54 protein-coding genes are annotated in these 57,439 nt (G+C 52.1%); 29 read left to right on the plus strand and 25 right to left on the minus strand.

Annotated elements, in window-relative coordinates:
- Window positions 1-486: 486 nt before the first annotated feature.
- The 4 genes from H8L32_RS03180 to H8L32_RS03195 all read right to left on the minus strand — a co-directional run bounded on the left by H8L32_RS03180 (window position 487) and on the right by H8L32_RS03195 (window position 3,477).
- Window positions 487-1,227 (minus strand): LytR/AlgR family response regulator transcription factor, encoded by a 741-nt coding sequence (locus H8L32_RS03180; RefSeq protein ID WP_186945745.1) that lies wholly within the window; start codon window positions 1,225-1,227, stop codon window positions 487-489.
- Between the two features lie 34 nt (window positions 1,228-1,261).
- On the minus strand, window positions 1,262-2,317 hold the full coding sequence (locus H8L32_RS03185; protein ID WP_186946278.1) for a sensor histidine kinase: 1,056 nt from the start codon (window positions 2,315-2,317) through the stop codon (window positions 1,262-1,264).
- Window positions 2,318-2,485: 168 nt separating this feature from the next.
- A complete protein-coding gene (locus H8L32_RS03190; RefSeq protein ID WP_186945746.1) occupies window positions 2,486-2,986 on the minus strand; it encodes a cupin domain-containing protein in 501 nt (166 codons plus the stop codon).
- 104 nt (window positions 2,987-3,090) lie between these two features.
- On the minus strand, window positions 3,091-3,477 hold the full coding sequence (locus H8L32_RS03195; protein ID WP_186945747.1) for a carboxymuconolactone decarboxylase family protein: 387 nt from the start codon (window positions 3,475-3,477) through the stop codon (window positions 3,091-3,093).
- Window positions 3,478-3,883: 406 nt separating this feature from the next.
- On the opposite strand from H8L32_RS03195, the gene H8L32_RS03200 reads away from it, so the two are divergent.
- From H8L32_RS03200 to H8L32_RS03220, 5 genes are all read left to right on the plus strand, one after another.
- The gene (locus H8L32_RS03200; protein ID WP_186945748.1) at window positions 3,884-4,438 is read left to right on the plus strand and encodes a TlpA family protein disulfide reductase; all 555 of its coding nucleotides are present in this window, start codon (window positions 3,884-3,886) and stop codon (window positions 4,436-4,438) included.
- Complete coding sequence (locus H8L32_RS03205; protein ID WP_186945749.1) at window positions 4,438-4,689, plus strand: DUF4266 domain-containing protein; 252 nt, start codon at window positions 4,438-4,440, stop codon at window positions 4,687-4,689. The genes H8L32_RS03200 and H8L32_RS03205 overlap by 1 nt, the downstream gene beginning before the upstream one ends.
- 56 nt (window positions 4,690-4,745) lie before the next feature.
- Window positions 4,746-5,885 carry a DUF3570 domain-containing protein gene (locus H8L32_RS03210; RefSeq protein ID WP_186945750.1) on the plus strand — a complete coding sequence of 380 codons (1,140 nt, stop codon included), beginning with the start codon at window positions 4,746-4,748 and terminating at the stop codon, window positions 5,883-5,885.
- A gap of 77 nt (window positions 5,886-5,962) precedes the next feature.
- Window positions 5,963-6,883, plus strand: coding sequence for an FAD:protein FMN transferase (locus tag H8L32_RS03215; RefSeq protein WP_186945751.1), 921 nt, complete (start codon window positions 5,963-5,965; stop codon window positions 6,881-6,883).
- Between the two features lie 66 nt (window positions 6,884-6,949).
- On the plus strand, window positions 6,950-8,209 hold the full coding sequence (locus H8L32_RS03220; RefSeq protein WP_186945752.1) for a DUF4214 domain-containing protein: 1,260 nt from the start codon (window positions 6,950-6,952) through the stop codon (window positions 8,207-8,209).
- Between the two features lie 113 nt (window positions 8,210-8,322).
- Here the strand turns inward: H8L32_RS03220 and H8L32_RS03225 are convergent, their stop codons facing one another.
- From H8L32_RS03225 to H8L32_RS03240, 4 genes are all read right to left on the minus strand, one after another.
- Window positions 8,323-8,580, minus strand: a complete 258-nt coding sequence (locus H8L32_RS03225; RefSeq protein WP_186945753.1) for a BrnA antitoxin family protein — start codon at window positions 8,578-8,580, stop codon at window positions 8,323-8,325.
- Entirely contained in the window at window positions 8,564-8,836 is a 273-nt protein-coding gene (locus H8L32_RS03230; RefSeq protein WP_186945754.1) for a BrnT family toxin, read from the minus strand. The genes H8L32_RS03225 and H8L32_RS03230 overlap by 17 nt, the downstream gene beginning before the upstream one ends.
- Before the next feature lie 206 nt (window positions 8,837-9,042).
- Window positions 9,043-10,872, minus strand: a complete 1,830-nt coding sequence (locus tag H8L32_RS03235; RefSeq protein ID WP_186945755.1) for an AMP-dependent synthetase/ligase — start codon at window positions 10,870-10,872, stop codon at window positions 9,043-9,045.
- 310 nt (window positions 10,873-11,182) lie between these two features.
- Window positions 11,183-12,037, minus strand: coding sequence for a SpoIIE family protein phosphatase (locus tag H8L32_RS03240; RefSeq protein ID WP_186945756.1), 855 nt, complete (start codon window positions 12,035-12,037; stop codon window positions 11,183-11,185).
- 194 nt (window positions 12,038-12,231) lie between these two features.
- Between H8L32_RS03240 and H8L32_RS03245 the strand changes: the two genes are divergently transcribed.
- Window positions 12,232-12,870: a LysE family translocator gene (locus H8L32_RS03245; protein ID WP_186945757.1), complete on the plus strand. Its 639-nt coding sequence runs from the start codon at window positions 12,232-12,234 to the stop codon at window positions 12,868-12,870.
- 101 nt (window positions 12,871-12,971) lie between these two features.
- On the opposite strand, the gene H8L32_RS03250 is transcribed toward H8L32_RS03245, so the two are convergent.
- Complete coding sequence (locus H8L32_RS03250; RefSeq protein WP_110254407.1) at window positions 12,972-13,430, minus strand: Lrp/AsnC ligand binding domain-containing protein; 459 nt, start codon at window positions 13,428-13,430, stop codon at window positions 12,972-12,974.
- Window positions 13,431-13,625: 195 nt separating this feature from the next.
- Between H8L32_RS03250 and putA the strand changes: the two genes are divergently transcribed.
- On the plus strand, window positions 13,626-17,240 hold the full coding sequence (gene putA, locus H8L32_RS03255; RefSeq protein ID WP_186946279.1) for a trifunctional transcriptional regulator/proline dehydrogenase/L-glutamate gamma-semialdehyde dehydrogenase: 3,615 nt from the start codon (window positions 13,626-13,628) through the stop codon (window positions 17,238-17,240).
- A gap of 155 nt (window positions 17,241-17,395) precedes the next feature.
- Here putA and H8L32_RS03260 read toward each other — a convergent pair whose 3' ends face one another.
- A complete protein-coding gene (locus H8L32_RS03260) occupies window positions 17,396-18,259 on the minus strand; it encodes a helix-turn-helix transcriptional regulator (RefSeq protein WP_186945758.1) in 864 nt (287 codons plus the stop codon).
- A gap of 97 nt (window positions 18,260-18,356) precedes the next feature.
- Here H8L32_RS03260 and H8L32_RS03265 point away from each other — a divergent pair, with 97 nt between their 5' ends.
- Both H8L32_RS03265 and H8L32_RS03270 read left to right on the plus strand, forming a co-directional pair.
- Window positions 18,357-19,241, plus strand: a complete 885-nt coding sequence (locus H8L32_RS03265) for an SDR family oxidoreductase (protein ID WP_186945759.1) — start codon at window positions 18,357-18,359, stop codon at window positions 19,239-19,241.
- A gap of 225 nt (window positions 19,242-19,466) precedes the next feature.
- A complete protein-coding gene (locus H8L32_RS03270; RefSeq protein WP_186945760.1) occupies window positions 19,467-20,141 on the plus strand; it encodes a TetR family transcriptional regulator in 675 nt (224 codons plus the stop codon).
- 51 nt (window positions 20,142-20,192) lie between these two features.
- Here H8L32_RS03270 and H8L32_RS03275 read toward each other — a convergent pair whose 3' ends face one another.
- The 7 genes from H8L32_RS03275 to glpK form a co-directional block, all read right to left on the minus strand.
- Entirely contained in the window at window positions 20,193-21,419 is a 1,227-nt protein-coding gene (locus tag H8L32_RS03275; RefSeq protein ID WP_408058805.1) for an arabinose transporter, read from the minus strand.
- Between the two features lie 470 nt (window positions 21,420-21,889).
- The gene (locus H8L32_RS03280; protein WP_186945761.1) at window positions 21,890-22,396 is read right to left on the minus strand and encodes a DUF2059 domain-containing protein; all 507 of its coding nucleotides are present in this window, start codon (window positions 22,394-22,396) and stop codon (window positions 21,890-21,892) included.
- A 1,005-nt stretch (window positions 22,397-23,401) separates the two neighbouring features.
- Complete coding sequence (locus H8L32_RS03285) at window positions 23,402-24,526, minus strand: GNAT family N-acetyltransferase (RefSeq protein ID WP_186945762.1); 1,125 nt, start codon at window positions 24,524-24,526, stop codon at window positions 23,402-23,404.
- A 9-nt stretch (window positions 24,527-24,535) separates the two neighbouring features.
- Window positions 24,536-25,750: a DUF3419 family protein gene (locus H8L32_RS03290; RefSeq protein ID WP_186945763.1), complete on the minus strand. Its 1,215-nt coding sequence runs from the start codon at window positions 25,748-25,750 to the stop codon at window positions 24,536-24,538.
- A 180-nt stretch (window positions 25,751-25,930) separates the two neighbouring features.
- Window positions 25,931-26,314, minus strand: a complete 384-nt coding sequence (locus H8L32_RS03295) for a hypothetical protein (RefSeq protein ID WP_186945764.1) — start codon at window positions 26,312-26,314, stop codon at window positions 25,931-25,933.
- Window positions 26,315-26,356: 42 nt separating this feature from the next.
- Window positions 26,357-26,890, minus strand: coding sequence for an SRPBCC family protein (locus tag H8L32_RS03300; protein WP_186945765.1), 534 nt, complete (start codon window positions 26,888-26,890; stop codon window positions 26,357-26,359).
- A gap of 178 nt (window positions 26,891-27,068) precedes the next feature.
- On the minus strand, window positions 27,069-28,538 hold the full coding sequence (gene glpK, locus H8L32_RS03305) for a glycerol kinase GlpK (protein WP_186945766.1): 1,470 nt from the start codon (window positions 28,536-28,538) through the stop codon (window positions 27,069-27,071).
- Window positions 28,539-28,789: 251 nt separating this feature from the next.
- Between glpK and H8L32_RS03310 the strand changes: the two genes are divergently transcribed.
- Complete coding sequence (locus tag H8L32_RS03310; RefSeq protein ID WP_186945767.1) at window positions 28,790-29,038, plus strand: hypothetical protein; 249 nt, start codon at window positions 28,790-28,792, stop codon at window positions 29,036-29,038.
- A 37-nt stretch (window positions 29,039-29,075) separates the two neighbouring features.
- Here the strand turns inward: H8L32_RS03310 and H8L32_RS03315 are convergent, their stop codons facing one another.
- The 4 genes from H8L32_RS03315 to H8L32_RS03330 form a co-directional block, all read right to left on the minus strand.
- Window positions 29,076-29,555: an FKBP-type peptidyl-prolyl cis-trans isomerase gene (locus H8L32_RS03315; protein ID WP_186945768.1), complete on the minus strand. Its 480-nt coding sequence runs from the start codon at window positions 29,553-29,555 to the stop codon at window positions 29,076-29,078.
- A gap of 77 nt (window positions 29,556-29,632) precedes the next feature.
- A complete protein-coding gene (locus H8L32_RS03320; protein ID WP_186945769.1) occupies window positions 29,633-29,914 on the minus strand; it encodes a hypothetical protein in 282 nt (93 codons plus the stop codon).
- A complete protein-coding gene (locus H8L32_RS03325; RefSeq protein WP_186945770.1) occupies window positions 29,914-30,642 on the minus strand; it encodes a substrate-binding periplasmic protein in 729 nt (242 codons plus the stop codon). The genes H8L32_RS03320 and H8L32_RS03325 overlap by 1 nt, the downstream gene beginning before the upstream one ends.
- Before the next feature lie 153 nt (window positions 30,643-30,795).
- Window positions 30,796-31,680, minus strand: coding sequence for a LysR family transcriptional regulator (locus H8L32_RS03330; protein WP_186945771.1), 885 nt, complete (start codon window positions 31,678-31,680; stop codon window positions 30,796-30,798).
- A gap of 113 nt (window positions 31,681-31,793) precedes the next feature.
- On the opposite strand from H8L32_RS03330, the gene H8L32_RS03335 reads away from it, so the two are divergent.
- From H8L32_RS03335 to H8L32_RS03380, 10 genes are all read left to right on the plus strand, one after another.
- Complete coding sequence (locus H8L32_RS03335; protein WP_186945772.1) at window positions 31,794-33,290, plus strand: CoA-acylating methylmalonate-semialdehyde dehydrogenase; 1,497 nt, start codon at window positions 31,794-31,796, stop codon at window positions 33,288-33,290.
- Between the two features lie 865 nt (window positions 33,291-34,155).
- Window positions 34,156-35,196: an NAD(P)H-dependent flavin oxidoreductase gene (locus H8L32_RS03340; protein ID WP_186945773.1), complete on the plus strand. Its 1,041-nt coding sequence runs from the start codon at window positions 34,156-34,158 to the stop codon at window positions 35,194-35,196.
- A 17-nt stretch (window positions 35,197-35,213) separates the two neighbouring features.
- The gene (locus H8L32_RS03345) at window positions 35,214-36,833 is read left to right on the plus strand and encodes a GMC family oxidoreductase (protein ID WP_186946281.1); all 1,620 of its coding nucleotides are present in this window, start codon (window positions 35,214-35,216) and stop codon (window positions 36,831-36,833) included.
- 466 nt (window positions 36,834-37,299) lie between these two features.
- Complete coding sequence (locus tag H8L32_RS03350; protein ID WP_186945774.1) at window positions 37,300-38,073, plus strand: ABC transporter ATP-binding protein; 774 nt, start codon at window positions 37,300-37,302, stop codon at window positions 38,071-38,073.
- Window positions 38,070-38,789, plus strand: a complete 720-nt coding sequence (locus H8L32_RS03355; RefSeq protein ID WP_186945775.1) for an ABC transporter ATP-binding protein — start codon at window positions 38,070-38,072, stop codon at window positions 38,787-38,789. The genes H8L32_RS03350 and H8L32_RS03355 overlap by 4 nt, the downstream gene beginning before the upstream one ends.
- Before the next feature lie 84 nt (window positions 38,790-38,873).
- Window positions 38,874-40,094 carry an ABC transporter substrate-binding protein gene (locus H8L32_RS03360; protein WP_186945776.1) on the plus strand — a complete coding sequence of 407 codons (1,221 nt, stop codon included), beginning with the start codon at window positions 38,874-38,876 and terminating at the stop codon, window positions 40,092-40,094.
- Window positions 40,095-40,429: 335 nt separating this feature from the next.
- Complete coding sequence (locus H8L32_RS03365) at window positions 40,430-41,314, plus strand: branched-chain amino acid ABC transporter permease (protein WP_186945777.1); 885 nt, start codon at window positions 40,430-40,432, stop codon at window positions 41,312-41,314.
- 13 nt (window positions 41,315-41,327) lie between these two features.
- A complete protein-coding gene (locus H8L32_RS03370) occupies window positions 41,328-42,308 on the plus strand; it encodes a branched-chain amino acid ABC transporter permease (protein WP_186946282.1) in 981 nt (326 codons plus the stop codon).
- A gap of 123 nt (window positions 42,309-42,431) precedes the next feature.
- Window positions 42,432-42,842, plus strand: coding sequence for a hypothetical protein (locus H8L32_RS03375; RefSeq protein ID WP_186945778.1), 411 nt, complete (start codon window positions 42,432-42,434; stop codon window positions 42,840-42,842).
- A gap of 169 nt (window positions 42,843-43,011) precedes the next feature.
- Entirely contained in the window at window positions 43,012-43,680 is a 669-nt protein-coding gene (locus H8L32_RS03380) for an O-methyltransferase (protein ID WP_186945779.1), read from the plus strand.
- A gap of 28 nt (window positions 43,681-43,708) precedes the next feature.
- Here H8L32_RS03380 and H8L32_RS03385 read toward each other — a convergent pair whose 3' ends face one another.
- Window positions 43,709-45,112: a heavy metal sensor histidine kinase gene (locus H8L32_RS03385; RefSeq protein ID WP_186945780.1), complete on the minus strand. Its 1,404-nt coding sequence runs from the start codon at window positions 45,110-45,112 to the stop codon at window positions 43,709-43,711.
- Complete coding sequence (locus H8L32_RS03390; RefSeq protein ID WP_186945781.1) at window positions 45,109-45,789, minus strand: heavy metal response regulator transcription factor; 681 nt, start codon at window positions 45,787-45,789, stop codon at window positions 45,109-45,111. Before H8L32_RS03390 ends, H8L32_RS03385 begins: the two co-directional genes overlap by 4 nt.
- Before the next feature lie 159 nt (window positions 45,790-45,948).
- Between H8L32_RS03390 and H8L32_RS03395 the strand changes: the two genes are divergently transcribed.
- On the plus strand, window positions 45,949-46,386 hold the full coding sequence (locus tag H8L32_RS03395; RefSeq protein WP_186945782.1) for a DUF305 domain-containing protein: 438 nt from the start codon (window positions 45,949-45,951) through the stop codon (window positions 46,384-46,386).
- A 39-nt stretch (window positions 46,387-46,425) separates the two neighbouring features.
- Window positions 46,426-47,814, plus strand: a complete 1,389-nt coding sequence (locus H8L32_RS03400; RefSeq protein WP_186945783.1) for a YncE family protein — start codon at window positions 46,426-46,428, stop codon at window positions 47,812-47,814.
- Between the two features lie 335 nt (window positions 47,815-48,149).
- Here the strand turns inward: H8L32_RS03400 and H8L32_RS03405 are convergent, their stop codons facing one another.
- Window positions 48,150-49,307, minus strand: coding sequence for an iron-containing alcohol dehydrogenase (locus tag H8L32_RS03405; protein ID WP_186945784.1), 1,158 nt, complete (start codon window positions 49,305-49,307; stop codon window positions 48,150-48,152).
- An 81-nt stretch (window positions 49,308-49,388) separates the two neighbouring features.
- Window positions 49,389-50,264 (minus strand): alpha/beta hydrolase, encoded by an 876-nt coding sequence (locus tag H8L32_RS03410; protein ID WP_186945785.1) that lies wholly within the window; start codon window positions 50,262-50,264, stop codon window positions 49,389-49,391.
- 261 nt (window positions 50,265-50,525) lie between these two features.
- On the opposite strand from H8L32_RS03410, the gene H8L32_RS03415 reads away from it, so the two are divergent.
- From H8L32_RS03415 to H8L32_RS03445, 7 genes are all read left to right on the plus strand, one after another.
- Window positions 50,526-51,284, plus strand: a complete 759-nt coding sequence (locus H8L32_RS03415; RefSeq protein ID WP_186945786.1) for a TSUP family transporter — start codon at window positions 50,526-50,528, stop codon at window positions 51,282-51,284.
- Between the two features lie 185 nt (window positions 51,285-51,469).
- Window positions 51,470-53,413 (plus strand): tRNA uridine-5-carboxymethylaminomethyl(34) synthesis enzyme MnmG, encoded by a 1,944-nt coding sequence (gene mnmG / locus H8L32_RS03420; RefSeq protein ID WP_186945787.1) that lies wholly within the window; start codon window positions 51,470-51,472, stop codon window positions 53,411-53,413.
- Entirely contained in the window at window positions 53,410-54,063 is a 654-nt protein-coding gene (gene rsmG / locus H8L32_RS03425) for a 16S rRNA (guanine(527)-N(7))-methyltransferase RsmG (RefSeq protein ID WP_186945788.1), read from the plus strand. The genes mnmG and rsmG overlap by 4 nt, the downstream gene beginning before the upstream one ends.
- Window positions 54,064-54,080: 17 nt before the next feature.
- Complete coding sequence (locus H8L32_RS03430; protein WP_186945789.1) at window positions 54,081-54,857, plus strand: ParA family protein; 777 nt, start codon at window positions 54,081-54,083, stop codon at window positions 54,855-54,857.
- A gap of 2 nt (window positions 54,858-54,859) precedes the next feature.
- A complete protein-coding gene (locus tag H8L32_RS03435) occupies window positions 54,860-55,753 on the plus strand; it encodes a ParB/RepB/Spo0J family partition protein (protein ID WP_186945790.1) in 894 nt (297 codons plus the stop codon).
- A 2-nt stretch (window positions 55,754-55,755) separates the two neighbouring features.
- Complete coding sequence (locus H8L32_RS03440; protein WP_186945791.1) at window positions 55,756-56,562, plus strand: tyrosine-protein phosphatase; 807 nt, start codon at window positions 55,756-55,758, stop codon at window positions 56,560-56,562.
- Window positions 56,563-56,621: 59 nt separating this feature from the next.
- The gene (locus H8L32_RS03445) at window positions 56,622-57,179 is read left to right on the plus strand and encodes an RBBP9/YdeN family alpha/beta hydrolase (RefSeq protein WP_329605151.1); all 558 of its coding nucleotides are present in this window, start codon (window positions 56,622-56,624) and stop codon (window positions 57,177-57,179) included.
- Window positions 57,180-57,439: the final 260 nt, after the last annotated feature.

The raw sequence follows: 57,439 nt of genomic DNA on the forward strand, positions 1-57,439 counted from the left end.
CTGCGTATTCTTTCTGAACGGAGAAGCTTTGCGCGATGTCTTTGAGGGACAGGTTGGACGCTGTCCAATAAGCCAAACCCAGTGGGTCCGCTGGACGATTGAAATAAGCGATGTAAAGCTTTTGGATGTCTGCAGCGGTATTGGCCATTTAAATTTCCTAACTTATTGATTTGAAAGTGTGAACTACTAAAGATTCACGCAATTACCCAGATTTTAGCGAACTGAGGTTAGCACACACTTTTTAACAAAGATGTGATTTTAATCACAAAAAGTGAATTAATTTCAATAAGTTGTTAATTTGCAATATCAATTAATGCTTCACAAGCATTTTTGCATCAGAAATCAATACGGCTTGGGGCGCTCAAACGGATATGCTTACAATCTGGCTTAGCGCACCATTGCATCACCGCCTGTATTTCGTTTTTGCTGATGCAGCGATGTGTAGCAATGTGCAGCAATATATATTGCAGGCCGTCACTATCAACATCAAATCGACATATCCCGCAACATCCTCGACGCTTCCCGGTTGGCCAGCAGGACACTGCCATCGCGCATGTGCAGACGCAGTTGCGATTGTTCGTCGGCTTTCATGGATTCGACAAAATCCAGGTTTACCAGCAGCGAACGATGTATGCGTATGAAACGCGCAGGATCAAGCCGGGTTTCCAGTTCTGAAATACCCAGCCTGACCAGATGGGTCTTGTCACCGACAATGATGGCGGTGTATTTGGCATCGGCTTTCAGGTAAGCGATATCGTTCACATTCACCGGAAAGATATGACCACGGTCACGCACCAGTATTCTTTCCAGACGCCCTACGTCACGACCAGCGGCCAGGTTCAGTGCATGTTCCATGGCTTGCAGGGATGGCGGTGCCTCCAGCAGGCGATCTACCGCGGCTTCAAAACGCTCTTGCGAAAACGGCTTGAGCAGGTAATCAACGGCATGCAGTTCAAAGGCGGTCACCGCATACTGGTCATACGCCGTGGTAAAAATGATCTCCGGCAAATGGCTCAGGCGACGCAAGACTTCCAGCCCTGTCATTTCTGGCATCTGTATATCCATGAATACGACATCGGGCTTCAGCAAATTGATCTGGGTCAGCGCGCTGACGCCATCGGCGGCTTCACCGATGAGGCTGAGTTCCGGGCGGTTGCAAATGGCATCGCGCAAGACTTCTCTTGCCAGTGGTTCATCTTCTGCAATAAAGACGGTTTTCTGTTTCATGGTGCATTCAAGGTATGGGAGTAGATAGTGAAGCTCAAATCGAAGTCAGCGGCACGGTCAGGCATATTTCAAAGCCTTGCCCCGGTGCCGTCTGTATCTTGAAGCTGGCGCGCTTGCCGTATTCAAGCTGCAGGCGTCTTTCCACGGTTTTGACTCCGATGCCGCTGGATGCCTGCACCAGTGCCATGTCAGCTCCAGGGCCATCGTCCCTGATGGTGATATCGACTTCGCTTTGCAGCGCCCTGAGTTTGGTACGTATCAGCAGATTGCCGGGCTGGCTGCGCGGATTAAAGGCGTGCTTGATGCTGTTTTCCACCAGAGGTTGTATGCTCAGGGCCGGGACGCCATAGCCGGCTGCGGCTTCATCCAGCGACCAGCTCACATTCAGTCTTGGCCCCAGGCGCAGGGCTTCCAGATTCAGGTAATCGCGCACGAAATTCAATTCTTCTTCCAGCGTCACATGGGTAATGCCGGTTTTTTCTGTATCCAGCACATAGCGCAGCATATCGGAAAAACGGAATAGCGCCGCCTCTGCCGCTTTGCCATCCTTGCGCATCAGGGCGATGATGGAATGCAGGGTATTGAACAGGAAATGCGGATTAAGCTTGTTGCGCAGGCTGGCCAGTTCCACCTGTACCAGCAGGTTCTGGGCCTGGCTGGCCGCCAGCACCTGCAAGCGCCTGCCTTCGCTGGAGCGCACGGTATGAAAAATACTGGCGACCACTCCATACATCATCAGGCTATACAGGAAGGGCCAGATAGCCACGCTTAAGGGGCGGTCAGCTGACAGGTAGTCAATGTGCACAATGGTACGCATGAAAAAAGTCACCAGCAGATGCCAGAAAACCCCAAACACCAGCGACAGCAAGACATGGATGGTGGCAATAGTGAGAGGCCGGTATTTCTTGCTTTCTATCAGGCCGGTCAGAGGCCAGATAAATGCCAGCAACACTGCTGCTGGCACCGTGCTGATTTCTGACATCAGCGCCACTTTGAAATCGAACTGGGCCTTCGATAATCCATCTATCTGTACGACAAAACCGATAAGTATGGAATAGGCAAGCCAGGCCAGCGTATAGAAAAGCCACATGCGACGCATCCACTATCCTTTCCCTGTGAGTGATGCAATGCCTGAAGTATCCGGTAAATCAGGCATGTCGGGGGTGGATATGTCACCAAATGAGGAAACAGGAACCCGGATTGTCAAAATAATGACCATCTGTCACTTGCTTACCTGGTCGCATGGCGCCGTCGCGCATCAGTCCTTTTCGGCTTCCCAGTATTCCATGGTGGCTGACTTGTTATAGCCTTCACCCGTCAGACGCACGCTGACGCGGTTGCCGTCGGGATAGACAATCACGTCATGCGGATTGCGTTCGCCGATGACCAGATAGCGACAGGGAGCGTCGGTATGGTTGTACAGGCTGTGCCCGGCTTTTTGACCAGCAGGAAAGACCACATAACTGCCAGCCGTCATGATATAGGTCTGCTCGCCCAGGCGCAGGGTAAGGCTGCCTTCCAGCAGCATCATTTGCTCTTCTTCCAGATGATGATAATGGTTGGGGCAGGCTTGTTTGCCGGGTGCCAGTTCTTCCATGCAGACCCCTATGTGTTTACTACCGCCATATTCACCCAGTTGCTGGTAACGGGAACCGAAACTTTGGCCGTGTTCATAGCCGTCCCAGGGTACGTCCTTGATCTCAAAGGGCTTGGTGATGCCCTCTTCAGTTAATGCAACAGCTTTGCTGGCTTCAGTCATGGCGGGCTTTCACTTGTGGATAAATGTCATGGTGACAAGCATGATTTTTGCACATCTTTAGCATCCACGCTGCTTTCCACTCTGTCTATGCCAGCTACGCTACATCAGGCCTCATCTATCTTGCCCATTTCCTGCAAAACTTCATGGGCTGAACGGAATGCGTCTATCGCCAGCGGCATGCCGCAATACACGCTGGCATGCAGCAAGACTTCCTGGATTTCCTGCATGCTGGCACCGTTGTTCACGGCACCGCGTACATGCCCCCGAATTTCTTGCGCACGGCCCATGGCAGTCAGCATGGACAGGGTAATCAGGCTGCGGGTTTTTAAATCCAGGCCGGGCCGGCACCAGGTGGTACCCCAGGCATTGCGGGTCACAAATTCCTGTAGCGGTGCAGTGAAGGCATCGGTATTACTGAAGGCTTTTTCGACAAAAGCCTCACCCATGACTTGCTTGCGTATCTGCAAGCCTGCTTCAAATTGCTGATCCATGTTCCGGCTCCCATATGTGTGAAAAAACATGCTAGCCAGATAGTAGCCCGGGGTCAATGCAGGCCAGGGACAAATGAACCGGCCTTTCACCAGATCACGGGGATGTTGTTTTTTGTATGAAGACAGCTTGCAGCTAGGCATATCTTTCAGGCAACAAGTCTGATAACAGACTACGATGCAGGCTACAATAAACAGCACGGCAGGTTACATTCATTTACAGAAATAGGCTGCTTATTTACGATGGGTAACATTGATTTGAAGAGCGAAGCGCTTATGATGGGTGTGAAAAACGCTGCATGAAAAACGCTGCATTAATGAGCCCCGCTCAAGAGCAATGCTCATACATGCTGCCGATGCTACTGATTTTATCAAGGCTTTTTATTCAGGTTTAATTGAGGCTGATTTCATGATCTATGCACGTCCGCTACCGCATTACCGCAAGACATACGCACCGGCATGGCTGGCCACGTCTGTCACTGTCGCACTGGTGGTCGCCCTCGGCTGCTGGCATCTGCCGGCACATGCGCTGGATGCTGGCAAACCCGCGCCGGAATTTTCGGTGCAGGGTGGCAGCGGCCCCGGCCCCATACAACTGGCGGATTACAAGGGCAAGCTGCTGTACCTGGATTTTTGGGCATCCTGGTGCGGGCCCTGCAAGCAGTCTTTTCCGTGGATGAATAGCCTGCAATCGAAATATGCTGCACAGGGTCTGCAAGTGCTGGCCGTCAATCTGGACAGCAAGGCGGAAGACGCCGCCGTGTTTTTGAAGTCCGTTCCGGCCAGTTTCCAGATCGGCTATGACCCCAAGGGTGTCACACCACGACTATATGATGTCAAGGGTATGCCCAGCAGTGTGTTGATAGACAGGGATGGCAAAGTCCTGTCGCTACATGCGGGCTTCAATGAAGGCAGCAAGGCAAAAATCGAGCAAGCCATCGTGGCTGCTCTGGGAGGAAAATAATGAAGCATGGCAATCTGTGGATATCTGCTCGCCTGCTGGGCCTGGTGTTGCTGGCATCGGCCTGTTCTGCCTGTAGTGTCATGAACGTGATACAGCCGGTACAGGCCTGGGAAAAAGGCAAGCTGGCAAAAAAGGAAATGACGTTTGATGGCGATCCGCTGGAAAACAAATATGCAGAACATACTTATTCCAGCAAAGAATCTGCGTTTGGTGGTGCTGGTGTAGGTGGTGGTGGCTGTGGCTGCAACTGAAATTGTACTGAAGTTGAAAAAGCAGCCTGTGATGGATAAGGGATAAGGACCGCAGAATGAAATCAGCCAGCACTCGTCCGGCACGCAATAACGAGCATCTTGGTTCAGCCTTGCTGGCCGCGGCACTGGCTTTGCCGGTCGCTGGCGTGGTGCATGCCGAATCAGCGCCAGACAAAGGATCAATCAGCCTGAAAGTACTGGATTATCAGGATAGCCAGCCTGGCGAAGACCGCGTCAAGGTCAAGGCCAATGCCTTGAAGATCATGACACCGATAGGCGATGAATGGTCAGTCGGTGGCAGCTTCATCACCGATAGCATATCCGGAGCATCGCCCGCGTTTCACAGCTATGCGTTGAGCAAGCTCAGGGATTTCCGGCGTGCCATGGATGCCGAAGTGACGCGTTATCTGCCGCACCACACAGTGACCCTGGGTGCCAGTTATTCCACCGAGGCTGACTATATCTCGCGCGGCGTATCGGTGCAGGGCAGTCAGTTCAGTGAAGATAAAAATACTACCTGGACTGCAGGTATGGGCTTTGCCAATGACACCGTGAGTGCCTCCACCGGCAGGGTCAAAGGTGAAAACAAGCAGGTATTTGATGCCTTGCTGGGTGTGACCCAGGTACTGACGACGAATGATATCGTGCAATTGAATGCCAGCCTGGCACGCGGGCGTGGTTACCTGTCTGACCCTTACAAGGTGCTGGACAAGCGCCCCGGCGAACGCAACAGTTATACCCTGCTGGCACGCTGGAACCATCATTTCGACGCCACTGGAGGCAGTAGCCGCCTGAGTTACCGTTATTTTGCAGATTCGTGGAAGATACGTGCACATACCTTCAGTGCCGAATATACGCAACCCTTTGCGCAGGGCTGGAGCATTACGCCGGTGCTGCGTCTGTACACACAAAGCGCGGCCAGTTTTTATGTTGACGCTGATCCTTCCATCTATCCGTTTGCCCCCAATCCACCGGCTGGTGCCTTGAATTACTCCGAGGATCAGCGCGTGTCTGCCTATGGTGCGCACACTATCGGCATCAAGCTGGCGAAACAGATAGGGGAAGACTGGCAGGCCGATATCAAGCTGGAAGAATATGAACAAAGGGCATCATGGAGATTGTTCGGCAGTGGCAGCCCGGGCTTGCTGCCTTTCCGTGCGCGCAGCATACAGCTGGGAATTTCAAAGCAGTTTTAAAAATCCGTTTTGAAAGCCGGTTTAAAAATAAGCATGCCTGGTTTGCCTTACAAAACTGGGCACTGATGTGAGCAATTATGCAGATTTACCGTATTCCTTTTCAAGCCATGGCCTGTGCCTGCGAAGTTGTCATCGCGGCAGAGGAAGAACAGGCCATGTTTGTCATCGCGCAGGAAGCGATTGCTGAAGTCAAAAGGATAGAGAGTACCTATTCGCGTTACCGGGCGGACAGTATCGTGTCCCGAATCAATGCGCAGGCGGGTGGTGAAGCCGTGGTCTGTGATGCAGAAACAAATTCCCTGCTCGATTATGCGCAGGCCCTGCATGCTGCCAGCGATGGCCTGTTTGATATTACCGCCGGCATCTTGCGCCGTGCCTGGGATTTCAAACGGGCACAGGTACCGGCAGCGGCTGATCTGGCTGCGCTGTGTGCGCTGACAGGCTGGCACAGGGTAGAACGCGGAGCAGACAGCATACGTCTGCCACTAGCGGGCATGGAGATTGATTTTGGTGGCTTTGGCAAGGAATATGCCGCTGACCGCGCCGCTGCGCTGTTGCTGGAACGCGGCGCCACCCATGGTTATGTGAATCTGGGCGGAGATATCCGCGTACTTGGCCCCAAGCCGGATGGACAAGCCTGGATCATGGGCATACAGGACCCCAGGCAGCAGGAAAAAATCGTCGCCAGTATCCCGGTACCGGAAGGTGCGCTGGCCACCAGTGGCGATTATGAAAGATATATTGAAGTGGCTGGTCAGCGTTATTGCCATATCCTCAATCCACGTACCGGCATGCCGGTGCAGTACTGGCGCAGCATCAGTGTGCGCGCACCGCTGGCTTCACTGGCGGGCAGTTGCACCACCATCGCCATGCTGAAAGAAGAGCAGGGCCTGGCTTACCTGAAAGCGGCAGGCGTGGCTTACCTGGCGATAGACCAGCAGGGTGAAATGCATATGCATGCACCACCGCGTGTAGCAGATGCAATAGTTGCCCGGTAGTGACAATAGCGGTAACGATGGCAATGGCAAAACAAAGAATCAAGTGATTTACCTGGAGAACACATCATGGCAACTATATCCGGCACCGACGGCAATGATACCTGGACCGTCGTCAACCCCTCGACCTTCACACTCGATGGAAAAGGGGGCACCGATACGCTGAACCTGGGTACGTCGCTGCGTTCCAGCTACCTCATCACCCGGGATGCGGATGGTACCGTGCATGTGGACAGTATCTCCAGCGCCAGTGGTGCCTTGCATGCCACCCTGATCAATATGGAGATACTGGTATTCAACAATGGCCAGGACGTGCTGAACCTGCTCAGTTATTTTGGCGATACCACACCGCCGACAGTGATCAGCTTCAGCCCGGCAACGCTGGCGACCAGTGTTGCTACCGGCAGTGATATCGTGCTGACATTCAGCGAACCGGTGGCAGCTGGTAGCGGCGTCATCAATTTGCAGAGTGCCGATGGCACCACCGTTGCCAGTTATGACATCAGCAAAAGCAGCAATGTCACCATATCCGGCAGCAAAGTCACCATCAACCCTACCAATGACCTGAGCAACGGCACCACCTATAAACTGTCGATACCATCCGGTGCCATCAAGGATATCGCTGGCAACAGTTTTGTCGGCACCAGCAGTTATTCCTTCACCACGGTCGCCAAAACCACCGTGGGCGGCATCGTCGGTACGACCGGCAATGACACCCTCACCGGCACCAGTGGCAATGATATATTCACCGGCCTGGCCGGAAACGACACCATCAATGGCGGCGCTGGCCTGGATACCGCCGTGTATGCCGGCAAGCGTGCCGATTTTACGATTACGGCATCGGGTTCGAATTTTACCGTGCAGGATAAAACCGGGGCAGAAGGCACGGATACCGTCAACCAGGTTGAACGCCTGCAGTTTGCCGACATGTCGGTGGCGCTGGACATCAGCAGCACCGCCGGAGTCGCTTACCGTATCTACCAGGCGGCATTTAACCGCACGCCAGATCTGGCAGGGCTGGGCTACTGGATAGGGCAGATGGACAAAGGGCAAACCCTGGGGGATGTCGCCAAAAGCTTTGTCGCTTCAGCCGAGTTTCATACCCTGTATGGCAATAACCCCACCAATCAGCAGGTGATCACCGCCTATTATCAAAACGTCTTGCACAGGGCACCTGACCAGGCCGGCATGGATTACTGGCTGGGACAACTGGCAAGCGGCAAAGATACCCAGGCAACAGCGCTGGCCGGTTTCAGTGAAAGCGCAGAAAACCAGGCGCAGGTGATAGCCAAAATCCAGAATGGTATTGATTTCATACCGTTTGGCTGAGTGGTTGAGCCGGACTGCTGACGCGTGCTAACAACACGGATTACGAATATTTGCAGGCGTATAAGTCAGGAATTATTAACAAGCTTGTTGTTTGAGGGGCAATACGCGAGGTCTTAGTTGGACTTTTCCTGCTTGGCTTCCATATACACGCGCAATAGCTTGTTAATGCGTGTCTGGTAACCCTGACCTTGCTCCTTGAACCATTCCAGCACGTCACTATCCAGACGAATCGTCACGGCCTGCTTGGGTGGCATGCGCAATTCTGCGTTCTGGAAAAATTCATCTCCCAATTCAGCAATATCGCTGGTATCGATATCTTTATCCTTCATCGCAGTCAGGCGTTTCCAATCTGTTTTAGATGCTTTGTTCATAGCGTTTCACCTCATTTTTGGTTGCCTTACGAGCAGAGATAATGCGAATAACATCTTCATTCCGCTCCACATAGACCACTACTCCTATCGTGCTCTTAATCCACCCAAGTGCAATCCAGCGATCTTCACCGTAATCTTCTCTTCCATCATGGAACGTCAGCATTGGATGCTTAAAAATATCTGCCGCATCGCTAAAATCGATGCCGTGCTTGCGGATGTTGATTTGGTTTTTTTGTTCATCCCAATCGAAGCGCATCGTCCACCTGTATCTATATTTGTATTTACACTTGTATTGACATTATAGAGTATCACTAAATTTCCTACTTGGATTTAATGTCTTTTTCGTTGCAGAAATAATGATGGTATTTTTTAAAGCATTGAATCTCAATATGAAAAAAATAATCCTTTTAAGAATCGAGTTTATTAAGATTTCTATGTGCTTTGAACTACACAATCTGTCAATCAACGTTTATATACGGCTTTCATATCTTCCTCAAAATACGCCAGCAGGTTATTGCGCTTGAGTTTCAGGGTAGGCGTGATGAGGGTGTTTTCGACGGTCCATGGTTCCAGCGTCAGAACTGCCGCACGTGGTTGTGCATAGTAAGGGAAATTGCTGGTCAGTCCATGTATGCGTTTGACCACGGCGGCCACGGCTTCTGGCGATTTCAGGCTGGCCTTGTCGTCCGGATTCAGGCCCAGTGAACGCGCCAGTTCCCGCCAGTACACCCGGCTCAATACGACCGCACAGGCGATGAAGGGTGAGTTTTCACCGAAGGCATAGGCCTGTTCAAATACGGCATCATTGGTGATCGCCAGTTCCAGGTCGACAGGGGCAATTTTTTCACCGGTCGAGGTGACGATGATTTCTTTCACCCGTCCCAGAATACGTACGCGCCCCGCCACGATCGACGCCTGATCACCGGTACGCAACCAGCCATCAATAAAGGTTTTGGCAGTGTCTTCTTCACGCTTCCAGTAACCACGCATGACGTTCGGGCCACGTACCTGCAATTCTGCATTTTCGCCGATGCGGACTTCAACCCCGTCCACGGCGCGGCCTACGGTGGCCGGGTCATTGTCATCGGGTGCATTGAAGGCGACTACAGGTGCGGTCTCTGTCATGCCATAACCCTGGACGATGGGTATACCCAGGCCAAGGAAGCATTGGGAAATCGCCTGTGACAGCGCAGCGCCACCACTGACGGCGACCCGCAGGCGGCCACCAAACTGGTTTTTCAATTTGCTGGCAATCAGCGGTTCCAATACCAGCCAGCGCAAGCTGTCCATGAACGCTGTCATGCCATCCCCTTTCAGCAAACCCTGGCTGCGGCTGAAACGACGCCAGCCGGTGGCGATGGCGAGATTGAAAAGGTTTGCCTGAAATGCGGATGCAGACAGCCTGGTCTGAATCACACCATACACACGCTCATAAATGCGCGGCACGGAAATCAAAATGGTAGGCCGTACTTCCAGCAAGTCTTGCGGCAATTGCTTGACCGAGCGCGAAAACGCGACGCAGGCACCGGCGGCAATCGGCAGGTAATAACCGGCAGTGCGCTCGAAGGTATGCGACAGCGGCAGGAAGGATAAAAATACATCTGTGATCACCGGCGACACGCGCGACACCACCGCCTTCACATTCGACATCACATTGGTATGCGTGAGCATGACACCCTTGGGTTTGCCGGTGGTACCCGATGTGTACACCAGCGCCGCCAAGTCATCTGCCTGCGGTCCTTTTGGATTCACCTGCAAATGCGCTGCGCCGGATAGCCATTCGTCGATATGCATTACCGGGCAACTGGCTGGTAATGCAGTGGCATCCAGTGTTTTTTGCAAAACTACGACCTGGCGCAAGGCTGGCAGATCAAGACCCGCAGCAGCAATTTCTTTCCATTGCTGATCGGTCGCCGCGATTAAAAACGAGGCATCGCTGTCACACAGGATGTAGGCAATACTGGCAGGATTATCCAGCGCATGCATGGGCACCGGTACAAAGCCACAAGCCTGGGTAGCCTGGTCCATGCACACGGCATGCAAGCCATTCGGCAGCAGGATGGCAATACGCGAGCCATGTTCCAGCGCCAGTGGCGACAGGGCTTTGACAAAGCCTGTGACGCGCTCCTGTGTCTGTTGCCATGAATAGGATGTCCACTGTCCAGCCACATCATCGAACTGACGATAGGCTTCGGCATCAGGTGTTTGTGCTACCCGCCAGGCAAATAATTCTGCCAGGGTTTGCACTGTGGATAAGTCGGGAGGTATTGCTGTTTGCGCAGAGGTAGACATGAAATGCTTAGAAAATGAAATCAATAGCCCGTCACCGTACTTCACACTCTTGCCCTACGAGAAGAAAAGTCACGGTATTTTTGGATTTACCAGAAAATAAGGGCTAAAAGCATCATTATGCAACAAATTAGAGAAAGACTTATTGCGTGAAGACAAATTGACCACGTCATCCTGCTGCTATGAACTTCAGGAATGCGGCGATGACATCGCATAAGCGTCCTAAGCTATCGATTCCTTGCTACTAAACTGTAGGGTGCACCATGTGCACCATCTACTATAAATTTGAACGACACCAGGCAAAAAATTTAATTCACCATTCCTGCCAACTCAACATCGCCACCGTAGCATCATCCGCCTTCTTCACCGCCATGCCACCAGACTTGCCAACTTCATGTTCACGCAATTCCTGCATCAGGGCTGGCAGCCCGCGTCTCGCACAGGCTTGCATCAAACCTGCCGTGTCGTACAGGTGGTAGCTATCAACAAGCCGATAAAAACCATCGGTCATGATCAGCACGCGGTCAGACTGTTTTAACTTGATGTGATGTTCTCGTGCAGCGAAACGGCCCTGTGGATAAAGGCAGAGTATCGATGGCTGCGGGTGCATGTTTTGCGATACCCGGCGTTCTCTTAACATGGGTAAGAGCCTGGCCCAGCGCGCCTGTTCATCCAGGCCTTCCTGCTGCAATGCTTCTATCGCGGATTTGAGTATGCCTTCTTGTGGATTGTCATAGGGATCAAGATCACTCACTTTTGCATGAGCATCCAGCAAGAAGCTTTTGCAATCACCCAGGGCATAGATGCTGACATCTTCGCCATTGGCATGAACACGCAACCAGGTCAGCGCGGCAATCGGCCAGGCGTGGCAGGGGATGGCGGCGACCTGTAGCAGGGAATTGTGCTGTTCACGCAGGGCTTGCAGGGCGAGCTGCATACTGTCGGCCTGGCTGAGTAGCGGTGTGGCGACTTGTTTCAACGCAGCAGAAAATTGCAGGACAAACCAGGCCGGATCGCCGAGACCGGTATCCAGGTAATTGCGGTCCGACACCGAACTGGCGCCGTCAAATACCAGCAGTTCCAGCGTGCCATCCGGATGAGTGAAGCTGGTTACCAGGTCTTCGTTTATATTCGTACTGGCGGCAGTGGAGAGGGAATCGATGAGCATGGGTGCCGGTGCTTAATGATGATGCGTGATGATGCGTGGAGGGTGATTGCAGAATATAGCATTGGCATATTGCAGGAAAATTTCGTTTTTCCAAAATCGGTGCGCGGGGCACACGCTACCAGTCGGCGGGCAGCTCGAATGCCCATTATAATCAAACCCTTGTCCGCACTATTGTTCAACTCAGGAGCCTCGCCATGTTTGGCACACAAGATCTCACCCAGTTCATTATCGCCGGAATATTACTGAATATCGCCCCTGGTCCTGATTCTTTATTGATCATGACGCGCAGCGCGACGCAGGGGTGGCGTGCCGGGTCAGCAGCGGCACTGGGCATAGGTGCGGGTACGCTGGTGCATATCATGGCGGCGGCACTGGGTTTGTCAGCCTTGCTGGCGACGTCTGCCACGGCGTTCACCATCGTCAAGCTGGCAGGTGCGGCTTATCTTTTGTATGTGGGCGTGTCGCTCTTGCTGAGCAAGGCAAAAACAAATACCAGCAAAGAAACCACGCCCTTGCCTGCGTTGAGTCATGGGAAAATTTTTGCCCAAGGGTTTTTGACGAATGTGCTGAACCCCAAGGTGGCGATCTTCTTTCTGGCGTTTGTGCCGCAGTTTATCGCCGCAGATGCCAGCAATAAACCACTGGCGCTGATTGTCCTCGGTTGCATCTTCAATTTCAACGGCATGCTGTGGTGCCATTTGCTAGCGGTGTCGACGGCATTTGCCAGACAGCGGGTACGCATCAGCCAGGCTGTCACGCTGTGGCTGAACCGTTTTATCGGTATGATGTTTATTTCTTTTGGGATCAAGCTGGCGCTGGCCAACAAGCATTAAAAGCACAGGTTTATTCACAGCCAGCAAAAAAACAAGGCACTGACTTGAGGTCAGTGCCAGATTATTGCCAAGCCTGTCTTTAAAACAGCGATAACGCGTTTTTACTTGATTGGCAGGCAGCTGGTATTTTTAACTTCTTCCATTACTGCATAGGTATGCGTTTCACGCACGCCATTCAATTGCAGCAGGGATTTGCCGAGGAAATCGCGGTAGGCATTCATGTCCTTGACCCGCGCCTTGACGAGATAATCAAAACCGCCGGCCACCATATGGCATTCAAGCACTTCGGGGATGGCTTGTACGCCTCGCCGGAAGGCATCGAAGACATCAGGCGTGGTGCGGTCAAGCACTACCTCAATGAACACCAGCAGGGCCACATCCAGAAGATGGGGATTGAGCTGGGCTGTATATCCTAGTATGTAGCCGGACTCTTGCAGCTTACGCACGCGCTCCAGGCAGGCAGCAGGGGACAGATTGACCCTTGTTGCCAGTTCTACATTACTGATACGGCCGTCGTTTTGCAATTCGGCCAGAATTCTTTTACTGATTTTGTCGAGCATAAGAAGTCAGAAATCGTCGATGGGGTGATTAATAATATTCGGCATAATTTTCTCACAAAATAGAAAATTTCGATATATGTTCTGATTTCCAGAATTAATCCTCGAAGAGCATCTATACAATGAAATCTAATTTGTTTTGATTATTTCTCTAGGATTGCAACTATCGTGCCAACCAACAACCTCCCATTTTCTGCCTTGCAGGCTGAACTCCTGAGCCCTGCTACGCCCTTGAGAACTGCCATTACGCAAGCATACCGCCGATCAGAGACAGAAGCTGTGCAATGGTTGCTGGGACAGGTTGATCCGCATGAAGATCAGCAAAACAGTGTTGCGGAACTGGCACACCGGCTGGTCACCAATGTCCGTCAGCAGCGCACCCGCGCTTCGGGCGTTGATGCGCTGATGCATGAATTTTCCTTGTCTTCAGAAGAAGGTGTGGCATTGATGTGTCTGGCCGAGGCGCTGTTGCGCATCCCCGATCACCAGACGGCTGACCGCCTGATTGCCGACAAGATCAGCAAGGGCGACTGGCGCAAGCATCTGGGTGAATCACCATCGCTGTTTGTGAATGCTGCCACCTGGGGCTTGCTGGTGACTGGCAAACTGGTCAGCACCAATAGTGAGCAGGGCCTGGGTTCGGCCCTGACACGCCTGATCGCCAGGGGTGGCGAACCGCTGATACGCAAGGGTGTGGACCTGGCCATGCGCATGCTGGGGAATCAGTTTGTCACTGGCCAAACCATAGAAGAAGCCCTGAAAAACAGCCAGGACAATGAAAAACGCGGCTATCGCTATTCTTATGACATGCTGGGTGAAGCCGCGCTGACCGCCAAGGATGCGGCTTTTTATTACCAGGCTTATGAAACTGCCATTCATGCCATAGGCAAGGCATCCAACGGACGAGGCATTAAAAACGGCCCCGGCATTTCAGTCAAACTGTCGGCCCTGCACCCACGTTATTCACGCGCCCAGCGTGAGCGCACGATGACGGAATTGCTGCCGTTGCTGAAGAAACTGCTGCTGCTGGCCAAGCAATACAATATCGGCCTGAACATCGATGCCGAAGAAACCGACCGGCTGGAACTGTCGCTGGACCTGATGGAAGCGCTGGCCTTTGATGCCGATCTCAAGGGCTTTGAAGGCATAGGTTTCGTCGTGCAAGGCTACCAAAAGCGCTGCCCGTTTGTGATCGACTACCTGGTGGATCTGGCGCGCCGCAGTGGCAGCAAGTTCATGGTGAGGCTGGTCAAGGGTGCGTACTGGGATGCGGAAATCAAGCGTTCACAGGTGGATGGCATGAGCGGCTTCCCGGTCTACACGCGCAAGGTCTATACCGATCTGTCTTACCTGACCTGTGCACAAAGACTGCTGGCGGCGACTGATGTGATTTATCCACAGTTTGCCACCCACAATGCGCTGAGCTTATCCACCATTTATACCTGGGCACAAAAAGCCGGTATCACGGACTATGAATTCCAGTGCCTGCATGGCATGGGAGAAACTTTGTATGACCAGGTGGTAGGCAAAGACAAGCTGGACAAACCTTGCCGTATTTATGCACCAGTTGGGTCACATCAGACTCTGCTGGCTTATTTGGTGCGCCGTTTGCTGGAAAATGGTGCAAATTCATCCTTCGTGAATCAGATCGTGGATGAGAATGTGTCCATCGCATCCATGCTGGCTGATCCTATTGCTGTTTCGCGTGAACTGGGTGGTTTGGCGCATCCTGGCATTGCCTTGCCCAGGGATTTGTTTGGCAAGGAAAGAAAAAATTCTGCCGGACTGGATTTTTCCAATGAACTGGAACTGCAACACATAAGCGCCCGCTTTGCTGAGAGCAGCCAGCAGACATTGACTGCCGGCCCCATCCTGCATGGCCAGGTATCGGCCAGCCAGACCCGGCCTGTGAATAACCCGGCAAACCAGCTCGATGTGGTCGGTCATGTCACTGAAGCCGATGCCCAGGATGTGGAAACGGCCTTGCATGCAGCCGAACAATATGCGATGGACTGGCAAACCACGCCGCCGGTAGAACGTGCCGCCGTATTGAAAAAAGCGGCTGATTTGCTGGAAACGCAAACCCTGGATTTCATGGCCCTGGCCATACGCGAAGCCGGCAAATCCTTGCCGAATGCCCTGGCAGAAGTACGTGAGGCAGTCGATTTCCTGCGTTATTACGCCGCCCAGGTAGAAGGCCTGCCGAATACCCAGGCACTGGGCCCGGTGGTCTGTATCAGTCCATGGAATTTCCCGCTGGCGATTTTCATTGGTGAAGTCAGTGCAGCACTGGCGGCTGGCAATGTGGTGCTGGCCAAACCGGCAGAACAGACACCCCTGATCGCCTATCGCGCCATCCAACTGCTGCATGAAGCTGGCGTGCCGCGAGGTGCAGTGCAATTCTTGCCGGGTACGGGCGAAGTGGTCGGTGCGCAACTGGTGGCAGACCGTCGCGTCAAGGGCGTGATTTTCACCGGTTCTACCGAAGTGGCGCAAATCATCAACCGCACCCTGGCCAAACGTGCAGTGACGGAAGGCATAGACATTCCCCTGATCGCTGAAACCGGTGGCCAGAATGCCATGATCGTTGACAGCAGCGCCCTGCCTGAACAGGTAGTCAATGACGTGCTGTCATCCGCCTTTGACAGCGCCGGCCAGCGTTGTTCTGCCCTGCGCATACTCTGCTTGCAGGAAGATATTGCCGACAAGACCATAGAAATGCTGCACGGTGCCATGCAGGAATTGCGCATAGGTCAGCCAGGCCGCCTGGCCATCGATATCGGCCCGGTGATTGATGCTGAAGCACAAAACAATCTGCTCAGCCACATCAACACCCTACGCGGCAAGGCCAAGTCCTTCTACACGCTGGATTTGTCCAGCAGCTGCCGCAGCGGCACGTTTGTGGCACCGACGGTATTGGAAATTGCCAACCTGGCGGACCTGAAAAAAGAAGTATTCGGCCCGGTACTGCATGTCTTGCGCTACCGGCGTGATGACTTGCCGCAATTGATAGATCAGATCAATGGCACCGGTTTTGGCCTGACCCTGGGCATCCATTCACGCATAGATGAAACCATCAACTTCATCACTGATCGCGCCCATGTCGGCAATATCTATGTGAACCGGAACATCGTCGGTGCCGTGGTGGGCGTCCAGCCCTTTGGTGGTGAAGGCAAATCCGGCACCGGCCCCAAAGCCGGCGGCCCGCTGTACCTGAAACGCCTGCAACGCACACCTGTGGTTGGTCTGGGTGGCCATACCGTGTATGAACGCCAGTCACCACCAGCACTGGAAGCCTTGCTGGTATGGGCCAAAACCCATGGCCACCAGCGCATAGCCGAACTGGGCGAACATTATGCCCATACCAGCCCTTACAAACTGACCCAGGTTTTGCCTGGCCCTACGGGGGAACGCAATACCTTGTCTTTTGCCCCGCGTGGTCGCATTTTCTGCGCTGCCAACAGCATCAATTGTCTGATCAACCAGTTGGCAGCCACACTGGCCACCGGCAATACCCCGGTGTTGCCAGCACAAACCCTGGCCATGCTGCCAGGCGGCCTGCCGTTGGAAGTCAGCAAACTCATCGTCGCTGCCGAAGCCGACCAGTGTGGTGCCCAGTTGGCCCTGATAGAAGGTGCCTTGCTGGCCCACTACAAGTTGCTGTTTGCAGCTCAGGATGAAGCCATCGTGTCTGTGCTTGAAACCCAGGACCATGTAGAAATTCCGCTATGGCGCCTGGTAGCTGAACGTGCGCTGTGCGTGAATACCACGGCAGCAGGTGGGAATGCGAGTTTGATGACTTTGGAGGGATGAATCAGCTTGTAATTTAGCTTGTAACTTAGCTTGTAATTTAGTCAGGCGTATTACGCTGATTACACTGATACAAAGAGGCCTCGCAAAAATGCGAGGCCTTTGTTTTTAAACTGCCGTCAATTGCTTGTCTCAGGTATCCATTCTCAGGTGTCCATCTATGCAGCAAACGCTGTCATTGCGGAGCTTCCACTACTTGCAGCATCAGCGATGAGCGTACGAATCCGGCTGGCGTCTGCACTGGTGCTTGGGTTATACACAACCATACCCAAATCGGGACGACCATCGACAGCAAACCCTGAATATTCCAGCTCTATAAGTCCTATGCTTGCATGGTTCAGGCGTTTGATACCTTCTCCATAGACACGAACATCCTTGTCTTTCCATAAGGCTTCAAACTCCGGGCTGAGTTTGATCAATTCTTCTACCAGTCGCTGAACTTCAGCGCTCGCTCCTGCGCGCGTCACGTCAGTCCTGAAAGTGCTGACCACAAAGCGGGCGACGCCTTCCCAGTCTGTCTGTGCACGACGAACACGGGCGTTGCAAAAGATAAGGCGCAGGATGTTTCTCTCTTCGGGCGGCAAGCTGCCGTAATCCGTCAGCACCGCTGCTGCGGCCCGGTTCCACGCCACGACATCCCAGGTCGCAGTCCTGATAAAAGCCGGACTGACTTCCAGCGCATCAAGCAAGCGCTGCAATCGCGGTGTTACCCCTTCGGTGGGCCTGTATTTCACGTCAGGCGGGTGGCCACGGGCAAGCATGAAAAGATGTTCCCGCTCCTGTTCCGTCAGCATCAGTCCGGCAGCGATACGATTGAGTACATCGACCGATGGTGCGCCTCCCCGACCTTGCTCCAGCCAGGTATACCAGGTTGGGCTGATGTTTGAGAGTTGCGCAACTTCTTCCCGTCGCAGCCCTGAAGTACGGCGCCGGATTGTTGAAAAGCCGAAAGTGGCGGGGTCAATGCGACTTCTGCGGTCCTTCAGGTAAGACCCGAGTGCACTCTCCGTTTTTTCTGTCATCGCTATCCAGTTGGTGTTTATACCCCTATAAGGACACTACTTTAACATAATAGATTGTTGCTGCATGATGGAAACCTGACAACCAAGGAGAACTAACATGCGTATCTTTCTGACAGGCGCAACCGGATTTATCGGTTCAAAAATTATCCCTGAACTTATTAACGCGGGACATCAGGTTCTTGGTCTGACCCGTTCCGATGCTGGCGCGCTGGCACTTGCAGAAGCAGGGGCAACAGTACATCGCGGCGATATTGAAGACCTGGACAGCCTGCGTGCCGGGGCCGACAAATGTGATGGCGTGATTCACACGGCTTTCGATCATAACTTCCAGCACTTTGTTGCCAATTGCGATAAAGATCATCGTGTCATCATGGCACTGGGCGAAGTATTGGACGGGTCTGAACGTCCGCTGGTTATTACCTCGGTGACACCGGTAGGTATGGCAATCCCTGGCCAGGCTGCCATAGAAGATTATTTCAATCCCGCACACCCTAATCCGCGTAAGGCATCAGAACTGGCAGCGTGGGAATTGCTGCAGCGTGGAATTCATGTTTCAGCAGTGCGCCTGTCTCAAATACATGATGCGGACAAGCAAGGCCTGGTGACCAGCATGATTGCACTGGCACGCGAAAAGGGGGTGTCGGCTTACGTAGGCGAAGGACTGAATTGCTGGTCTGCCGCGCATGTTTCAGACACCAGCCGGCTTTACAGACTCGCTCTCGAAAAAGGACAAGCCGGTGCGCGATATCACGCAACGGCAGAAGAAGCTATCAAGTACAGAGACATTGCAGAAACCATAGGCGAACGCCTTGCCATTCCAGTGCTGAGTCTGTCTAAAGAGGAGGCTCCCGGACATTTCGGATGGCTGTCAATGTTTGCTGACAAGGACATGTCTGCTACGAGTACAAAAACACGTGAGCTGTTGCAATGGCATCCTACTGGCCCGGGTTTACTTGAAAGCATCAGGCAAATCAGTCTGTGACGGTAAAGTGTGCTTGATGTATGACGTGATATGAAATTTCCTTGAAGGATGAATACCAGGAAAAAGGTCTGTGAATACCATTTCACAGACCTTTTGATCAAATGTACTGCATTTTTTGCTGAGTTAAAATACGATGAACTCGTCAGATGCAAGAGTACATACAGCCCGGTTCTATTTTATTTTCTGGCGCGTTTTTCTTCCATGCATTCACGGTTTCATACTCTCATGAGCAAACGTCAAAACACCCCTGTTTCTTCAAGAAAACGGCCGCAACAAAGCCGTTCGGCGGATCTGGTTGCCACTATCCTGGAAGCTGCCCTTCAGGTGTTGCAGCGGGAAGGAGCACAAAAATTTACCACGGCCCGGGTGGCAGAAAGAGCAGGCGTCAGCATAGGTTCGGTATATCAATATTTCCCGAATAAAGCGGCGATACTTTTTCGGCTGCAAAGTGATGAATGGCGGCAGACCGGAGGCATGTTGCGTAATATTCTTCAGGATGCGCAACAGGCACCACTGGAACGGTTGCGTACGCTGGTGCATGCCTTCATCCGTTCAGAATGTGAAGAAGCTGATATCCGTGCCGCGCTCACGGATATCGCACCGCTGTATAACGATGATCCGGAAGCACAGGAAGCATGGCTATCCTGGGATCGCACCGTGCAGATTTTTATTGAAGAATTGCTACCTGCCGCATCCGCTGCCACACGTTCAATTGTTGAAGAACTGATTTCCACTACGCTTAGCAGTGCAGGCGAATATGTTTCAGCAAATGGCTATCCTGCTTCCAGGATAGATGCATATGCGGATGCCCTGGCAGACATGTTTTGTGCCTACCTGAGCAATGTCAAAGACAATAATGAATCAACGATAGCTGTAAACGAAGATCAGAAGCCAGCATGACCGGCCTGATCATTTTTCTTGCAAAGATGAGTAACAAGACAGCAGAGAAAATTAGCTGATTTTTTCACCTGCCGATGGTTTCCCCAGCAGACGCACTGCTACCAGCAAAGATAAACCAACCGCAACACCAGCCGCCAGAAACACTGTATGCACGCCCCATTGGCCCGCGATGACACCCGCCAGCGGGCTGGCAATACCCAGCGAGATATCCAGAAATGCGACGTAGGCACCCATGGCAACACTGCGGCTTTGTGGTGGTGCACGACGTGCAGCTTCGACACCAAAACCCGGAAAAGCCAGCGAATAACCAAATCCGCCAAGGGCAACACCTGTGTAGGCAATAGTTGAAGTATCAGCCGACCATATCAGCAATAATCCAGCTGCTTCAATCGCGACACTGACCATTGCCACCTTTGCGCCGCCGAGTTTGTCTGGCAGATGTCCAAATAAAAGTCGCGCAGCGATGAAAGCCAGGCCAAAAGCAGTAAAGGCAAGCGAAGAATTACCCCAGTTCTTTGCAGCAAACAACAATGCAATGAAACCTGTAATCATGCCAAAACCTATACTGGCCAGGGCCAAACCCATGCCAGGAATCAATACCAGAGCGAATACTTTATAAAAAGGAATACGCTTGCTTGCCAGTGGTGCTACTGCTGGTACAAGGGCTACCATCGCCAGGGCTACAAACGGTATCAAGATCGTGGCAACTGCTATGCCGGCAAACCCAAAATTACCATTCACGACAATACCTGCAGGTGCACCCAATGCAAATGCAGCGTACATGGCAATACCAACCCAGGCCATCACCTTGCCAGCGTTTTGTGGGCCCACTAATCCTATTCCCCAACCCAGTGATCCGGTGACAACCAGGCTTTCGCCTATGGCGAGCACTATACGCCCGGTCAATAATATCCAGACCGATATTGCGGGTGTTGTCACAAAGGGCAGTGATGCCAGATAAGCCAGGCCAGAACTGGCGACGATCAATAGCCCAGCAACCACGGCACGCCTGGCACCACGACTATCTGCAAAGTTGCCAGCCCAGGCACGTGACAGCAGAGCAACTACGAATTGTGCGCCTATGACCAGGCCCACGACCAGAGTACTCATGCCCAGGGTTTCATGCAGGTACAGCGGCAGTACAGGCAACTGCATGCCAATGGTCAGAAAACCGATAAAAACGGACAGAGCAAGCGTAAGCAGTTTAAGAAAAACATTGCCGCCAGCTACTGCCTTTGCGGCAGACAAAGGCGACGAAGATTGAGAATGTAAAGACACGGGAAACTCCAGACATAAAAAAGTAATTAATGCTGGATATAATAAAAGTCTTCATTCGGGTCGAATAGTCGCGTAAGCCAGGCAGTACAGAACAGCCTTGAAAGCTATGCTGGATGCGGCTTTGCACATTTTTTCATGATCAATTTCGGGGCTTTGTACAACAGCTAGTCGCGTTTTAAAAGATTGCCAAAATCAGCTATGGACTTGTGTATAAATTTGAAATTTTGATGTGAGGCAGGGTATGGTTTGTTGAAGCTTGTTGATCTGAGCAGATCTGGTTTGTAAAAAAACAAGAACTTATTTACCTGGTTTTGCCCGGCACTTTAAGCTATGAGCGCCATACGTAAGAAAGATTTTTTACGACATGCATCTAACTGATACCTGGTCGTAGCTGTTGATATCTTTCATTTTTTCCACAGACCTGAAGCCATTTCAGGAGGATTCAGGTCTGTCTGGAACTTATACAAAGCTTACTTTTTGTTTGCTTTGCCCATATCTTCATCCAGTTCTTTGCCGGCCTGTATTATTTTTTCCATCATGGGGCCCATCAATTTTTGCATGGATGCCATGGATTGCTGCATCATCGCCGGCATTTTGCTGACGTAGGATTTACCGGCAGGTGATTTGTAAAAAGCAATAATGCCGTCTACATCTTCCTGGGTCAGGGATTTGCTGTAAATATCGATGAACAGGGGTTCCAATTTGTCCCATCCAAATTGTTCCTTGTGGATAATCCGGACTTTATCCCTGAATTTATCCAGCGCTTTTTGACTTTCTGCGTTCAGTGGCCGGTCTTTGGTTGTCTGTTCCAGCACATTTTTCATCAAACCATCAACCTGTGCTTCGACAGCTTTCAGTATCTGCTGGCTATTTGTCACTACCAGCAATTCTTTCAATGAGGCATCAGTCGGTTTTTCTGCATGGGCAGATCCACAAACCAGCAATGCCGACAACAATAATTTTGACCAGAGTTTCATGGAAATCTCTTTGTGATTGAACGAGTTACGAATTCTACGGTAGTTCTGGCAAATTGTTTTTTCGATTTTTTTTGCCTGTGGATACCCTTAAATTGAATAACTTTATATATACATGGTAGTGATTGTTAACGCAGTCACCTGTCTGTGGATAAGTCGGTAAACATCCACAGAATCAAAAGTTTAAGCAAATGATAAGGCGGTGATAAACCTCTGTATATCCACAGGACAAAATCTGAACAGTAAACCTTGCAGTGAATAATTTCTGGCTTACACACAATGCATACAGTGGATATCAGATGAGTTATCCACAAAGTTTTTTTATATTTTGTGGTTTTTCCGCTGAATTTTTTGCAAAAAGACCTGAAATACGGCGTCGCTGAGGAAAATTCTTGATGTAAGCCTGTTCAATTCCTGGTCAGTGATGCTTTTTGAATAGCAAAAATCGCTTGCATGTCTTCAACGCCAGTCGCTTGTGACCATTTGCTGTGCTGGCAGCTGTTTTTTTTAGTTTCATCCAGAAGTAAAAACAAGTTTTGGAAAAATTTATCTGAAAATTTGTAAAAGCCTATTTTTTAAGCAGAGGTTTATTCAAATGATGAACAGCTTTTTTGACTGACTGTTTTGGTTTGTGGAAGAGCTGATTTTTTTATTCAAAGCCCAGGTGTGTTTTTGAAAAAATAAAAAAATATCTCCGGGATGCTTAAGGCCGTTCAATTAAATAACTTAGTTTATATATACATAGTAGTAGTAGTTAACGTCGCGATTTTTTGTGGATAAGTCTGTATTTGTCCACAGAATCAAAAGCTTAGTCCATGTATAGATGTTCTTATAAGTCTTGTATGAAAGAAGAACAGTTTTGGGATAAAAATCGGCAGTGGATAAGTAAGGGTGGTTTTGCACAGTTCATCCTGGGGATATACATAGACTTGTCCACAGGGTTTTTATTGTGTGCTTATTATGTTTACAGTTTTTTTGCGTACTTCAGACTTGTGATCTTGCTACAAATTACAAATGGTCAGCACGTTTCAGGATAGCCGGGGCACAGTTTTGTAGAATACTGGCAAACAGGCGGGTGGATTGATGGCTGGAGGTGGGCAGGTGCTGGCTGTAGACCGCTGCATATTCAAGATGGGGGAGACCACCGCGTGCCCGTTTGAACTGGCTGGCACCAGAGCTATAGTGCAGTTTAAGTTGTTTTTCTTTCGCTTTATGTAATAACAAGGCCATGAGGCGGCGGTATAAACCCAGTTCTTGCGGCAGGCTGGTGTCATAGCCTATCAGTGGTGTAGTGATACAGCCGCTATCTGGATGGGCATATAAGCCTATGACGCCGACCAGTTTGCCTTGCCAGCGCAGGGCAAACAATTCGAGAAACCGGGTTTCCAGGCAAAGTTCAAAGAATGCAAGGCTGAAATCCGGGTTCAGGCAAGAATGCTTATCGATAAACAATTGCCGGAACAACTCGCGCAAAACAGGTAAATCCTGGATCTGTATGGCTTCATGCGGCAGGATTTCTACCTCGTTATCAGCAAGCAGGCGTGCATCCTGTTTGACGTGATTATGTTTCCAGACTGATTTTTCTTGCGGATCACACAGATATACCATGCGCGATGGCAGCATTTGCCAACCGTTGTGGATAAGTTCTTGCGCCAGTGCCGGGTGTAATGCCGGGCAGATATTGCGCATCATTAATGGGCGCTGTGGATATTTTTGCAGCAGGTTGTCTGTGGTTTGTTGTACCGCAGTTGCTGACCAGTCCGGATACAGGTTGGTGGATATAAGGTGATTGCCGCAGATGGCTGCCTGGTCCAGTTTGCTGGCATTCAGCAATGCCGACATGGGGCCGAACAGGGCGCAGGAGAGAAGTTGACCCAGTGCCGCCAGACCAGGGCTTAGCTGGCGCAGCATTTCCTGGCGGGCATAGCGCAACCAGGTGGAACGCGGGCTGGCGACATAACTGTCTTGCCAGTTGCTGTGGTCAAGCACGCTGACTGGCTGGCTGTGACCGGCAATCTCGATTGCATCTATGGCGCAATCGGTATTGCTGACCCAGTGCTGGCCACCCCGGGAACGGGCAGTCAGCAGCCACAGGGCATCAGCCACCACATGCGGTGGTAGGGATGTATTCAAGTCTGAAAATCAGTATTTGGTGTACAGGTGCATGCCGCCATAGATGGCGGACCGGTCTGTCTGGTACAGCTTGCGGTTATGTTCAGCGTCTGTATGCCAGGCGGCCAGTATCTCAGCCGGTAATTGCGCCTCCAGCGGTGATTCGCTGCCGCCGGTACGGAATACGACTTTGGCACCCGGTGCTGCCGTGCGGGTGACTTCTTTCCACAGTTCTGTCAGTTGTTGTTGATCCATCCAGTCTTGCGCATCGAGGAAGAGATAGGCATCCATCGAGCCGCGTGGCTGGCCGAGCAGGAAATCGGTCAGGGTGGTGTGATGTGCATGCAGCCTGTCGATGTTCTGACGCAGGCTGCTGAAATGCTGTTGCTGCAAGTACAGGGGCAAAGCAGTTTGCTGCCTGGTGTCATAGCGGCGGCCAAAGGCTTGCTGGGCAAAACAGTTGTGATCCAGCGGGAAATCACAGGCCAGATGGCGCATTCTTTCCTTGAACAGGACATGCAGCCCTTCCTTGGCATCTTTTTTCAGGGTTTCGAATTGAGATGGCGGAATACCCAGGCTGTACAGGGCCAGTGGCTGGCTGGCAATCAGACGGAACAGGCGGGTTTCAAATACCGGTGCCACGTGTTGTTCAAACAATTCTGCCTGTTCTTGCAGGTTGCGCGCTTGCATGAGCTGGCTCATGTCGCCACCCATCAGGCGTACAAAGAAATGAGCAAAACCGATGAAGTTGCCCAGCAGACCATGCTGATAGGCTTCACTGGCAAAGTAATGGTAACGTGCCTTGCCGGACAAGGAACGGCTTTCCCAGAAATTGCTGGCATCGTCGGACAGATGATTGCGGATATGTCGCTTATAGCGTTTCAGGTTATCGGCCTGGTTGGCATTGCCAAGATAGGCCAGTACTGCCTGGTAGTCGGGCAAATGCTTGATAGCCATTTGCTTCATATTGAGCATGGCCAGATGGGCTGCATTCAGGTCAACGGCATGTACGGCAGCCGGTTCGGCAGACAGATAAGCCAGGGCATTGCAGCCGCCGGAAGAGATGGTCAGGATATTTGCACCTGGCTTGAGTTGCAGAGCATCCAGATCAGATTGCGGATCTTCCCAGATCTGGGCGTACACCAGGCGGCTGAACCAGTGGGCGAACAGCTTGTCTGCCAGACCTTTGCGGCCGGACGTGGTGGAATTGAAAACGGCGCTGTCTATCAGGGCTTTGGTGGACATGCTGGTCTCCACTTATGGTTTAGATAAGGAAGACTGTAGGATGTGCAGGTGACAGGCTGGTGACAGGGAGATGAATTTTCAATGAAAAACAACTAACCATATAAGGATTTGTCACTAAACCACTCCACAGATGTTGTGGTTTCAGTACAGTTGTTTTTACAGGCCATTTGACCTGTTTTTTTAACTGCCACGTTCTGTGGATAACCTGCGGCGGCGTGCCTTGATGAACATCAGTAACTGATAGGCAAAGTACAGTGAAGCCAGCACCGGCATGGAAGCAACCAGTATCCACAGGCCGCCCGCCAGTGGCACTGGGCCGGACCAGACCTGGATGGCGACATCGGGTTTATTGCTTTTTGCTATGGCTTTTTGTTTGGGGGCGTCGATTTGCACACCGCTATTTTGCTTGGGCAGATCTTCCGGGGCGACCACAAAGACGGCCTGGGTGCCCTGGTTAGCCTTGGCGGGAGGGGCAGCTTTGCCGGCTTCAGCAGCAAAAACGGATACACCTGGCAATGCGGTCAGCAGTGGCAAGGCCAGGATCAGGGCAAACTTGAGTTTCATTGATGCAATCGGATTAGGGGGATTCTTTACAAGCTGACTATGTCAGGTCGTCTTTTCAGCCAGTTTTTTTAAGTTAGCCAGACCAGCTTCAAAGTCGGGACCCACCATTTTATCCATAAATGGGGCAAATAGCTTCATCATCAGGTTTCCCTCGCTGCTGCCATGCATATCCCAGGTGACTTTGGTACCGCCAGCCTGTACTTCCAGCAGCATTGCACCGACTGAGGGTTTGCCCATGCCTTCGAAGTGCAGTTCGTATTCCAGTTTCTGGTCAGTCTGTACCTGGCTGAACTTCATGCCGCCGTTGCCCTGGCTTTTGCTTTTCCAGTCCCAGGCAGCGCCGGGGCCGGATTCTGGTCCGGAATACTGCATTTCCATGGAAGGATCACGCTGATTCCATACGGACCAGTTTTTCCAGGCCTTGGGTGCAGCGATGAGCGGGAAAATTTTGGCGGGCGGGGCCTGGATGACGATACTGCGGCTGATGTTATATTCATTCGGCAGGGAATAGGCAATACCGAGCAGGACGACGACCAGGGTGACAAGAATACCGGCTATCCATTTGATGATTTTCATTTTCTGCTCCTGTAAGGGGAAGGTAAAAATGCCACGACCGTTATAGCCGTAAATCTAAAGCAAATTCAGTCGCTTATCTATCACTTATCTATCATTTATCCACAGCTTATCCACATGTTATTCATGGCTTATTGGTAGCTTACTCACAGCTTGTCCACACACATTATCAAGCTATTTATCAACGAATGCGGCCTACGGCAATTTCCCATTCGCGCATGAGGCTGGCTGCCTGGTCCCTGCTCATGGTGGGGAAAAACTGTCTGTCCATTTGCCATAATGCAGCACATTCATCGGTACTTTGATAAATCCCTGTTCCCAGCCCGGCCAGGTAGGCCGCGCCAAGTGCTGTAGTTTCTGTCACTTTGGGGCGTATCACGGGTATGCCCAGCAAATTCGCCTGGAATTGCAGCAAGAGATTATTGGCTGCTGCACCACCGTCCACCCTTAGTTCACTGATGGGGGAAACGGCATCCCTGGTCATGGCTTGCAACAGGGCGGTGCTTTGGAAGGCAATCGATTCCAGGGCGGCGCGGGCAATGTGTCCAACGGTACTGCCGCGGCTAAGGCCCAGTATGGCACCCTTGGCGGACGGCACCCAGTAAGGTGCACCCAGACCGGTGAAAGAGGGTACAAAGACCACGCCGCCAGAATCCGGCACGCTGGCTGCCAGTTCTTCGACATCGGTGGAATGCTGTATGGCTTTTAAACCATCGCGCAACCACTGCACGACGGCACCGCCAATAAATACACTGCCCTCAAGGGCATACTGGGGTCGCGTGTCTGTCTGGCAGGCAGCGGTGCTGATCAGGCCATTTTGCGATACCGGGCAATTATCACCTGTATGCATGAGCATGAAACAGCCGGTGCCATAGGTATTTTTTGCCATGCCGGGGGTAAAACAGGCCTGGCCGAACAAGGCTGCCTGCTGGTCACCTGCGATACCGGCGATGGGAATACTGTCGCCCAGCAGGCTGGTTTCACCAAAGCGGTGGCTGGACGGCAGGACTTGTGGCAATAGCGATGGCGGGATATCAAACCAGTCCAGCAGATCCTGATCCCATTCACCGCGATGGATGTTGTACAGCATGGTGCGTGAAGCATTGCTGACATCGGTGACATGCAGTTTGCCGGCACTGAGTTGCCAGGCCAGCCAGCTATCAACGGTACCAAATGCCAGTTCACCGGCATCGGCACGGCGTCTGGCACCGGGAATCTGGTCCAGCAGCCATTTCAGCTTGGTGGCAGAAAAATAGGGGTCAAGTATCAGGCCGGTCCTGGCCTGTATCTGTTCAGCTTTGCCTTGTTGCCGCAGTTGTTCACAATAGGATTCGGTGCGGCGGTCTTGCCAGACAATGGCATTGGCCAGGGGTTGGCCGGTTTTTCTGTCCCACAGTATGGTGGTTTCGCGCTGGTTGGTAATACCCAGGGCAGCAATGTTACTGGCTTGCAGGCCGGCATTTTGCAATACCTGTCTACAGGTGGCGAACTGGGTTTGCCAGATTTCGGTGGCATCATGCTCTACCCATCCTGGTTGCGGAAAAATCTGGCGGAATTCTTGCTGAGCGGATGCGATCAACTGGCCGCGTTCATCGAAAATGATACTGCGTGAACTGGAAGTGCCCTGGTCTAAAGCGAGCAGATAAGTCATGGAAGATCCTGATTTGTCCCGGTGGCTGCAATAAACAACGGTTTATATGGTATCTGGTGTGATGTTTTGCTTGGTGTTCTTGCCCTGCTTCAGCTTATTGGTGCTGACATCTGCTTACAAATTCTTTACTTCGGGACACAGGCAAATATATTGGTATTTGTTATAGTTGAAATAGTAATTAAAATTCGGCATATGTCGCATTTATAAAATGCAGAAAAGGTCAGTTTGTGCCCGGTCTCATCAATTTTTCATTGTCTTTACTTATACTGATCCTGATCGCTTTTGGCACCATGCGCAAGAGCCGTCGCCTGATTATGCTGGCGTTTTTTTTCATGGTGGTGCTCACCTTGCTGGGCTGGTACCAGTATATTTTTCCAACCGGACTAAGTGCCCTGTTCATCACCGGAACCCTGGCTACCGTACTGGTCATCTGTAGCTTTTTCTATGCGGTGTATTCGAATGAAACGGTGTGGTTTGATGTTCAGGACAAGGATAAGTAGGGCAACACAAACCGGTGTTTCTTTGCCCTGACTTGCCTTATTTCACGTCCAGCAATTCAATATCAAAAATCAGTTGTGCGTTTGGCGGTATCAGGCCATTGCCTGCCCCTTTGGCACCATACGCCAGTTCTGGTGGAATGATCAGTGTGCGTTTGCCGCCGACCCGCATTCCGGCCACGCCTTGTTCCCAACCCTTGATCACACGGCCAGCACCGAGGACAAAGCTGAATGTTCCACGGCCTTTTGAACTGTCGAACAGCTTGCCACGTTCCTGCTTGGCGAATGGGTCATGCAGCCAGCCGGTGTAATGCACGACTACGTTGCGGCCAGCTATGGCTTCAAATCCCTTGCCGACTACCAGGTCAATCTTTTGTACGCTGGGTCCTTCTGCCGGTGCTGGCACACTTGCTTCTGTTGCCTGGCTCTGGGCAGGCGTTTCCGGGGCAGGGTTTGCATGTACGGGTAATGCCTGCAAAAGACTGGTTGCCAGGAGGCTGATGAGCAGACGAGACTTCATTCTTTTATCCTTATGGTTGCTGGAAGTGGGTGGAAGTATGTGCAATAAGCAGATGAAAGAAGTAGATGAAGCGGGCATCAGCTGTTTTTGTCTTTGGATGCCTGAATTTTTTTCTCAAACGCAATATCAAGCTTGCTGGCTTTTTTGGGAGCCTGCTTGTGCACATTATTGACGTAGGCAACAAATTCATCCATTTCCATGGGTTCGCCCAGCACTTGCGGTGCAGCATCTTCATCCTCGGTGTTTGCCAGGGTCAGGTAAAACCGGCCATCGGCCATGCTGACCATGGAATAGGGGGCATTGTTGCTGCGTTCACGCAGGCGGTTGACGGCATAGCTGGCTTTGGTGGAGCGTGCCATTATTTCAATCCATATTTACGCATGATTTTTTCCATGGTGCCGTCATTATCCAGTTCTTTGTTGAGCTTGTTGTATAACTCTATACGTTGTTTGTCCATACGGCTATTGCACAGCATGTTCAGTTCCATGGTTTTATATTTAACGGCACGCACAATATCATTTCCATAGCCTTGCTGCTGGGCCAGAACCATGCCGTGCGATTCTGACACGATCCAGTAATTAAGCCTGTTGTTGACCAGCAGGCGCGGATTGTCTTCATCCTGGTTGGAAAATTCTATCTTGTAACCCTGCTCACTCAGTTGTGTACCGGTAGCGGCATTCTTGTAGGAGCCTATGGAATAGGGTTTGGCATCTTCCAGGGTTTTTAATACCCGGGTGTCGGTTTTGCGCGCGTACAGTACCCAGGTGTCATTGGTCAGCGGACCTACCCATTTATACAGGTTCTCGCGATCAGCAGTACGGCGAAAGCCGAACAGACAGGTATTGTCTTCATTCAGGGTGGAATTGAGGCCACGGGCCAGCGAGGTAATGCTGATGGTGGAGGTATCACCTGCACGCTTCAGGATTTCCTGTATTTTTTCAGTCAATATGCCCTGGATTTCACCGCTTTTGGGATCTGTGTGAGTGAAGGGTGCATACTCCTGTATCAGCAGTTTGATGGTTTCTGCGCGGCTTAGCTGTGGGGTAAGCGTCAGGCAAAATACGAAGCAAGGTACGAACAATTTCACGACTAGGGTCCCGGTATATTTTTTTAGTGTTGGAAATATACCGCTGAATTTCACGATTTGGCAGTTATTTAGCAGCTATTTTCACTACATGACGTGGCAATTCCCTACATCTGTCTCTTTATCAGGACTTGGGTGACATGGTCCGCACGAGCATTATTTCCAGATGGCATTCAATAAGGCAAAGCTGGCGGCAATCATGGCTTCGTGCTGACGTTTTTCCTGACAGATGAAACTGAGTTCAGTCGGTACGCTGACTGCATCAGCAATAACCAGGCCATGAGCATGAGCTTCCCGGATGGCGATGGAATCGCGTATCAGGCTGAGGCCGACGCCGGATTTGACCAGATCGAGCATGGATGGCTCCTGATCCACCAGGGCGACGATATTGGCGCTGACGCCGTGTTCATTGAAAATCTTGCTCAGCAGGCGGTGATGGGCCGATTCTGGCGGCGTCCATAGCCAGGGCAGGCGGGCAAGACTGGGCCAGCCCTGGCCTGCTACCCGGTTTTTCCAGCCGCTGGGGGCTACCACGCGGTAATTGAAAGTGGTCAGCGCGAGGCTGTGGCAGGGAGTTTTGCCATCGTCTGGCGGTTGCCCCAGATAAAAGCCGACATCCAGCGTGCCGGCACGGATTTGTTGCAGTACCGTACCCGACATGCCTTGCTGCAACTTTGTGGATAACTGTGGATAAGTCTCAACCAGGCGCTTCAAAAATACCCCCAGGCGGGTGAATTCGGGGTCGAGTATGGTGCCTATTGCCAGCTCACCCGAAATGGTGCTGTGCAAGGCGTAGGCGGCCTGGCGAAACTCGCTCATGCCAGCCAGTACTTTCTCTGCATAAGGCAGCAGTTTTGCACCATCATTACTGAGGCGCATGCCGCTGGCGCTGCGTGTGAATAACTGTAGTTGCAGGTAATCCTGCAAGGCCTTGATCTGCAGGCTGACCGCCGGTTGTGTCACATGCAATTGTTCCGCCGCCCGGGTCAGGTTGCCTTCTTTGGCCACAGCAACAAAAGCACGGAGTTGTGTCAAGTCCATTATTAGTAATCCTTATATTGCCATTGATAATAACTCATTGGATTTACGATGAAGAGTGAATTAATCTCATCGGCACCAAGGCACAAACATCAATTTACCTCTAAGGTTTACTTATGACATCCACACTATCGAATTATATGAATGGGCAGGCTTATGCCTCCAGCAGCGGCCGCCAGCAGGATGTGTTCAATCCTGCCACGGGCGAGGTCACGGCCCGCGTTGCCCTGGCCAGTCTGGATGAAGTACATGCCGTTATCGCTGCCGCCAAGGCAGCCGCACCGGCCTGGGCAGAAACTGCACCGTTGCGGCGTGCCCGTGTGATGTTCAAGTTCAAGGAATTGCTGGACCAGCATCACAAGGAAATGGCTACCCTGATCACCCGTGAACATGGCAAGGTCTTGTCGGATGCCATGGGTGAAGTCACGCGCGGCATAGAAATCGTGGAATTTGCCTGCGGCATGCCACAACTGCTGAAATCGCAATTTTCTGACAATATCGGTGGCGGCATAGATAATTACAACTTGCGCCAGCCGCTGGGTGTGACGGCCGGCATCACACCTTTCAACTTCCCCTTCATGGTGCCGATGTGGATGGCACCGCTGGCGATTGCGACCGGCAATACTTTCATTTTGAAACCGTCCGAGCGCGATCCTTCCTGCTCTTTGCTGATTGCCGATCTGCTTAAAAAAGCCGGTTTGCCAGATGGTGTTTTCAATGTCGTGCAAGGCGATAAAGTGGCGGTTGACGCCTTGCTCCAGCATCCGGATGTGTCTGCAATTTCTTTCGTTGGTTCCACGCCGATTGCCGAATACATCTATAGCGAAGGCACCCGCATGGGCAAACGCGTGCAGGCTTTGGGCGGTGCAAAAAATCACCTGGTGGTGATGCCCGACGCCAATCTGGAACAGGCCGTGGATGCCCTGATGGGTGCTGCCTATGGTTCTGCCGGTGAACGCTGCATGGCGATCTCAGTGGCTGTCGCAGTGGGCAATGTCGCGGACAAACTGGTGGAAGCCCTGGTGCCACGTGTACAGGCCCTGAAGATCAAAAACGGCATGGAAGCCGATGCCGAAATGGGCCCGGTGGTGACCGCACAACACAAGGCGAAAATTGAATCTTATATCGCTGAAGGCATAGCCGAAGGCGCACAGTTGCTGGTTGATGGCCGTGACCTGACAGTGCCTGGTCATGAAGGCGGTTTTTTCCTTGGCGGCTGTTTGTTTGATCATGTCAGAGAGGGCATGAAAATCCATCGCGAAGAAATTTTTGGCCCGGTGTTATGCGTAGTCCGCGTGCCTGATTTTGCGTCTGCAGTAGAACTGATCAACCGCCACGAATTTGGCAACGGCGTTTCCTTGTTCACCGCAGACGGCAACACCGCCCGCGAATTTTCCCGCCGCATCCAGGTTGGCATGGTAGGCATCAATGTACCAATTCCTGTGCCGATGGCCTGGCATTCTTTTGGCGGCTGGAAGCGCTCGCTGTTTGGTGATGTGCATGCGTATGGTGAAGAGGGGATACGGTTTTATACGCGTTATAAATCGATTATGCAGAGGTGGCCGGATAGCATAGGGAAGGGTGCGGAGTTTACGATGCCGGTGGCGAAGTAATGGCGTGCATTGCTCCTTCTCCTTCAAGGAGAAGGGTGGGATGAGGATGGGGTTCTGTCGATACACGACAATCACAAATTCGTCGCTCCAGCGAAGGCTGGAGCCTAGTGTCTGTCGTAGTATGCCGTGTCGTTAATTAAAACGATTGCCCTTCGTGGATGCAAGCCGGGACTCGGCCCGGCGGCCGAATTCCTTTCTTTGCTTCGCCAAAGAAAGGAATCAAAGAAAGGCGACCGCAGACTCGCCCTACGGGTGCTTACGCTGCGCTTCAGCATAATTTGTGCATCACAAAAAATGGGAAGATCCGCAACTCGCTTCGCTCAGACATCGGATCTTCTTTCTCCATTTTCTGTGACGCACAAATTACATTGTCCCAAGCGGTTGAAGGTCAAAAGCAAAAGCAGAGTCAAAAGCAACAGCAACACCAACGGCAATGCGACCGAAACTTAAATTGTGATGAATACCGTTAATTAATTTGGGTTTTTGGGGTTGCCGTTGCTTTTGATTTTGCTGTTGTTTTTGACCTTCGCAGTTCCGCTGTGGCGATGCCGTTTGTGCGGTACAGAAAATGGAAAAAGAAGGGCCGGTGTCTGAGCGAAGCGAGTTTCGGACCTTCCCATTTTTTGTACCGCACAAACGGGGACCCCGAAGGGGCATCGACGCCGCGGGCGCCTTCTTTGCCCCTACTTTCTTGGCAAGACAAGAAAGTAGGGTAGCTGTCGGGCTACCCCCGACCTGCAATCGTAATGCAGTGACAGAAGTGAATAAATGAGTTAGCGTACAAATACGAAAATCGTACGGCAATTAAGAAAGCTTGATTTCCCTAACCCAAATCATTCGATCAACACCCAACCCGGAGCCCCCCATGTTATCCATGCAAACCCTCTGCCCCCACCCCATCATCCAGGCCCCCATGGCCGGTGGTGCCACCACGCCCGAGCTGGTGGCGGCAGTGTCGAATGCGGGTGGCCTGGGCTCTCTCGCTGCCCCCTTGCTGACTCCACTGGCCATCATAGAACAGGCTGAACACATCAGAAGACTGACGGACAAGCCCTTCGCCATTAACCTGTTTGTACAAACCCGGCCACAAGTCGATTTTGCGGCACTGGAAGCGGCCAAGCTGTTGTTGCAGCCGGTTTGTCAGGAACTGGGCTGGGATAGCTTGCCGACGCCGACACGCTGGTGTGAAGACTTTGAAGCTCAGCTTGATGCCCTGATTACGGCGCGGCCAGCGGTGGCCAGTTTTACCTTTGATGTATTGCATGGCAGCCAGCTGCAACGCTTGCATGATGCGGGCATTCTGGTGGTCGGTACTGCCACCAATCTGCAGGAAGCCATCGTCTGGCAAGCCATGGGGGCGGATGCGGTGTGCCTGCAAGGGGTGGAAGCGGGTGGCCACAGGGGGACCTTCATCGGCGCGCAAAAGGATTCGACCCTGGGCCTGTTTGCTTTGCTGGAAGCCTGTAAAGCACATATCGAGGTGCCTTTGATCGCGGCTGGCGGCATCATGGATGGCAAACAGATCAAGCAGGCGTTGCAGGCGGGGGCGCAATGGGTGCAGATGGGGACGGCATTTTTGACGACGAAGGAATCGGCCATCCACCCGGCCTATAAACAGCGTCTGCTGGAAAGCAGCAGCGATACCACGCGTCAGACCCGAGCTTTTTCCGGACGTATTGCGCGTGGTCTGGACAATCATTACATGCAGACCATGGCAGTCGTGGCCGACAAGGTACCTGCTTACCCGATACAGAATGCACTGACTGGCGCCATACGGGCAGCAGCGGCAAAAGCAGGCAATACCGGCCTGATGTCGATGTGGGCCGGGCAGGGCGTGGCAGCAGCAAGGGATTTGACGGTCAGTGAACTGATGGCCGCACTCGTCGCAGAAATGCAGGACTCATGAACCACAAGGAAAACGGTATGGAAGCAGCAGGACAATATGATTACATCGTCGTCGGTGCCGGTACGGCAGGCTGCGTGCTGGCGAACCGCCTGAGCAAAAACCCGGACAACAGGGTCTTGCTGATCGAGGCCGGTGGCAAGGATGATTATGTGTGGATACATATCCCGGTTGGTTATCTGTACTGCATCAATAATCCCCGTACCGACTGGATGTTACGCACCGAGGCAGAAGCGGGCCTGAATGGCCGCAGCCTGATCTATCCGCGTGGCAAGGTGTTGGGTGGCAGTTCATCCATCAATGGCATGATCTACATGCGTGGGCAAGAGAGGGATTACCAGCAGTGGGCAGATATGACAGGTGACGATAGCTGGCGCTGGGAGCATGTCTTGCCGCTGTTTAAACTGAGTGAAGACCACTACAGCGGTAATACAGAATTCCATGGCAGCGGCGGTGAGTGGCGGGTGGAAAAACAAAGGCTGTCATGGGAAATCCTGGATGCCTTCCGCGAGGCAGCGGCCGAAGTTGGCATACCCAAAAGCGATGACTTCAACCGTGGCAATAATGAAGGCTGTGGTTATTTTGATGTGAACCAGAAACGTGGTGTGCGCTGGAATGCATCGAAGGCATTTCTGAAACCGGCAGCGACAAGGCCCAACCTGACCATCATGACCGGTTGCCAGGTGCAAAAGCTGTGCATCAAGGATACGGAGCAGGGCAAGCGTTGTACGGGAGTTGAATTTATCGGCGGTGGCCGTAGCTGGTTTGCTGAATCCGTGAAAGAAACGGTGTTGGCGGCAGGGGCCATCGGTTCGCCACAGATCCTGCAATTGTCAGGCATAGGAGATGGGACACATTTACAACAGGCTGGTGTTGCTGTTGTGCATGACTTGCCGGGTGTGGGTGCTAATCTGCAAGACCATTTGCAGATTCGTTCTGCATTTAAAATCAGTGGGGCCAAAACCCTTAACAAGATGGCCAACAGCTTGCTGGGCAAGGCGCGCATATGCCTGGAATATGCACTGTTCCAGAGCGGCCCGATGTCGATGGCACCGTCGCAACTGGGTGCGTTTACCCGTTCGGATGCCAGCCAGGCGACCCCTAACCTGCAATACCATGTACAGCCTTTGTCACTGGAAAAATTTGGTGATCCCCTGCATGATTTTCCGGCGTTTACCGCCAGTGTCTGCAATCTGCGCCCTACTTCCCGTGGCCATGTGCGCATCGCCAGCAATGATGCTTCTGCGGCACCGAAAATCGTACCGAATTACCTGACGACACCGGAAGACCGCAAGATAGCTGCGGATTCTCTGACGCTGACGCGCAAGATCATAGCTGCACCGTCCCTGCAAAAATACAAACCTGAAGAAATGAAGCCAGGCGTGCAGTTCCAGACGGAAGAAGAACTTGCCAGGGCTGCGGGTGACATAGGGACGACGATTTTCCATCCGGTCGGTACTTGTAAAATGGGCCGTGTAGACGATACTGGGGCAGTAGTCGATAGCGCCTTACGGGTGATCGGTATTGCCGGCCTGCGCGTGGCAGATGCTTCCATTATGCCAACCATAACCTCAGGTAATACCAACTCACCGACTGTGATGATTGCGGAGAAGGCAGCGAGGAGTATATTGGGAAAATAGCGTCAAATCCCTCTCTTTCGAGGGGATGTTGTCGGGATTTCACAAAGCATGTTTTGGACTGACGGCATCTAAGCCGCCTGCAAGCGGTGTGGTGGATGGAAGGTGAGTGGGAGGTGGAGATGGGTCTTGGTTGATTTAAATGCCAGTGTATTTGCTTCAGAAACCCATCCCCGCCTTCCCCTTGAAGGGGAAGGAGCTTAAGGCAGGTATTTGTGCTCGCTACTCGAAATTTGAAACCAGCACATTTGATGTGATAGTGAAGAAAATTCTCATGAATAAATTGGGAAAACAAAAACTTTCAAGTCCTGCGTGGTTTTACTTACAGTAGTTATACCGTATTGTTTAGAAATTGATTTGCTGGTTACTATGAAAAGCTAATATAAAAAAACTTCCGGATAGTAAAGGAAGAGTTGTCGCATTGGACGTAGTGGATTACACACCATAAGCCAGACAATAAGGAGAAGAGATGACCGACGTCATCCTGGAGACAAAGCGCCTGACCAAAGAGTTCAAGGGCTTTACAGCTGTAAGCGAAGTGAATTTGCAGGTGCAGCGTGGGCATATCCACGCCCTGATCGGCCCTAACGGTGCCGGCAAGACTACCTGTTTCAATTTGCTGACCAAATTTCTTGTCCCGACTTCGGGACAAATTCTGTTCAATGGCCGCGATATCACCTCGGCCAAACCGGCCCAGATTGCGCGGCAGGGGATCATACGTTCATTCCAGATATCAGCCGTGTTCCCGCACCTGACGGTGATGGAAAACGTACGCATAGGCCTGCAAAGAAAACTGGGTACATCCTTCCATTTCTGGAAAAGCGAACAATCACTGAATCAGCTCAATGCCCGTGCCATGGAATTGCTGGCCGAGGTTGACCTGACTTCGTTTGCTGATACGGTGACCGTGGATTTGCCGTATGGCCGCAAGCGTGCCCTGGAAATCGCCACCACGCTGGCCATGGAACCCGAAATGATGTTGCTGGATGAACCCACGCAAGGCATGGGCCATGAAGATGTGCACAGGGTGACCGAACTCATCAAGAAGGTGTCGGCGGGCCGCACCATACTCATGGTGGAACACAATATGAATGTGGTGTCGGGTATTTGCGACAAGATTTCTGTCTTGCAACGCGGTGCCATGCTGGCCGAAGGTACTTATACAGAAGTATCGACCAATCCCAAAGTCATGGAAGCCTATATGGGCAGCACCAGCGGCGAACTGGAAGGAGCGCACGCATGAGCGCTGCAAATGTTGCCGCACTGGAAATTACCGGCCTGCAAGCCTGGTATGGCGAATCCCATATCCTGCATGACGTAAACCTGAAGGTGAACCAGGGCGAAGTCGTGACCATACTTGGTCGCAACGGTGCTGGTCGCACCACCACCATGCGCGCCATCGTCGGCCTGACGGGGGCACGCAAGGGGTCGATCAAGATCAATGGGCAAGAAGCCATCCACCTGCCTACCCACAAGGTGGCACATCTGGGCGTCGGCTATTGCCCGGAAGAACGGGGGATATTTTCATCCTTGTCCACAGAAGAAAACCTGATGCTGCCGCCGTCTGTGTCGAAAGATAACAAGGGCATGTCGGTTGCCGAGATTTACGAGATGTTTCCGAATCTGGCGGAGCGTAAAAACAGCCAGGGCACGCGCCTGTCTGGTGGCGAACAGCAGATGCTGGCGGTAGCGCGCATCTTGCGCACGGGCGCCCGCCTGTTGCTGCTGGATGAAATTTCTGAAGGTCTGGCACCGGTCATCGTGCAGGCTTTGGCACGCATGATCACAACCCTGAAAGCCAAGGGTTATACCATCGTCATGGTGGAACAGAATTTCCGCTTTGCTGCTCCGCTGGCGGACAGGTTTTACGTCATGGAGCACGGTCAGATCGTGGAGAATTTTGCGGCTGCCCAATTGCAGGAAAAAATGCCGGTCTTGAATGAGTTGTTGGGTGTGTAGGTGTGCCTGGTTTTAGTCTGTAAAGTGACTGCCTCGCTGTCTTGGTGAAGCAGGGTTGAATAAAAATATGATTGGAGAAGACGCATGAAAGCAACATTCACAAAATTAAAAGTAGCAAGTCTCGCTGTTTCTGCTGCACTGGCTGGCTTTGCGCTGAATGCAAATGCGCAGGTTTCTGGTGATGTGGTTAAAATCGGTTTCATCACCGATATTTCCGGCCTGTATTCTGATATTGACGGCAAAGGCGGTGCCGAAGCCATACGCATGGCGATTGCCGATTTTGGCGGTACAGTACTGGGCAAGAAAATTGAACTGGTCACTGCGGATCATCAAAACAAGGCGGATATCGCCTCTGCCAAAGCGCAGGAATGGTTTGACCGTGACGGCGTTGACATGCTGATAGGCGGTACCAATTCAGGCACATCGTTGTCCATGTCCAAAGTGGCCAATGAAAAGAAGAAAGTCTTTATCTCTATCGGTGCCGGTTCTGCACGTCTGACCAATGAAGAATGCACCCCACATACTGTTCACTACGCGTATGACACGGTGGCGCTGGCCAAGGGCACAGGTTCAGCAGTGGTCAAACAGGGTGGCAAGAGCTGGTATTTCCTGACTGCCGATTATGCGTTTGGTGCGTCGTTGGAAAGTGATACCGCAAACGTGGTGAAAGCCAATGGCGGCACGGTGGCAGGTTCGGTCAAACATCCTTTGTCGGCGTCTGATTTCTCTTCCTTCCTGTTGCAGGCGCAGGCATCCAAGGCACAGATCCTGGGTCTGGCCAATGCCGGTGGTGACACCATCAATGCAGTCAAGGCAGCGAATGAATTCGGCATAACCAAGACCATGAAACTTGCTGGCTTGCTGATGTTTATCAATGACATCCATTCTCTGGGCCTGAACGCCACCCAGGGCATGTACCTGACCGATAGCTGGTACTGGAACCAGAACGAAGAAGCGCGCAAATGGTCACGCCGCTATTTCGAAAAAATGAAGAAAATGCCTTCCAGCCTGCAGGCCGCAGATTATTCCGCCACACTGACTTACCTGAATGCAGTCAAGGCTGCCGGTACCGACGATACCAACAAGGTCCTGGCGCAATTGAAGAGCATGAAGGTCAATGACATGTATGCCAAAAACGGCTACATCCGCGGCGACGGCAGCATGATTCATGACATGTATCTGATGCAGGTGAAATCGAATGCCGAATCCAAGGAACCATGGGATTACTACAAGGTAGCGCAGACTATTCCGGGTGAACAGGCGTTTACCACTAAGGCCGAATCCAAATGCGTCCTCTGGAAATAATTGAAATCCAATTCTCGGGCGCATAGCGGCGTTGCAAAGCCTCGCAATACTTATGTATTGCTGCGTTTTGCGCCTTGCTCTGCATCCCGATAATTGAATTTCAAAATTGCCGTTGATTCACGTGAAGCATCGTTTAAAAACGATGCTTCAACTTTGTAAAAAGTAGAGATTGTCTTATCGAGAGACACAGAGGATTTGATGAGAATACGGTTAAAGAGAATTTGGTTTTCTCTTTGCTTTTCTCTGTGACTCCGTGTCTCTGTGTTGAGAGGTCTTCGCCTTCTTTCCATCCGCCCGCATATATCCAAAATACGGGTCATTTTATTTAGAGTGCCATGGAAATATTTGGTATTCCGCTACAGGCGATGCTAAGCCAGCTGTTGCTGGGCTTGGTCAACGGCTCGTTTTACGCGATGCTGTCTCTTGGGCTGGCCGTGATTTTCGGCTTGCTGAATGTGATTAACTTTGCCCATGGTGCGCTATACATGATGGGGGCCTTCCTTGCGTGGATGGGCATGAATTATTTTGGCATCAATTACTGGGTGATGCTGATTGCTGCACCTTTGCTGGTTGGGCTGTTAGGCATCGTCATAGAAAAAACCATGCTGCGTTGGCTGTACAAGCTTGATCACCTGTATGGCTTGTTACTGACTTTCGGTATCACCCTGTTGCTGGAAGGTTTGTTCCGCTCGGTGTATGGCGTATCAGGTCAGCAGTATTCCGTGCCTGAAGCACTGACAGGGGCGACCAATCTGGGTTTCATGATCTTGCCGAATTACCGTGCCTGGGTAGTGGTGGCTTCGCTGGTGGTGTGCTTTGCGACCTGGTTTGTCATCGAAAAAACCAAGCTTGGCGCCTACCTGCGTGCCGGTACTGAAAATCCAAAACTGGTGGAAGCCTTTGGTGTCAACGTGCCGCTGATGGTCACCCTGACCTACGGTTTCGGCGTGGCACTGGCGGCCTTTGCCGGCGTGCTGGCAGCACCGGTGATACAGGTGTCGCCGCTGATGGGTTCCAACCTCATTATTACCGTCTTTGCGGTGGTGGTGATCGGCGGCATGGGTTCGATACTGGGTTCGATACTGACCGGTCTTGGCCTGGGCATTATCGAAGGACTGACACGGGTGTTTTATCCCGAACTGTCGGCCACCGTGGTATTTATCGTCATGACTATCGTGCTCATGATCCGCCCTGCCGGCCTGTTCGGTAAAGAAAAATAAGGGAGCACCCATGATGAATAAAAAGATCGGTTACGGTATCGCGTTTGCGTTGTTGCTGGCCGCACCGTTTGTGGTGTATCCCGTGTTCCTGATGAAGTTATTGTGCTTTGCCCTGTTTGCCTGTGCCTTCAATTTGCTGATCGGTTTTACCGGTTTGCTGTCGTTTGGTCATGCAGCGTTTTTCGGTGGTGCCGGTTACATTACCGGCTGGGCATTGCGTGACGCTGGTTTGCCGACCGAATTGGGCATCCTGCTGGGAGTAGGGGCAGCGGCGCTGATCGGTTTGTTGATGGGCATGCTGGCTATACGGCGCCAGGGTATTTACTTCACCATGATTACGCTGGCGCTGGCGCAGATGCTGTATTTTGTGTTTTTACAGGCCAAGTTTACCGGCGGTGAAGATGGCTTGCAAGGCATACCGCGTGGCAAGCTGCTGGGCATGATTGATCTGAGCGTGGACCTGAATCTGTATTACCTGGTGCTGGCCATAGCCGTTGGCGGTTTCGTCATCATCATGCGCACGGTGCAGTCACCGTTTGGCCAGGTATTGAAGGCGGTGAAGGAAAATGAACCACGTGCCATCTCGCTCGGTTATGACGTTGATAAATACAAATTGCTGGCCTTTGTCCTGTCTGCCGCACTGGCCGGTCTGGCAGGTGCTACCAAAACGCTGATATTCAGCTCAGAGACGCTGACGGATGCACACTGGTCCATGTCAGGCCTGGTGGTCCTGATGACCCTGGTGGGCGGTCTGGGCACGCTGGTGGGCCCTATCGTTGGTGCCGTCATCATCATCGCCCTGGAAAACAAGCTGGGCGAACTGGGCAACCTGCTGGCAGATGTGACGACGGTGGAATGGTTCCGCAGTATCGGTGATTCTGTCACCATCGTCACCGGCCTGATTTTCATCGTCTGCGTACTGGCTTTCCGGCGCGGTATTGTGGGGGAACTGATCGCTTTTGTCGGACGGACTGCCAAGACCAAGACAAGTTGATTCTGGAAACTTTTCAATGTAAGCCCCGCAATGCAAATTGCGGGGCTTTTGTTTTCTTGCTCAGGGATTTATTTATGCAAGAATGTGCACACAGATATTATTTTTGATTGATGCTCTTTTCTCATGATAGACCCAGATTTCATAGACGAGCTTAGCGTTGACTACTGGTACGACGAAGGCTTCCAATTTTCTATACATACTTTGCAGAATTTTGATGAATGTGAATGGCAAGAACTCTCAGTTCTCTGGAATTCGCAAAGCATAGAATGGCAAGAGAGACTTGCGTATATCCTGGGAGATGGTGCTGTAGAGCGCGAAGCAAACTTGTTGATTAATATGTTTTGCAGGGCAGACAAACAAGTATCTTTGGGGGCCGCAGAAAGTTTACGTGGCATGGATTTTATATTGATCAAACAGGCCGCGCAGTATTTGACATATGGCGACTCTTTATCCATCGAACTTGCAAAATGCGAAAGCACCAATGAATTGCTGAAGATGCTTGCACAAGCTGCTGGTTTTCATAAAAAGCGATAACAATAAATCGATTACTTGTTTTCTGAGGTAAGAGAAATTTTTGTCCTGCTTGTTTTACCCGCATTCGTTATACAGGTTTGTGCTGAACGCACTCCGTTTTATTGGGGCTTTTTTCCGACGCCGCTGATTTATGCCAGAATATGTTTCCCATCACTCACATGTATCGACTATGAACCAAGCCACCTGGTCTGCTGTTGACAATTATTTCTGTGACTCCCTGATCCCCACCGACACTACGCTGACGCAGGCGCTGCTGGACAGTGATGCTGCCGGTTTGCCGCAACATCATGTGGCACCCAATCAGGGCAAGTTCTTGCACCTGCTGGTAAAGATGCAGGGAGCACGCAAGATCCTCGAATTTGGCACCCTGGGCGGCTACAGTACCATCTGGCTGGCGCGTGCCCTGCCTGAAGGCGGACGTGTCATCACGCTGGAAGCGAATCCGCAGGCAGCCGCAATTGCTGCGGCAAATATTGCCAGGGCGGGGGTGTCGCATCTGGTCGATATCCGTATCGGCAAGGCGCTTGATACTCTGCCTTTGCTGGAGCAGGAAGGGCTTGGCCCTTTCGATTTTATTTTTATCGATGCCGACAAACCGAATAACCCGCATTACCTGGAATGGTCGCTGAAACTGTCACGCCCCGGCACCGTCATCATCGGTGACAACGTGGTGCGCAATGGCGCGGTGGCTGATGCGGAAAATCAGGATGCGAATGTGCAGGGCGTGCGCCGCTTCTTTGAACTGATGGCCGCCAACCCGCGTTTGTCGGCAACCGCCATACAGACCGTAGGCAGCAAAGGCTTTGATGGTTTTTCCATGGCGATTGTTACGGCCTGAACTGGAATCACAGCTTATGGATGTTTAATTATTTTCCCGGAAACTCCAGCTTGAAACAGATGCTATTTTCCCGCGCAAGATAAGTCACACTGGCCGTGCCATGATGCAGATGCATGATGGCGCGGACGATGGATAAACCCAGACCATTCGATTCTGTGTACGCGCTGCGCGAGGCGTCACCGCGATAAAAACGGTCGAACATGCGATCGGTATCCACAGGCATTGATGCCTCGCATTGATTGATGACAGAGAGTGTGCCAGCCTCTTCATTTTGCTCGCTGATCAGTTGAATTGTCGTACCGGATTTGCCGTAGCGTATGGCATTCAATACCAGGTTGTTGACAGCGCGACGCCACATGATGAGATTGGCAAATATGTTGCCAGTCGCCGTGACTACAAAACGCATCTGTCTTTCTTCTGCCAGTGGTTCGAAATATTCGGCGATCTTTTCCAGCTCAGTGATCAGATCAATTTCTACCCTGTCTGCGACGACGGCTTCCTGATCGGCATTGGCCAGAAACAGGATGTTTTCTATGATGCGTGCCAGGCGCGACAATTCTTCTACATTGGATTCAAGCACCTGCTCATATTCCGCAGCGCTCCTGGCCTGGCGCAGCGCGACTTGTGACTGGCCCATCATGATGTTGACGGGGGTACGTACTTCGTGGGCGAGATCAGCAGAAAACTGGTTCAGATGCTGGTAGCCTTTTTCCAGCCTGTCCAGCATGGCGTCAAATGCCTCAGTCAGTGAACGCAGTTCCGGTGGGGCGTCTTGCATACCAAAACGCGCCGACAATTTGGCCGGTGTTATTTCTGCTGCTTTGTCATACATGAGTTTGATTGGCCGCAATCCACGCTGCAAGATGATAAAAGCCAGTGCCGTGGTCAGCAGGGCGGTCAGGGCGATTGCGGCCATGACGCGGTACAGATAGGTGGACAGAACCCTGGATTCCTGCGTCATGACATAGGCTGCCGTGATCTCTATCGTGTCCTTGTTGGTACCCAGCCTGGCCAGCGCAGACACCCAGCGTACGCGCACGCCATCGTCGGCTTGCCCGGTACGCAGCGCGTCTATGCCTATGGCTGTTCCTACCGGTACCGCAGACATGGCTGGCGGGGTCAGCTTGCCAGGGTTCACCTGTATAAACGGTGCGTCACCAACACGCTTGAAAATGCGCACGTCCTGTTCATTGCCGAGCATGCTTTCGAACAAGCCCGGGCGTTCTTCCATCTGTTTGATGTCGTACAGATCATGGAAGAGATTGCGGAAGTGTTCCACCCTGCCGATGAGAGTGTAGTCGGCGCGCATTTCCATGGCTTGTCTGACTGAGGCATACAGGTAGAAACCCAGTCCGGCCATGACCAGACAGGCCACCAGTCCAAACAGCGCGGCGACGCGGTAGCGCAGTTCCCAGTTGTTCCAGAACTTCATGGCTGGTCCGAAAACATATAACCTACGCTGCGCACGGTGTGTATGAGTTTTTGTTCAAAGGGGGCATCTAATTTTGCGCGCAGACGTTTGACGGCCACGTCGACGACATTGGTATCGCTGTCAAAATTCATGTCCCATACCTGGGATGCAATGACGGAACGGGACAGGGCTTCACCCTGCCGCTTGATGAGCAAATGCAGCAGCATGAATTCTTTTTTGGTCAGCACGATCTGCACACCTTGCCGCGTGACCTTGTGTTTGATGGCGTCAAATTGCAGATCGCCGATCTGGAAGATGTCGGCATCACGGGCATCCTTTGCTACGCCGCGCCGCAGTATGGTGCGTACACGCAACAGCAGTTCGGCAAATGAAAATGGCTTGACCAGATAATCATCCGCGCCCAGTTGCAGGCCTTTGATCTTGTCTTCGAGCCTGTCTTTGGCGGTCAGGAAAATCACTGGCACATCGCGCTTCGCCCGTAGCGCACTGATCAATGTCCAGCCATCCATACCAGGCATCATCACGTCCAGAATAATCAGTTCATGCTCGCCTTCCAGTGCCAGGTGCAATCCGTCGATACCGTTGCGGGCCAGATCCACGGTATAGCCGGATTCCTGAAAACCTTTCTTCAGGTACTCACCGGTTTTTTGATCATCTTCAATGACGAGAAGGGTCATTTGCATTCCTGTTGTTGCTGCTGTACACCTGTCCTGAAATCGATTTTACATCTTCGCCCTGCTTTACAGGATGACAAATTTGTCATCCAAAAGACATGAGAATTTCAGCATCTGCCTTTTAAGATGCGAGTCAGTTTTCAATCTCTGAAAGGGTTTCTCATGCCGGACTTAATTTCCAGACGCGTATCCAGCTTCAAGTGGCAACTTCCTGCTGTATGTTGTCTTGGCCTTTTTGTTGCTGCTGCCAGCGCTCAGGAAGCACATCATCATCACGGCTCTGCCACAACTTCAGGCCCACCGCCCGTGTTTGTCGCCAGCACCGCCAAGCCTTTCGCCAGGCTCATGGAAGATGCCATGGCTGTCATGGATGACGGTATGCAGCGCGCCTATATGAATGGTGTACCGGAACATGATTTCATCACCATGATGATCCCACATCATCAGGGCGCGGTGGATATGGCGAAGGGCATGCTGTTGTACACCAGGGACCCGGAAATCCGCAATCTGGCGCTGGGCATTATCACGGAACAGCAAAACGAAATTCGCCTGATGCAAGCGTGGTTGAAGCATCACGCTGATGCGCCAGAGAGCAAATAAGTTTCCCCTTCCTGTTTTCCTTATTTAGAAATGAATCTCATGAAAAATACTCGCTATTTATTGCTTGCCTCTGCGATGGGCTTGCTATTGTCATCGGCGCATGCCTTGCCGCCGGCGCAAGACAGGGTGTACACCGCAGACCAGAACAGCAATACGGTGTCAGTGTTCAATCCCGCCACGAATATGCTGGTAGGGCAGATTCGCCTGGGCAATGCGCGTCCAGATGTGCTGTCTCCTTTGTACAAGGGGCAGATCAATGTGCATGGCCTTGGTTTTTCTCCGGATCATAAAACCTTGCTGGTGATTTCCAATGGCTCGAATGCGGTGAGCTTTATCGACACCGCCACCAACAAGGTCAAAGGCACGACTTATGTGGGGCGTTCACCACATGAAGGTTTCTTCAGCGCCGATGGCAAAGAGGTCTGGGTGGTCGTGCGCGGTGAAGATTACGTGTCTGTGATTGACCCCGTCAGTTTCAAGGAAACCCGCCGCATCCAGACCGGTCTGGGTCCGGGCATGGTGCAGTTTCATCCTGATGGCAAACTGGCCTTTGTGATCTCCAGCTTTACTGCGGCTGTCGATGTGGTGGATGTCAAGTCGCATGAAGTGATCAGGAAGATTCCTGTCGTCAGTCCGTTTTCACCTTTCCTGCAATTCACGCCAGATGGCCGTGAAGTATGGATGACGCATAAGGATGTCGGCAAGGTCACGCGTATCGATACCAAAACCCTGGAAGTCTTTAACGTGTTTGATACCGGCTTTATTACCAACCATATTGCCTTTGCTAAAGTTGGCGGCAAGGTGCTGGCCTATGTGAGTATAGGCGGCGAGAATGTGGTCAAGGTCTATACGACTGACAAGAATGCGGAACTGCTGACGACGATTCCTACCGGTGCCTTGCCACATGGCATCTGGGCTTCTGATGACAGCAGCCGGGTGTATGTCGGCCTGGAAAATGGAGACGGTGTAGAAGTCATCGATGCCGCAAGCAATAAAGTCATTGCCCATATGGGCGGTGGCCAGGCACCGCAGGCACTGGTGTATTTGTCGCATGTGGTGGAAAGCGGCGATGGCAGTGCCAATCTGCTGCCGCGTGGAAATGGCGAACCCGGCAATATCCGCTTGCAGTCAGTCAAGGGCGATGCCCGTGGTTTTGTGGTCTTGCGCAATCTGGGTGTGGTGGATGCGCTCGAGGTATCGCTGTTCAAGTTGAAACCGGCCACGACTTATAGCGTGTACGTGAATGGGCAAAGCAGTGTCAGTGGTGTGTTCAGGACAGATGCGAAGGGGGCAGTCAATGGCACGATGATAGGGCCGGTCAGGGAGTTGGCTGCTTCCGATGGTAAAAATGCTGGCACCATCAATCACATTGTCGTCATGGAAGGCAGTGCGCCTGCTGACAAGGCCAATGCGGTGTTGGTTGATTGAGAAATTGAAATCGTTGTGAAATCGTCGGCAGATAAATACTGATCCCAGTTTTTGGGGCAGACTTTCTTTTTCAATTTTGGGCGGAATGACTGGAGCGATTATGCGTCGGTCATTTACATGGCAATCTTTGTTGTAACCGGAAGCGCCTTCCCCTTCAAAGGGAAGGTTGGGATGGGGATGGGTTTCCCGCGTAAAGTCATTTATCGTTAATTGACCGAAACCCATCCCCACCCTATCCCTCCCCTTGAAAGGGAGGGGATTTAAAAGTCATTCTGTTTTAAGCAAATTATTCTGGTCCGCTATACGTAGCATATGGCATTTTCAATTATGTTGACTTACAAAGCCGCCGCGTAAATTGCCCGCGCATCTTCCTTCGTCACTTCACGTGGATTATTCCCCAGCAGACGCGTTTGCAGCATGGCGTCACTGGCGAGTTGGTCCAGGTCTTTCTCAGTGATGCCTACCTGGCTCAGGCGGGTTTCTATGCCTACTCTTACTGCCAGGTCTTCCATGGCCTTGATCATGGCGTGGCAACGTTGTTCTGCTGTGCCTGTGGCTTCTGGTGCGATGATGTCTGCCAGTTCTGCATACAGTTCTGCTGCATGGCTGGCATTGAAGCGCAGCACGTGCGGCAAGACCAGGGAATTGGATAAACCATGTGGGACATGGAAGATGCCGCCTACCGGATAGGCCAGTGCATGCACTGCTGCGCAGGGGGCATTGGCAAAGGATTGCCCGGCCAGCATGGCACCAAGCAACATGGCCTGGCGTGCTGCCAGGTTGCTGCCGTTGGTACAGGCTTCGTCGATGTTGTTCCACAGCAATTTCAAAGCCTGCACTGCCAGCATGTCCGACAGCGGATTCTTTTTATGCTTGGTCGTATAGGCTTCTATCGCATGCACCATGGCATCGATGCCGGTGGCAGCAGTGACCTTGGGCGGCAAGCCGGTAGTCAGTTGCGCATCGAGGATGGCGATGTCAGCATACAGTTGTGGTGCGACTACGCCCATTTTGGTGGTGGCACCGGTGGTGACGATGGAGATGGGCGTGACTTCAGAACCGGTACCAGCCGTGGTCGGGATTTGTATCAGTGGCAGGCGTTTGCCTTTGACATTGCCTATGCCATACATGGTGGACAGACTCTGGTCGCTGCCGGCCAGGATGGCAATGAGTTTGGCCACGTCCATGGAACTGCCGCCACCCAAGCCGACGACCAGTTCGACCTGCAAGTCACGGGCATTGTCTACGGCTTGCAAGACGACTGCTTCTGGCGGATCGGCAATCACGTCGGAGAAAATGCTGACTTTGAGTTGTTCCGTTTCCAGGCTATCGATGACAGGCTGGACCAGGCCGGTACGCAGGAACCCGGCATCGGTCACCAGCAGTACGTGGCTAATCGCTGGAAATTCCTGGCGTATGATTTTGCCCAGGCGCGCTGCTGCACCGGTTTGGCTGATCAGGCTGGGGACGGTTCTGAATTCAAAGTCGTTCATTTTTATCTCATTTTCATTAAGATCGTAAGCACGTTCTTAGCTCGTTGTTGGGATATCTACCTTAGCACAAGCCGGCATTTTCTATTTATCCAGCAATTTCAAGTCGCGCATCCAGTCGGCGTACAGGCTGGTCCAGTTGCGTACGCTGCCGCTGGCAGGTGTCATGCCAAAGCCATGGTCGCCGCGACGGAAGGCATGCAGTTCAGCCGGAGCACCGGCTTCCAGCAATTGCTGATAGATTTTGGCGGCAACCACTGGTACTGCCTTGGGGTCATCGGAGGCGTGGACGATAAATACGGGAGGTGTGTTCTTGCTCATCTTTGGCATTTTATTGCCAGGCAGACCGGTGTAGACCAGGGCGATGAAGTCGGCCCGGTTGCTTATCTGCTCTACAGTGTCGGTGGCACTGCTATCACCGTCATTCTGGTCCATCAATAATTGCAGGGCCATGACGCCGCCAGCAGAAAAGCCGAGCAGGCCTATCTTCTTGCTGTCGATTTTCCATTCACTGGCGTGCTGGCGCAATACACGCATGGCGCGGCTGGTGTCCGCTGTCAGCGGCTGGATGGATTTCCAGTTGCGGTCACCGTCTGGTGCCAGCGTGCGGTATTTCAGTACGGCTGCGGTAATGCCTTGGGTATTTAGCCAGTGCGCGGCTTCTATGCCCTCCTTGTCTATGCAGACATAACGAAAGCCACCACCGGGTACCACCAGTACGGCGGTACCAGTTGCCTTGTCGGCAGGAGCAGGGTAGATCGTCAAAGTCGGTTTGCTGACATAGCTGATGTATCTGTCCAGGCGACCAGTTTCATGTCTGTCTTCTGCCGTTTCGGCATGTTCATGTTGCAGGCCGGGCGCGCCGTTTTGCCACAGGGGGATTTCAATTTCGGCTTGCGCTGAACAGGTGCTGCTAAGGAAGATCAGGCTGGCAAAGAGGGACGACAGGCAAATTTTCATTGTTAATTCCTAAGGATGGGAATGCAGTGTAAATCGACAGGTGCTGGCGGACGAGGATGGATGTCATCAGCCGGATTTGCATGTTGTCTGATTTGTAGCTGCTAGTCAAACAGGCAGCGAGGCTTTACAACTGTTATGGCATAGGCTGTACCTTGTTGACGACAGCAGGCTTCTGTATAAAGGTCTGTGCTGCATTTTGCTCGTATTGTCTTGCCGGGCTGCAATAGCGCAATCTCTAAAACAAATCAAATAAAACTCAATATGGATATTTTTCTGTTAGCACTGGCAGCTTTTTTTGCCGGTTTTGTGGACTCGATCGTTGGTGGTGGCGGGCTGATACAGGTACCGGCCTTGTTCTCTTTCATGCCAGGAACCGTGCCTGCGACGCTGTTGGGCACCAATAAAATGGCCGGTATCTGGGGGACGACGGTAGCGGCGGCGCGCTATATGAGGACAGTCAGCCTGCGCTGGAACATGGTTGCTCCGGCTGCCTTGATGGCGTTCATGTTTTCTTTTGCCGGAGCTTTCCTGGTGACACATATCCCGCCTACCTATTTGCGCAAGGCTTTGCCTTTGATCTTGCTGGGTGTTGCCATCTATACCTTCAAGAAAAAAGAGTTCGGTGCAGACAATACACCTGTGTTTGCTGGCAGCAAAGAGACTTATATGGCCATGCTGGTTGGCGCGGGGATAGGTTTCTACGATGGCTTCTTTGGCCCGGGCACGGGTAGCTTTTTCATGTTTTTGTTTGTGCGCTTCTTTGGCTATGACTTCCTGCGAGCCTCTGCCGTTGCCAAGGTATTGAATGTTGCCTGCAATACGGCGGCCCTGATCTGGTTTGGATATAGCGGTCACGTACTGTGGATGCTGGGTTTGACGATGGCAGTATGCGGCGTCGGTGGCTCTATTTTAGGTAGTCATTTAGCAATAAAACACGGTACCTCATTTGTACGCAAGATGTTCCTTGGCGTGGTTGTGGCCTTGATCTGCAAGACTACCTATGACGGCTTCTTCAAATGAACTGTTTCACGTGAAACAATCCAGTGGGTAAAAATGGGGCTTCGGCCCCATTTTTTATGTCTTGATGCCTGTGTTTCACGTGAAACATAGATCTAAATGAAAAGAGAATCTTTAGTTGGCTAAAGTTTGTTCGCAAAACAAACTATAATCGTGCCTCCCAGATCCAAGTTTCTCAGAAATCCATCATGTTTTATCCTAAAGAATTCGATGTTATCGTCGTCGGCGGCGGTCACGCCGGTACCGAAGCCGCCCTGGCTGCCGCCCGTATGGGGCAGACTACTCTATTGTTGACCCATAATATTGAGACTCTTGGTCAGATGTCCTGCAATCCATCCATAGGTGGAATAGGTAAGGGACACCTGGTCAAAGAGGTTGATGCCATGGGTGGTGCCATGGCGATTGCCACGGATGAGGCTGGCATACAGTTTCGTATCCTGAATTCATCCAAGGGGCCGGCAGTGCGCGCTACTCGCGCCCAGGCGGACCGTATCCTGTACAAGCAAGCCATACGCAGTCGCCTCGAAAATCAGCCTAATCTGTGGCTGTTCCAGCAGGCTGTTGATGATTTGCTGGTTGAAGGCAATCGTGTCGTCGGTGCAGTGACACAGGTTGGTATCAAGTTTCGCGCCCGCGCTGTCGTGCTGACAGCAGGTACTTTCCTGGATGGGAAGATCCACGTGGGCTTGAATAATTACTCGGCAGGCCGTGCCGGTGATCCACCAGCCATATCCCTGTCTGCCCGTTTGAAAGAATTGGCACTGCCGCAGGGGAGGTTGAAGACAGGTACGCCACCACGTATTGATGGCCGCAGCATCGATTTTTCGCAGATGCAAGAGCAGCCGGGTGATCTGGACCCGGTGCCAGTGTTCTCATACATGGGCAATACCAGCATGCATCCAAGGCAATTGCCATGCTGGATTACCCATACCAATGAAAAAACCCACGATATTATTCGTGCTGGTCTGGACCGCAGCCCCATGTACACCGGGGTTATTGAAGGGGTAGGGCCACGCTATTGTCCATCGATAGAAGACAAGATACACCGTTTCGCCAGCAAGGAATCGCACCAGATTTTCCTGGAGCCAGAAGGCCTGACGACGAATGAGTTTTACCCCAATGGTATCTCTACCAGCCTGCCTTTTGATGTGCAGCTGGACCTGGTACGCTCCATGCGCGGTATGGAAAACGCTTACATCCTGCGCCCTGGTTATGCGATTGAATATGATTACTTTGACCCGCGCGGTTTGAAATCCTCACTGGAAACCCGTCAGATCGAGGGTCTGTTCTTTGCCGGACAGATCAATGGTACGACTGGTTACGAAGAGGCGGCGGCACAGGGTATGTTGGCTGGCCTGAATGCAGCACTGAAAACCCAGGGCAAAGAAGCCTGGGTGCCGCGCCGTGATGAAGCATATCTGGGCGTGCTGGTGGATGACCTGATTACCAAGGGTGTGCAGGAACCCTATCGCATGTTCACCAGCCGTGCTGAATTCCGCCTTAGTCTGCGTGAAGATAATGCCGATATGCGCCTGACCGAGATAGGTCGCAAGCTGGGCTGTGTCAGCGATGCGCAGTGGCAGCAGTTTGAAGAAAAACGTGAAAGTGTTTCACGTGAAATGGAAAGGCTGCGCTCGACCTGGGTCAACCCGCGCATCCTGACAGATGTTGAAGCCGAGCGTGTTGTTGGCAAGGCTCTGGAGCGTGAGTATTCCCTGGCTGATTTATTGCGTCGCCCGCAAGTGACCTATGAAAGCCTGATGAGTCTGCATGGTGTGGAAGGGCAGGCGCTGGCTGGCCCGGGTGTGCTCGATCCGCATGTGCGCGAACAGGTTGAGATACAGGTTAAATATGCCGGTTATATCGACAGGCAGGCCAAAGAGGTCGAACGCCATGCGCATTATGAAAACCTGAAAATGCCGGTCGCTTTTGACTATATGGAAGTGAACGGCCTTTCTATCGAAGTCAGGCAAAAACTCAATAAACACCAGCCCGAAAGCCTGGGTCAGTGTGGCCGTATTTCTGGCGTGACGCCAGCGGCGATTTCCCTGCTTTTGGTACACCTGAAAAAACGCGGTTTTAAAGAATTTATGGTGAATACGGATGTTTTAGTCGAGGGCCAGGCGGAATGATTCACGTGGAACATGCACTGACAGACATGCTTAAAAGCGGCATTCAGGAATTACAACTGGATATCTCAGATGAGCAAATAGCTAAAATGATTGCTTATTTGTCATTATTATCAAAATGGAATTCAGTTTATAATTTAACATCAATTCGCGATCCCAAAGACATGGTCAGGCAGCATTTGCTGGATTCACTGTCAGCAGCGCCAGCCTTTAAGGACGCCAAAAATGTGCTGGACGTGGGTGCAGGTGGTGGCTTGCCCGGCATGATGCTGGCTATCGCCTACCCGGAAATCAGGATTTCCATGATCGATACCGTCAGTAAAAAGACGGCTTTTCTGACCCAGGCCAAGACCGAGCTGGGTTTGAAAAACGTGACGGTGCATACTGGCAGGGTAGAAGCGCTACAGGTAAAAGAGCCATTTGATGTCATCACGTCGCGGGCTTTTTCTGAACTCTGCAATTTCATCAACTGGTCAGGCCATCTGCTTGCCGATGGTGGACAGTTCATTGCCATGAAAGGCATCGCCCCGAATCAAGAGATAGAACGTCTGCCAGATGGCTGGCAGGTAGAAAAAATGCAAGCCCTCACGGTGCCAGGTCTACAGGCCGAACGCCACCTCGTCTTTATCAAAAAACAGCTGGCCCCGGCTTGATCCTACGGAAATCTTTTATGGCAAAAATCTTTTGTGTTGCAAATCAAAAAGGTGGCGTGGGCAAAACCACGACCACTGTCAATCTCGCCGCAGGGCTGGCACAACTTAATCAACGCGTCTTGCTGGTGGATCTCGATCCTCAGGGTAATGCCACCATGGGCGCGGGTATCAACAAGTCAAAACTGACTGCTTCCATCTATGAAGTGTTGCTGGGCATGTCGGACGTGACAACGGCGAAACTGCGTTCCGAATCCGGTCGTTTCGATGTCTTGCCGGCCAACCGCGAGCTGGCTGGTGCCGAAGTCGAAATGGTGTCCCTGGACAACCGCGACAAGCGCCTGCGTGAAGCGCTGTCCAAGGTGGATGCAGATTATGACTTCATCCTCATCGATTGCCCACCGGCTTTGTCCTTGCTGACACTGAACGGCCTGTGCGCTGCCCATGGCGTAATCATCCCCATGCAATGCGAATACTATGCGCTGGAAGGCTTGTCTGATCTGGCCAATACCATCAAGAAAGTCTCTGCCAACCTGAACCCGGATCTGAAAATTGTTGGTCTGTTGCGCGTGATGTTTGACCCGCGCATGACGCTGTCGCAACAAGTGTCTGATCAGCTGGAACAGCATTTTGGCGACAAGGTGTTCAAGACCCTGATCCCGCGCAATGTCCGTTTGGCGGAAGCACCTTCCTACGGTATCCCTGGCGTAGTGTTTGACCCGGCATCCAAGGGGGCGCAAGCGTATATCGCTTTTGGCGCGGAGATGGTGGAAAGAATTAAACAACTGGATAAATAAGTATGTCGATCAAAAAACAAAAAGGCCTGGGCCGTGGCCTCGACGCCCTGCTCGGCAACGCCGCTGACTTTGCAGAAGCCGTACCAACCGTGACCGGTGCACCTACCAGTCTGAACGTAGCCCACATGCAGGCCGGTAAATACCAGCCGCGTACCCGTATGGACGAAGGCGCGCTGGCCGAGCTGGCTGCGTCCATCAAGGCCCAGGGCCTGATGCAACCCATTCTGGTACGGCCAGTAGGGCAGAACAATGGCGTAACCCGTTACGAAATCATCGCCGGTGAGCGCCGTTTCCGCGCTTCCCAAATGGCAGGTCTGGAAGAAGTGCCGGTACTGGTCAAGGATGTGGATGACCAGGCCGCCGCCGCCATGGCCCTGATTGAAAACATCCAGCGTGAAGATCTCAATCCGCTGGAAGAAGCGCAGGGCATACACCGCCTGATCACGGATTTTTCTTTTACCCATGAACAGGCGGCCAATGCCGTGGGCCGTTCACGCAGTGCGGTGTCGAATCTGCTGCGTTTGCTAAACCTGGCAAAGCCGGTGCAGACCATGCTGATGGCTGGCGACATCGACATGGGCCATGCCCGTTCGCTGCTGGTGACAGATGCCGCCACCCAGATACAGCTGGCCAACCAGATCGTTGCCAGACGCATGTCGGTGCGAGAAGCAGAAAAGCTGGTGGCAAAAACCACGGCTGAAATGAGTGCCACCGGCAAGCCGCGTGACAAGGCAGAAAAATCACGCGACATCACCCGCCTGGAAGAAGAGTTGTCCGATTTGCTGGCGACCCAGGTCAGCCTGAAGCTGGGTAGCAAGGGCAGGGGGCAGATGCTGATCGACTTTGCTGATCTCGATAGCCTGGATGGCATCATCCTGAAAATACGCGGACAGTAAACATGCCGGCAGTACCGCATGTCACCGAGCTTGTCCATCCATTTGAAAAACTGTCTAACTTCCGCGATGTTGGCGGTTGCCATACTGCGGATGGACATCGCTTGCGGACAGGCATCCTGTACCGCTCGGAAGAACTGTCCCGTTTGACCAGGCAGGACCAGATCAAATTTCAAGCCCTGGGTATTCGCCTGATTTGTGATCTGCGTTCGCCTGAAGAATCGCGCAAGCGACAGGCACGTCTGTCACAAACAGACATGGCAGACTTGACCATGGTCAATATACCCCTTCACCAGACGACAAGTCAGGACGGCAGCCGTCGTCGCATACTTGGTTTCGTATTTGGCAAGTCTGGTGGTGAGCAGTTTATGGATTTCAGCCGCACATATTACGAGCAACTGGCTTTCGGGCAGGCAGGGCCACTGCGTGAGATCATTTGCAGGCTGGCGCAAGAGCGTAATTTGCCTGCTCTGATCCATTGCACGGCGGGTAAGGACCGTACCGGTTTTGTCGTTGCCTTGATACAATTATTGGTTGGGGTTCCATATCCTGTTGTGATGCAGGATTATCTGCGCACCAACGATTACTTTACCTTGCGTCTGGCGGGTTTCATCCGCATGGTAAGAACCTTGACGCTGGGGCAGGTATCGGCAGAGCGGCTTAAGCAAATTTTGATGGCACATCCAGAATCGCTTGATACGGTATACCAGGAGATATTGAAACGTCACGGCAGCGTTGAGTGCTATTTGCGTGAAGCTTGTGGCATCGGGAACGAGACATTGCAACAACTAAAACAAAGGCTGCTGGCCTGACGGACAAAAGCGGGAATGAGAGTTTTCAAAAACTGGGATGACCAAGACAGGAGTGATGCGTGCAGATACTGATTTTACCTGGCCTGTATAACTCCGGCCCCGGCCACTGGCAAACGCTTTGGGAAGCCGAATTGCCGGATGTCAAAAGAGTAGAGCAGCAAGACTGGGATCATCCGGTCAAGGATGCATGGGTTGCCACTTTGTCAGCGGCAGTGGATGCGGTCGATGATGACGTGGTGCTGGTCGCTCATAGCATGGGGTGTGCACTGACGGCCTGGTGGCTGGCTTCCGGCATGCCGGGCTTGTTGCATAAGAGTAAGGTTCGGGCAGCATTTCTGGTGGCACCGCCGGATGTGGGCCGGGCAGATTTTCCTGCGCCGAGTTTTAGTCCCATGCCTCTAATACCTTTTCCTTTCCCTGTTGCGGTAGTGGCATCCAGTGATGACCCCTGGTGTGATTTGTCAGTTGCACAAGATTGGGCAAAGGCCTGGGGTGCCGAAATGCACATTATTGGTGCGGCAGGACATATTAATGGCGAATCTGATCTGGGCAGCTGGAAGCAAGGCCAGGACTGGCTCAACGCATTAGTTGCAAAAACGGAAAAAACGAAACAATAGTAAAATAAGCACCAAAATGTTGCATTTTTATGCAATGCACCAAACGTATGACCTTATGCATCAAACGTTTGACGTTACAACGCACTACCACGTATAATTCCGTGGTTTTGATCGGCGAGGATTTGCGCTGCCCGGTTATATCGTGGCAAGCCAGACAAATTCAACGGTCTCATGAATAAATATTAGGACTTACGCAAAATTGTCCCCCGCATAGCCAGGTAAAGGCGACGGTAGCCAGGTCGGACCTGCGGCTTGACCAA

Origin of the sequence: Undibacterium hunanense (genome assembly GCF_014284335.1) — a bacterium.
GTDB lineage: Bacteria > Pseudomonadota > Gammaproteobacteria > Burkholderiales > Burkholderiaceae_D > Undibacterium > Undibacterium hunanense.

What these genes read in the sequence shown, in the direction of transcription:
- H8L32_RS03180 (WP_186945745.1), bottom strand. Translation starts at nt 1,227, where the DNA reads ATGAAACAGAAAACCGTCTTTATTGCAGAAGATGAACCACTGGCAAGA.
- H8L32_RS03185 (WP_186946278.1), bottom strand. Translation starts at nt 2,317, where the DNA reads ATGTGGCTTTTCTATACGCTGGCCTGGCTTGCCTATTCCATACTTATC.
- H8L32_RS03190 (WP_186945746.1), bottom strand. Translation starts at nt 2,986, where the DNA reads ATGACTGAAGCCAGCAAAGCTGTTGCATTAACTGAAGAGGGCATCACC.
- H8L32_RS03195 (WP_186945747.1), bottom strand. Translation starts at nt 3,477, where the DNA reads ATGGATCAGCAATTTGAAGCAGGCTTGCAGATACGCAAGCAAGTCATG.
- H8L32_RS03200 (WP_186945748.1), top strand. Translation starts at nt 3,884, where the DNA reads ATGATCTATGCACGTCCGCTACCGCATTACCGCAAGACATACGCACCG.
- H8L32_RS03205 (WP_186945749.1), top strand. Translation starts at nt 4,438, where the DNA reads ATGAAGCATGGCAATCTGTGGATATCTGCTCGCCTGCTGGGCCTGGTG.
- H8L32_RS03210 (WP_186945750.1), top strand. Translation starts at nt 4,746, where the DNA reads ATGAAATCAGCCAGCACTCGTCCGGCACGCAATAACGAGCATCTTGGT.
- H8L32_RS03215 (WP_186945751.1), top strand. Translation starts at nt 5,963, where the DNA reads ATGCAGATTTACCGTATTCCTTTTCAAGCCATGGCCTGTGCCTGCGAA.
- H8L32_RS03220 (WP_186945752.1), top strand. Translation starts at nt 6,950, where the DNA reads ATGGCAACTATATCCGGCACCGACGGCAATGATACCTGGACCGTCGTC.
- H8L32_RS03225 (WP_186945753.1), bottom strand. Translation starts at nt 8,580, where the DNA reads ATGAACAAAGCATCTAAAACAGATTGGAAACGCCTGACTGCGATGAAG.
- H8L32_RS03230 (WP_186945754.1), bottom strand. Translation starts at nt 8,836, where the DNA reads ATGCGCTTCGATTGGGATGAACAAAAAAACCAAATCAACATCCGCAAG.
- H8L32_RS03235 (WP_186945755.1), bottom strand. Translation starts at nt 10,872, where the DNA reads ATGTCTACCTCTGCGCAAACAGCAATACCTCCCGACTTATCCACAGTG.
- H8L32_RS03240 (WP_186945756.1), bottom strand. Translation starts at nt 12,037, where the DNA reads ATGCTCATCGATTCCCTCTCCACTGCCGCCAGTACGAATATAAACGAA.
- H8L32_RS03245 (WP_186945757.1), top strand. Translation starts at nt 12,232, where the DNA reads ATGTTTGGCACACAAGATCTCACCCAGTTCATTATCGCCGGAATATTA.
- H8L32_RS03250 (WP_110254407.1), bottom strand. Translation starts at nt 13,430, where the DNA reads ATGCTCGACAAAATCAGTAAAAGAATTCTGGCCGAATTGCAAAACGAC.
- H8L32_RS03260 (WP_186945758.1), bottom strand. Translation starts at nt 18,259, where the DNA reads ATGACAGAAAAAACGGAGAGTGCACTCGGGTCTTACCTGAAGGACCGC.
- H8L32_RS03265 (WP_186945759.1), top strand. Translation starts at nt 18,357, where the DNA reads ATGCGTATCTTTCTGACAGGCGCAACCGGATTTATCGGTTCAAAAATT.
- H8L32_RS03270 (WP_186945760.1), top strand. Translation starts at nt 19,467, where the DNA reads ATGAGCAAACGTCAAAACACCCCTGTTTCTTCAAGAAAACGGCCGCAA.
- H8L32_RS03280 (WP_186945761.1), bottom strand. Translation starts at nt 22,396, where the DNA reads ATGAAACTCTGGTCAAAATTATTGTTGTCGGCATTGCTGGTTTGTGGA.
- H8L32_RS03290 (WP_186945763.1), bottom strand. Translation starts at nt 25,750, where the DNA reads ATGTCCACCAAAGCCCTGATAGACAGCGCCGTTTTCAATTCCACCACG.
- H8L32_RS03295 (WP_186945764.1), bottom strand. Translation starts at nt 26,314, where the DNA reads ATGAAACTCAAGTTTGCCCTGATCCTGGCCTTGCCACTGCTGACCGCA.
- H8L32_RS03300 (WP_186945765.1), bottom strand. Translation starts at nt 26,890, where the DNA reads ATGAAAATCATCAAATGGATAGCCGGTATTCTTGTCACCCTGGTCGTC.
- glpK (WP_186945766.1), bottom strand. Translation starts at nt 28,538, where the DNA reads ATGACTTATCTGCTCGCTTTAGACCAGGGCACTTCCAGTTCACGCAGT.
- H8L32_RS03315 (WP_186945768.1), bottom strand. Translation starts at nt 29,555, where the DNA reads ATGAAGTCTCGTCTGCTCATCAGCCTCCTGGCAACCAGTCTTTTGCAG.
- H8L32_RS03320 (WP_186945769.1), bottom strand. Translation starts at nt 29,914, where the DNA reads ATGGCACGCTCCACCAAAGCCAGCTATGCCGTCAACCGCCTGCGTGAA.
- H8L32_RS03330 (WP_186945771.1), bottom strand. Translation starts at nt 31,680, where the DNA reads ATGGACTTGACACAACTCCGTGCTTTTGTTGCTGTGGCCAAAGAAGGC.
- H8L32_RS03335 (WP_186945772.1), top strand. Translation starts at nt 31,794, where the DNA reads ATGACATCCACACTATCGAATTATATGAATGGGCAGGCTTATGCCTCC.
- H8L32_RS03340 (WP_186945773.1), top strand. Translation starts at nt 34,156, where the DNA reads ATGTTATCCATGCAAACCCTCTGCCCCCACCCCATCATCCAGGCCCCC.
- H8L32_RS03345 (WP_186946281.1), top strand. Translation starts at nt 35,214, where the DNA reads ATGGAAGCAGCAGGACAATATGATTACATCGTCGTCGGTGCCGGTACG.
- H8L32_RS03350 (WP_186945774.1), top strand. Translation starts at nt 37,300, where the DNA reads ATGACCGACGTCATCCTGGAGACAAAGCGCCTGACCAAAGAGTTCAAG.
- H8L32_RS03355 (WP_186945775.1), top strand. Translation starts at nt 38,070, where the DNA reads ATGAGCGCTGCAAATGTTGCCGCACTGGAAATTACCGGCCTGCAAGCC.
- H8L32_RS03360 (WP_186945776.1), top strand. Translation starts at nt 38,874, where the DNA reads ATGAAAGCAACATTCACAAAATTAAAAGTAGCAAGTCTCGCTGTTTCT.
- H8L32_RS03365 (WP_186945777.1), top strand. Translation starts at nt 40,430, where the DNA reads ATGGAAATATTTGGTATTCCGCTACAGGCGATGCTAAGCCAGCTGTTG.
- H8L32_RS03370 (WP_186946282.1), top strand. Translation starts at nt 41,328, where the DNA reads ATGAATAAAAAGATCGGTTACGGTATCGCGTTTGCGTTGTTGCTGGCC.
- H8L32_RS03375 (WP_186945778.1), top strand. Translation starts at nt 42,432, where the DNA reads ATGATAGACCCAGATTTCATAGACGAGCTTAGCGTTGACTACTGGTAC.
- H8L32_RS03380 (WP_186945779.1), top strand. Translation starts at nt 43,012, where the DNA reads ATGAACCAAGCCACCTGGTCTGCTGTTGACAATTATTTCTGTGACTCC.
- H8L32_RS03385 (WP_186945780.1), bottom strand. Translation starts at nt 45,112, where the DNA reads ATGAAGTTCTGGAACAACTGGGAACTGCGCTACCGCGTCGCCGCGCTG.
- H8L32_RS03390 (WP_186945781.1), bottom strand. Translation starts at nt 45,789, where the DNA reads ATGACCCTTCTCGTCATTGAAGATGATCAAAAAACCGGTGAGTACCTG.
- H8L32_RS03395 (WP_186945782.1), top strand. Translation starts at nt 45,949, where the DNA reads ATGCCGGACTTAATTTCCAGACGCGTATCCAGCTTCAAGTGGCAACTT.
- H8L32_RS03400 (WP_186945783.1), top strand. Translation starts at nt 46,426, where the DNA reads ATGAAAAATACTCGCTATTTATTGCTTGCCTCTGCGATGGGCTTGCTA.
- H8L32_RS03405 (WP_186945784.1), bottom strand. Translation starts at nt 49,307, where the DNA reads ATGAACGACTTTGAATTCAGAACCGTCCCCAGCCTGATCAGCCAAACC.
- H8L32_RS03410 (WP_186945785.1), bottom strand. Translation starts at nt 50,264, where the DNA reads ATGAAAATTTGCCTGTCGTCCCTCTTTGCCAGCCTGATCTTCCTTAGC.
- H8L32_RS03415 (WP_186945786.1), top strand. Translation starts at nt 50,526, where the DNA reads ATGGATATTTTTCTGTTAGCACTGGCAGCTTTTTTTGCCGGTTTTGTG.
- mnmG (WP_186945787.1), top strand. Translation starts at nt 51,470, where the DNA reads ATGTTTTATCCTAAAGAATTCGATGTTATCGTCGTCGGCGGCGGTCAC.
- rsmG (WP_186945788.1), top strand. Translation starts at nt 53,410, where the DNA reads ATGATTCACGTGGAACATGCACTGACAGACATGCTTAAAAGCGGCATT.
- H8L32_RS03430 (WP_186945789.1), top strand. Translation starts at nt 54,081, where the DNA reads ATGGCAAAAATCTTTTGTGTTGCAAATCAAAAAGGTGGCGTGGGCAAA.
- H8L32_RS03435 (WP_186945790.1), top strand. Translation starts at nt 54,860, where the DNA reads ATGTCGATCAAAAAACAAAAAGGCCTGGGCCGTGGCCTCGACGCCCTG.
- H8L32_RS03440 (WP_186945791.1), top strand. Translation starts at nt 55,756, where the DNA reads ATGCCGGCAGTACCGCATGTCACCGAGCTTGTCCATCCATTTGAAAAA.